The 57,671-nt window shown below is 44.6% G+C and carries 52 protein-coding genes and 2 tRNA genes (2 of these 54 cut by a window edge); 28 read left to right on the plus strand and 26 right to left on the minus strand.

What is annotated here, in order from left to right:
- From argJ to recQ, 8 genes are all read left to right on the plus strand, one after another.
- Positions 1–886: the 3' portion of a bifunctional glutamate N-acetyltransferase/amino-acid acetyltransferase ArgJ gene (argJ, locus tag AAV90_RS01630; RefSeq protein ID WP_046495041.1), read on the plus strand. 320 nt of this gene lie to the left of the window's left edge; the window shows 886 of its 1,206 coding nt (coding positions 321–1,206); its start codon lies beyond the left edge, outside the window; it ends in the stop codon at positions 884–886.
- Between the two features lie 930 nt (positions 887–1,816).
- Positions 1,817–2,665, plus strand: coding sequence for an acetylglutamate kinase (gene argB, locus AAV90_RS01635; protein WP_242847456.1), 849 nt, complete (start codon positions 1,817–1,819; stop codon positions 2,663–2,665).
- A gap of 165 nt (positions 2,666–2,830) precedes the next feature.
- Positions 2,831–4,012, plus strand: coding sequence for an aspartate aminotransferase family protein (locus AAV90_RS01640; RefSeq protein WP_046495043.1), 1,182 nt, complete (start codon positions 2,831–2,833; stop codon positions 4,010–4,012).
- Positions 4,013–4,069: 57 nt separating this feature from the next.
- Entirely contained in the window at positions 4,070–5,011 is a 942-nt protein-coding gene (gene argF, locus AAV90_RS01645; protein WP_046495046.1) for an ornithine carbamoyltransferase, read from the plus strand.
- 47 nt (positions 5,012–5,058) lie between these two features.
- The gene (locus AAV90_RS01650) at positions 5,059–6,267 is read left to right on the plus strand and encodes an argininosuccinate synthase (RefSeq protein WP_046495048.1); all 1,209 of its coding nucleotides are present in this window, start codon (positions 5,059–5,061) and stop codon (positions 6,265–6,267) included.
- A 308-nt stretch (positions 6,268–6,575) separates the two neighbouring features.
- Positions 6,576–8,693: a ribonucleoside triphosphate reductase gene (locus tag AAV90_RS01655; RefSeq protein WP_242847457.1), complete on the plus strand. Its 2,118-nt coding sequence runs from the start codon at positions 6,576–6,578 to the stop codon at positions 8,691–8,693.
- A gap of 1 nt (position 8,694) precedes the next feature.
- Positions 8,695–9,411, plus strand: a complete 717-nt coding sequence (locus AAV90_RS01660) for an anaerobic ribonucleoside-triphosphate reductase activating protein (RefSeq protein WP_046495052.1) — start codon at positions 8,695–8,697, stop codon at positions 9,409–9,411.
- Positions 9,412–9,513: 102 nt separating this feature from the next.
- On the plus strand, positions 9,514–11,283 hold the full coding sequence (recQ, locus tag AAV90_RS01665; RefSeq protein ID WP_046495054.1) for a DNA helicase RecQ: 1,770 nt from the start codon (positions 9,514–9,516) through the stop codon (positions 11,281–11,283).
- Positions 11,284–11,662: 379 nt separating this feature from the next.
- On the opposite strand, the gene AAV90_RS01670 is transcribed toward recQ, so the two are convergent.
- Genes AAV90_RS01670 through AAV90_RS01680 form a run of 3 tightly spaced genes read right to left on the minus strand, consistent with a single transcriptional unit; the run spans position 11,663 to position 14,967 of the window.
- Positions 11,663–13,711 carry a DUF6449 domain-containing protein gene (locus tag AAV90_RS01670; RefSeq protein WP_046495056.1) on the minus strand — a complete coding sequence of 683 codons (2,049 nt, stop codon included), beginning with the start codon at positions 13,709–13,711 and terminating at the stop codon, positions 11,663–11,665.
- Positions 13,686–14,585: an ABC transporter ATP-binding protein gene (locus AAV90_RS01675; protein ID WP_046495058.1), complete on the minus strand. Its 900-nt coding sequence runs from the start codon at positions 14,583–14,585 to the stop codon at positions 13,686–13,688. Before AAV90_RS01675 ends, AAV90_RS01670 begins: the two co-directional genes overlap by 26 nt.
- The gene (locus tag AAV90_RS01680; protein ID WP_046495060.1) at positions 14,578–14,967 is read right to left on the minus strand and encodes a GntR family transcriptional regulator; all 390 of its coding nucleotides are present in this window, start codon (positions 14,965–14,967) and stop codon (positions 14,578–14,580) included. Before AAV90_RS01680 ends, AAV90_RS01675 begins: the two co-directional genes overlap by 8 nt.
- 219 nt (positions 14,968–15,186) lie before the next feature.
- Here AAV90_RS01680 and argH point away from each other — a divergent pair, with 219 nt between their 5' ends.
- The 4 genes from argH (at position 15,187) to AAV90_RS14610 (ending at position 17,945) form a co-directional block, all read left to right on the plus strand.
- Positions 15,187–16,578 carry an argininosuccinate lyase gene (argH, locus tag AAV90_RS01685; protein ID WP_046495062.1) on the plus strand — a complete coding sequence of 464 codons (1,392 nt, stop codon included), beginning with the start codon at positions 15,187–15,189 and terminating at the stop codon, positions 16,576–16,578.
- Positions 16,565–16,846 (plus strand): hypothetical protein, encoded by a 282-nt coding sequence (locus AAV90_RS01690; protein ID WP_046495063.1) that lies wholly within the window; start codon positions 16,565–16,567, stop codon positions 16,844–16,846. Before argH ends, AAV90_RS01690 begins: the two co-directional genes overlap by 14 nt.
- A gap of 562 nt (positions 16,847–17,408) precedes the next feature.
- A tRNA-Thr gene (locus AAV90_RS01700) sits at positions 17,409–17,483 on the plus strand.
- A gap of 180 nt (positions 17,484–17,663) precedes the next feature.
- Positions 17,664–17,945 (plus strand): helix-turn-helix domain-containing protein, encoded by a 282-nt coding sequence (locus AAV90_RS14610; RefSeq protein ID WP_242847461.1) that lies wholly within the window; start codon positions 17,664–17,666, stop codon positions 17,943–17,945.
- A 189-nt stretch (positions 17,946–18,134) separates the two neighbouring features.
- Here AAV90_RS14610 and AAV90_RS01710 read toward each other — a convergent pair whose 3' ends face one another.
- Positions 18,135–18,698, minus strand: coding sequence for a hypothetical protein (locus AAV90_RS01710; RefSeq protein ID WP_052729530.1), 564 nt, complete (start codon positions 18,696–18,698; stop codon positions 18,135–18,137).
- Between the two features lies 1 nt (position 18,699).
- Entirely contained in the window at positions 18,700–19,695 is a 996-nt protein-coding gene (locus tag AAV90_RS01715) for an HD domain-containing protein (RefSeq protein ID WP_052729531.1), read from the minus strand.
- Here AAV90_RS01715 and AAV90_RS15215 point away from each other — a divergent pair.
- From AAV90_RS15215 to AAV90_RS01785, 16 genes are all read left to right on the plus strand, one after another.
- On the plus strand, positions 19,689–19,844 hold the full coding sequence (locus AAV90_RS15215; protein WP_207642026.1) for a hypothetical protein: 156 nt from the start codon (positions 19,689–19,691) through the stop codon (positions 19,842–19,844). The genes AAV90_RS01715 and AAV90_RS15215 overlap by 7 nt on opposite strands.
- A gap of 811 nt (positions 19,845–20,655) precedes the next feature.
- Positions 20,656–21,111: a BREX-3 system P-loop-containing protein BrxF gene (gene brxF / locus AAV90_RS01720; protein ID WP_046495067.1), complete on the plus strand. Its 456-nt coding sequence runs from the start codon at positions 20,656–20,658 to the stop codon at positions 21,109–21,111.
- Positions 21,112–21,140: 29 nt separating this feature from the next.
- Entirely contained in the window at positions 21,141–24,752 is a 3,612-nt protein-coding gene (locus tag AAV90_RS01725; RefSeq protein ID WP_046495069.1) for a DUF6079 family protein, read from the plus strand.
- Positions 24,753–24,755: 3 nt separating this feature from the next.
- A complete protein-coding gene (locus AAV90_RS01730; RefSeq protein WP_052729532.1) occupies positions 24,756–27,290 on the plus strand; it encodes a DNA methyltransferase in 2,535 nt (844 codons plus the stop codon).
- Positions 27,291–29,087, plus strand: coding sequence for a DEAD/DEAH box helicase (locus AAV90_RS01735; RefSeq protein WP_046495071.1), 1,797 nt, complete (start codon positions 27,291–27,293; stop codon positions 29,085–29,087). It begins immediately after the preceding gene.
- Positions 29,084–30,646 carry a PglZ domain-containing protein gene (locus AAV90_RS01740; protein ID WP_084691428.1) on the plus strand — a complete coding sequence of 521 codons (1,563 nt, stop codon included), beginning with the start codon at positions 29,084–29,086 and terminating at the stop codon, positions 30,644–30,646. Before AAV90_RS01735 ends, AAV90_RS01740 begins: the two co-directional genes overlap by 4 nt.
- Entirely contained in the window at positions 30,643–31,350 is a 708-nt protein-coding gene (locus AAV90_RS01745) for a hypothetical protein (RefSeq protein ID WP_046495075.1), read from the plus strand. Before AAV90_RS01740 ends, AAV90_RS01745 begins: the two co-directional genes overlap by 4 nt.
- A gap of 191 nt (positions 31,351–31,541) precedes the next feature.
- Positions 31,542–32,507 (plus strand): DEAD/DEAH box helicase, encoded by a 966-nt coding sequence (locus tag AAV90_RS15315; RefSeq protein ID WP_242847458.1) that lies wholly within the window; start codon positions 31,542–31,544, stop codon positions 32,505–32,507.
- A 5-nt stretch (positions 32,508–32,512) separates the two neighbouring features.
- Positions 32,513–33,697 (plus strand): DEAD/DEAH box helicase, encoded by a 1,185-nt coding sequence (locus tag AAV90_RS15320; protein ID WP_242847462.1) that lies wholly within the window; start codon positions 32,513–32,515, stop codon positions 33,695–33,697.
- Positions 33,697–34,377, plus strand: a complete 681-nt coding sequence (locus AAV90_RS01755) for a DUF2290 domain-containing protein (RefSeq protein ID WP_046495076.1) — start codon at positions 33,697–33,699, stop codon at positions 34,375–34,377. The genes AAV90_RS15320 and AAV90_RS01755 overlap by 1 nt, the downstream gene beginning before the upstream one ends.
- A 121-nt stretch (positions 34,378–34,498) precedes the next feature.
- A complete protein-coding gene (locus AAV90_RS01760) occupies positions 34,499–35,323 on the plus strand; it encodes a BRO-N domain-containing protein (protein WP_046495078.1) in 825 nt (274 codons plus the stop codon).
- A gap of 425 nt (positions 35,324–35,748) precedes the next feature.
- Positions 35,749–35,862: transfer RNA gene (locus tag AAV90_RS14765), tRNA-Ser, on the plus strand.
- A gap of 337 nt (positions 35,863–36,199) precedes the next feature.
- A complete protein-coding gene (gene arr / locus AAV90_RS01770; protein ID WP_046495083.1) occupies positions 36,200–36,949 on the plus strand; it encodes an NAD(+)--rifampin ADP-ribosyltransferase in 750 nt (249 codons plus the stop codon).
- A gap of 686 nt (positions 36,950–37,635) precedes the next feature.
- Positions 37,636–39,198, plus strand: a complete 1,563-nt coding sequence (locus AAV90_RS01775) for a hypothetical protein (protein WP_157609459.1) — start codon at positions 37,636–37,638, stop codon at positions 39,196–39,198.
- 21 nt (positions 39,199–39,219) lie between these two features.
- Entirely contained in the window at positions 39,220–40,143 is a 924-nt protein-coding gene (locus AAV90_RS01780) for a DUF4238 domain-containing protein (RefSeq protein ID WP_046495087.1), read from the plus strand.
- 87 nt (positions 40,144–40,230) lie between these two features.
- On the plus strand, positions 40,231–40,836 hold the full coding sequence (locus AAV90_RS01785; RefSeq protein ID WP_046495090.1) for a hypothetical protein: 606 nt from the start codon (positions 40,231–40,233) through the stop codon (positions 40,834–40,836).
- Between the two features lie 87 nt (positions 40,837–40,923).
- On the opposite strand, the gene AAV90_RS01790 is transcribed toward AAV90_RS01785, so the two are convergent.
- The 21 genes from AAV90_RS01790 to AAV90_RS01880 all read right to left on the minus strand — a co-directional run.
- Positions 40,924–42,492 (minus strand): recombinase family protein, encoded by a 1,569-nt coding sequence (locus AAV90_RS01790; protein ID WP_046495092.1) that lies wholly within the window; start codon positions 42,490–42,492, stop codon positions 40,924–40,926.
- Positions 42,479–42,910, minus strand: coding sequence for a serine integrase family protein (locus AAV90_RS01795; protein WP_046495094.1), 432 nt, complete (start codon positions 42,908–42,910; stop codon positions 42,479–42,481). The genes AAV90_RS01790 and AAV90_RS01795 overlap by 14 nt, the downstream gene beginning before the upstream one ends.
- A complete protein-coding gene (locus AAV90_RS01800; RefSeq protein ID WP_046495097.1) occupies positions 42,911–44,473 on the minus strand; it encodes a recombinase family protein in 1,563 nt (520 codons plus the stop codon).
- Between the two features lie 60 nt (positions 44,474–44,533).
- The gene (locus AAV90_RS01805) at positions 44,534–44,773 is read right to left on the minus strand and encodes an SHOCT domain-containing protein (protein WP_479725399.1); all 240 of its coding nucleotides are present in this window, start codon (positions 44,771–44,773) and stop codon (positions 44,534–44,536) included.
- Between the two features lie 105 nt (positions 44,774–44,878).
- Positions 44,879–45,601, minus strand: coding sequence for an N-acetylmuramoyl-L-alanine amidase (locus AAV90_RS01810; protein WP_046495099.1), 723 nt, complete (start codon positions 45,599–45,601; stop codon positions 44,879–44,881).
- A 70-nt stretch (positions 45,602–45,671) separates the two neighbouring features.
- Positions 45,672–45,815, minus strand: coding sequence for a hypothetical protein (locus AAV90_RS14770; protein ID WP_157609460.1), 144 nt, complete (start codon positions 45,813–45,815; stop codon positions 45,672–45,674).
- A complete protein-coding gene (locus AAV90_RS01815; RefSeq protein WP_046495101.1) occupies positions 45,808–46,251 on the minus strand; it encodes a phage holin family protein in 444 nt (147 codons plus the stop codon). The genes AAV90_RS14770 and AAV90_RS01815 overlap by 8 nt, the downstream gene beginning before the upstream one ends.
- 113 nt (positions 46,252–46,364) lie before the next feature.
- Positions 46,365–48,719 carry a hypothetical protein gene (locus tag AAV90_RS01820; RefSeq protein WP_046495102.1) on the minus strand — a complete coding sequence of 785 codons (2,355 nt, stop codon included), beginning with the start codon at positions 48,717–48,719 and terminating at the stop codon, positions 46,365–46,367.
- Between the two features lie 13 nt (positions 48,720–48,732).
- Positions 48,733–49,236, minus strand: a complete 504-nt coding sequence (locus AAV90_RS01825) for a hypothetical protein (protein WP_046495104.1) — start codon at positions 49,234–49,236, stop codon at positions 48,733–48,735.
- A gap of 15 nt (positions 49,237–49,251) precedes the next feature.
- Positions 49,252–51,264, minus strand: a complete 2,013-nt coding sequence (locus tag AAV90_RS01830) for a siphovirus ReqiPepy6 Gp37-like family protein (protein WP_046495106.1) — start codon at positions 51,262–51,264, stop codon at positions 49,252–49,254.
- 2 nt (positions 51,265–51,266) lie between these two features.
- The gene (locus tag AAV90_RS01835; RefSeq protein WP_046495108.1) at positions 51,267–52,118 is read right to left on the minus strand and encodes a phage tail family protein; all 852 of its coding nucleotides are present in this window, start codon (positions 52,116–52,118) and stop codon (positions 51,267–51,269) included.
- A gap of 14 nt (positions 52,119–52,132) precedes the next feature.
- On the minus strand, positions 52,133–54,553 hold the full coding sequence (locus tag AAV90_RS01840) for a phage tail protein (RefSeq protein ID WP_046495110.1): 2,421 nt from the start codon (positions 54,551–54,553) through the stop codon (positions 52,133–52,135).
- Positions 54,554–54,567: 14 nt separating this feature from the next.
- Complete coding sequence (locus tag AAV90_RS15050) at positions 54,568–54,708, minus strand: hypothetical protein (protein WP_198142794.1); 141 nt, start codon at positions 54,706–54,708, stop codon at positions 54,568–54,570.
- Between the two features lie 47 nt (positions 54,709–54,755).
- On the minus strand, positions 54,756–55,163 hold the full coding sequence (locus AAV90_RS01845; RefSeq protein ID WP_046495112.1) for a hypothetical protein: 408 nt from the start codon (positions 55,161–55,163) through the stop codon (positions 54,756–54,758).
- Positions 55,164–55,175: 12 nt separating this feature from the next.
- On the minus strand, positions 55,176–55,766 hold the full coding sequence (locus AAV90_RS01850; RefSeq protein WP_046495113.1) for a major tail protein: 591 nt from the start codon (positions 55,764–55,766) through the stop codon (positions 55,176–55,178).
- Between the two features lie 3 nt (positions 55,767–55,769).
- A complete protein-coding gene (locus tag AAV90_RS01855) occupies positions 55,770–56,111 on the minus strand; it encodes a hypothetical protein (RefSeq protein ID WP_046495115.1) in 342 nt (113 codons plus the stop codon).
- Positions 56,108–56,539: an HK97 gp10 family phage protein gene (locus AAV90_RS01860; protein ID WP_046495117.1), complete on the minus strand. Its 432-nt coding sequence runs from the start codon at positions 56,537–56,539 to the stop codon at positions 56,108–56,110. Before AAV90_RS01860 ends, AAV90_RS01855 begins: the two co-directional genes overlap by 4 nt.
- On the minus strand, positions 56,532–56,864 hold the full coding sequence (locus tag AAV90_RS01865; protein WP_046495119.1) for a head-tail adaptor protein: 333 nt from the start codon (positions 56,862–56,864) through the stop codon (positions 56,532–56,534). Before AAV90_RS01865 ends, AAV90_RS01860 begins: the two co-directional genes overlap by 8 nt.
- 3 nt (positions 56,865–56,867) lie before the next feature.
- Positions 56,868–57,185, minus strand: a complete 318-nt coding sequence (locus AAV90_RS01870) for a head-tail connector protein (protein ID WP_046495120.1) — start codon at positions 57,183–57,185, stop codon at positions 56,868–56,870.
- Between the two features lie 19 nt (positions 57,186–57,204).
- Positions 57,205–57,582 (minus strand): head fiber protein, encoded by a 378-nt coding sequence (locus AAV90_RS15655; RefSeq protein WP_046495122.1) that lies wholly within the window; start codon positions 57,580–57,582, stop codon positions 57,205–57,207.
- 12 nt (positions 57,583–57,594) lie between these two features.
- Positions 57,595–57,671: the end of a phage major capsid protein gene (locus tag AAV90_RS01880; protein ID WP_046495124.1), read on the minus strand. Its footprint extends 1,123 nt past the window's final position; 77 of the gene's 1,200 nt are visible here — the last part of the coding sequence; its start codon lies off the right edge, out of view — the gene reads right to left on this strand; the stop codon is at positions 57,595–57,597.

The following is a 57,671-nucleotide window of genomic DNA, read 5'->3' on the forward strand; positions in this document are numbered from 1 at the left end:
TACGCTGGTGGCTTCTACCGGGGTGATAGGGGTTTATTTGCCGATGGAGCAAGTCAAGCAAGGCATCGTGGCCGCCGCCGGTACCCTTTCTGAACAAGGAGGCGCAAATGCCGCTGCAGCCATCCTGACGACCGATCTGATACCTAAGGAGGTCGCCGTTGAGGTTGATATTGCCGGATATCCGGTGCGGATTGGTGCTATCGCCAAGGGATCTGGCATGATTCATCCCAATATGGCTACTATGCTTTGCTTTATCACAACAGATGTTGGGATAACCAACAAATGTTTAGATCATATGCTTAGATCATCGGTGGGGCGGTCTTTTAATATGATCAGTGTGGATGGTGATACATCTACTAATGATATGGCCTTGATACTGGCTAACGGGCAGGCCGGCAACCCCCTCCTGGATGATCCGGACAGCGAAGCCGGGCAGGCTTTTCAAAAAGCCCTGGATTATGTAACTATTACTTTGGCAAAAATGATCGCCCGTGATGGCGAAGGTGCCAATCACCTGATTGAAGTACAGGTGGAAAAAGCTCCGGATGAGATTACAGCTCAAACCATAGCCAGAGCGATTACGGCCTCCAACCTCATTAAAGCAGCTGTTTTCGGCGAGGATGCCAATTGGGGAAGAATTTTGGCTGCGGCGGGATATTGCGGAGCTCAATTTGATCCTGGGCGGGTGGATATATACCTGGGTGAAGAAATGGTGGCCCAGGACGGAATGGGATTGGTGTTTGACGAGGATCTGGCCCGGCAGGAACTGCAAAAAGATACTGTAATTATCAGATTAGATCTCAAGTCCGGATCGTATTCGGCTACCGCCTGGGGATGCGATCTATCCTATGAATACGTCCGCATCAATGCCGCTTACCGGACTTGATTGGGGTAATAGACGAGGATTGCGCGGATTGAAGCGGTTTAAACGGACACAAATAACCCGAATTATAGATATACCCAGATATTATTAACCCCCTCGTAGCGGAGGCTTAGCCCCTGATATTAATAAACCACCTCGTAGCGGAGGCTTTAGCCTCCGCAGGAATATGGAGCTTTAGACCCAGATATTAATAAACTCCCACGTAGCGGAGGCTTTAGCCTCCGCAGGAATATGGAGGCTTAGCCCCTGATATTATTAAACCACCTCGTAGCGGAGGCTTTAGCCTCCGCAGGGAATATGGAGGCTTAGCCCCTGATATTAATAAACCACCTCGTAGCGGAGGCTTTAGCCTCCGCAGGGAATATGGAGGCTTAGCCCCTGATATTAATAAACCACCTCGTAGCGGAGGCTTTAGCCTCCGCAGGAATATGGAGGCTTAGCCCCAGATATTATTAAACTCCCTCGTAGCGGAGGCTTTAGCCTCCGCAGGAATATGGAGCTTTAGACCCAGATATTAATAAACCACCTCGTAGCGGAGGCTTTAGCCTCCGCAGGAATATGGAGGCTTAGCCCCAGATATTAATAAACTCCCACGTAGCGGAGGCTTTAGCCTCCGCAGGAATATGAAGGCTTAGCCCCAGATATTATTAAACTCCCTCGTAGCGGAGGCTTTAGCCTCCGCAGAAATAAGGGACGCGGTTTAAATAGGCACAGATAACACTGATAAACAGATTTACCCAGAACATTTTCATTAAAGTATTGGCCGGATTGGAAGTTTTTCTTTTATATAGACAGATTCCGCAGAATTAAAAGGATGCGGATAACGTGGATGACGCCGCAACCCAGGGCAGCTATTTTCAAAGGTGGTTGTGGTTTGAAAACAATTACATAGAATATTAGGCAACTGGGGGGATTAACTTGATTTGTTCAGCCATGGAAAAGGCGGAAGTATTGGTTGAGGCTCTGCCTTATATCAAGGATTTTTACGGCAAGCGGGTAGTAGTCAAATACGGCGGAGCAGCTATGAAAGACTGTGATCTTAAGCAGAAGGTCATGCAAGACATCGTCCTGATGAAGTATGTAGGTATGCATCCAATCGTGGTTCATGGGGGCGGGCCGGAGATAACCGGCATGTTGGGGCGCCTTAATATAAAGACCGAGTTTGTGGACGGCTTAAGGGTTACCGATCAGGCTACCATGGAAGTAGTGGAAATGGTTTTAGGGGGCAAAGTAAACAAGGAAATAGTCTCCGGCCTAAACGCATCCGGCGGGAAAGCCATTGGTATTTCCGGTAAGGATGGTGAATTAATTAAGGCCCGTCCGGTCGATCCTTCTGGACGGCTGGGGTTTGTCGGTGAAGTAGAGGCGATCAATCCGCAAATCATTGAAACTCTGATTGACAACGGCTACATACCGGTTATAGCCCCTATTGGGATAGACCCTGAACAAAATAGCTATAATATAAATGCCGATATGGTAGCAGCCGCTATTGCGGTGGCCATGAGGGCAGATAAGTTAGTCCTTTTAACCGATGTTCCGGGATTATTGGCGGATACAAATGACGCAGACTCGCTGATATCCGTTTTAAAGGTGAGTCAGGTACCATCCTATACCCAGGCAGGCATAATTGCCGGGGGTATGATCCCAAAGGTAAAATGCTGCGCAGAAGCGGTTACCGGCGGAGTCAGCCGTACCCATATAGTTGATGGCCGGGTCGCCCACTCCATATTGTTGGAGATCTTTACCGATGAAGGTATCGGCACCATGGTTGTTAACGAGTAACGATTTTAACAAACGGATGAGGTTACTTCGTCTCCCCGCGCCAGCAGGGTTTTGAGCATACAGTTTAGATAACGTATTGATTTATATTTATTAACCATAAATGGATTATTGTGTAGCTGTACTTAATTAGTGGCAGGATAGACCGAAAGGAAGATGAGTTTTAAAATGACGAATCAAGAAATTGTCAGCCGTGGGCAGGAAGTGGTCATGAATACGTATGGGCGTTTTCCGATTGCCTTGGTAAAAGGGAAGGGCTCTTATGTATGGGATGCAGACGGTAAGGAGTATCTGGATTTCGTTGGGGGGATTGCGGTATGCGCTCTGGGGCACAGCCCGGCTGAACTGCAAAAGATAATCAAGGAACAGGCCGACAATCTCTGGCACGTTTCCAACCTATACTGGATTGAACCCCAGGTTAAGCTGGCCGAAAAGCTGACCGGTCTTTCCGGACTCAGTCAAGCCTTTTTTTGCAACAGCGGGGCGGAAGCAAACGAAGCCGCAATAAAATTGGTGCGCAAATACTACTACCGCCAAAAAGAAAACCGCTCCAAGATTATTGTATTTAACAACTCTTTTCATGGGCGTACCCTGGCAACTCTCACGGCTACCGGGCAGAGCAAATATCAGGAAGGTTTTGCACCCCTGCCGGAAGGCTTTGTATATGCTGATTTTAATGACCTTATGTCAGTGGAGAAACTAATCGATGAAGATACTGCCGCCATTATGATAGAACCGATACAGGGTGAAGGCGGAGTCCTGCCAGCTGATCCCGCCTTTCTTGCGGGATTGCGGCATATATGCAACCGGGAAGGGATATTTCTGGTATTCGATGAAGTACAATGCGGGGTGGGCAGAACCGGTAACTTTATGGCCTTCCAGACTTATGGAATAAGTCCGGATATCGTTACCATGGCCAAAGGTCTGGGGGGGGGATTTCCCATCGGAGCAATGCTGGTCAATGACAAAGCAGCCAGCGGCTTTGCGCCGGGTGATCATGCTTCCACCTTTGGAGGCAACCCCCTGGCGACGGCGGTAGCCAGTCAGCTGGTGGACATAGTATCCGCGCCCGGTTTCCTGGAAAATGTCAATCAAATGGGAGGATATCTAAAACAATCCCTCGAACAAATCAAAGATGAAAGAATAGTTGCGGTCAGGAGCAAAGGCTTAATGGCAGGCCTGGAGTTTCATAAACCTGTAAACGATCTGGTACGGATTTGTATGCAAAACGGGCTGCTGCTAGTAGGGGCCGGGCCACAGGTATTAAGATTCGTACCGGCGTTAAACGTTAACGAGACAGAAATTAATCAGATGGTGGGCTTATTAAAAAAATCGTTAAAAGAGTGGTAAATCCCCCTTGCTCAATAGAACCGGGTGGTCATAAAAATTTAATAAAAGAGGAGTGTTATGGTGGAGGTTAATCAATCATTAAAGGGACGGGATTTTATAAGCATACATGATTTTACGGCAGCCGAAATTGATCTGATGCTTAAAACGGGTTTGCAGTTAAAAAAAGCCCAGCAGCAAGGAATTCCTCATCCAATTCTCAAGGGCAAGACATTGGGAATGATCTTTCAAAAAAGCTCCACCCGAACCAGGGTAGCTTTTGAGGTGGGAATGTACCAATTAGGCGGGCACGCACTTTTCTTAAGTCCGCGGGATATTCAGTTAGGGCGAGGCGAGACTATCCAAGATACCGCCCTGGTATTGGAACGGATGCTGGATGGAATCATGATTCGCACCTTTTCCCACGATGAGGTGCTAGAACTGGCTCATTTTGCATCTATTCCCATTATCAATGGATTGACCGATTTACTGCATCCCACCCAGGTTATCGGTGATATGATGACTATCATCGAGCACAAGGGCAGCCTTAAGGGGATTAAACTTGCCTATGTAGGAGATGGGAACAATGTCGCCCACAGTCTGCTTTTTGGTGGTGCCAAAACCGGTATGGATGTGGTTGTTGCGAGTCCTTTAGGCTATGAACCGGATGCTAACATATTGCGTAAAGCCCAGGCGGATGCCCAGGCAACCGGGGCCAAGCTGCGGGTTGTGGAAGATCCGGTAGAAGCGGTCAGCCAGGCCGATGTAGTATACACTGATGTCTGGGCCAGTATGGGGCAGGAAAATGAGGCAGATCAAAAGGAGCAAAACTTTCTAAAATACCAGGTTAATCAAGAACTCATGAGCCATGCACATAAAGAGGCCATTGTAATGCACTGCCTGCCGGCTAAGCGCGGCAAGGAAATAAGTGATGCAGTAATGGATGGACCGCAGTCGGTCGTATTTGATGAAGCCGAAAACCGGCTGCATGCCCACAAAGCTATCATGGCATTGGTGATGTAGTAGATTAAAAAGCGCCTGTGGGGGCTAATTAAGGAGAAAATTAGCAAATGGATAAAGTAATACTTGCGTATTCAGGGGGACTTGATACTTCGATCATTATCCCTTGGCTGAAAGAGAACTATGATTATGAAGTGATTGCCTTTTGCGCTGATGTGGGGCAGGGGGATGAACTGGAGCCGGTGCGGGAGAAAGCGCTAAAATCAGGAGCCTCCAAGATATATATCGAGGATTTGACCGAAGAATTTATTACCGATTATATATTTAAAGTATTAAAAGCCGGGGCCGTTTATGAGAAAAAATATCTCCTGGGTACTTCGTTTGCCCGTCCGCTCATGGCTAAAAAAATGGTCGAGATTGCTGAAAAAGAGGGAGCAGTGGCCATTTGCCACGGAGCTACCGGCAAAGGCAATGACCAGGTGCGCTTTGAGTTAGGGGTCAAAGCCTTTAATCCTTATTTAAAAATCATCGCCCCCTGGCGGGAATGGGATATCAAATCCCGGGAAGATGCCATTGATTATGCCCGTGCTCATGGTATTGAAGTGCCGGTCAGCAAAGAGAAGATCTACAGCCGGGATCGCAACATCTGGCACATATCCCATGAAGGCGGGGATTTGGAAGATCCGGCCCATGAGGCTCAAAACAATCTGTATGTCTTAACCGTTCCCCCGGAGGAAGCCCCGGATAAGCCCTGTTATGTAGAAATAGGCTTTGAGCAAGGGATTCCCGTGGCCATAAACAGCCAAAAAATGGGGCCTATACAGCTGCTTACCGAGCTTAACCGCTTGGGTGGAGCCAACGGGGTAGGGATCACTTCACTGGTGGAAAATCGCCTGGTGGGGATGAAATCCCGCGGTGTTTACGAAACACCTGGAGGCACTATCCTGTATGCTGCCCACGAAGAACTGGAACGTTTGACCTTGGATCGCCGAACCCTGCAGTTTAAAGAGCAAATGGCGCTCAAATATGCTGAGTTGGTTTATGATGGCAACTGGTTTACCAAGCTGCGCGAAGCTATGGATGCCTTTGTGGATGAGACCCAAAAAACCGTTACCGGCAAAGTGCGGGTAAAGCTGTATAAAGGCAGCTGCGAGGCCGTAGCTTCTGAATCACCTTATTCGTTATACCTGGAGGATCTGGCTACCTTTGGCGGAGATGATATTTACAGCCACAAAGATGCCGAAGGCTTTATCAACCTCTTTGGAATCCCCCTTAAGGTGCAGGCCATGTTAAACAGGAAAATAGGCGCAGACAAGTAGGCATTAGGTCATGTAGAAGCGTAATGCCGTAACAGGAGATAAGCAGCAAAATAAATGAGCAAAATAGAGCAGAGGGGATAACAATCCTTACTCTGCTCTACTTGTGTGCGATTTTAAACGAATACAAACGAATTTTAATAAAATATAAACAAAATTGCATATTATTGTACTTAATTTTCTGAAGGGGAATAAAATAGGTACTTGCGTCTGTCCCGCGCAAGGAGGATAATGAAAATACATCATATAGTGGTTCTAGTTTTTAGATGCCATATATGTTGTGGTATGAAGCTTTATTAAGGAGGATGCTTGTGGATATCAGCAGGATTAAAAAAAGGGATGGCCGGATCGTCGATTTTGAAAAAGAGAAGATTGCTCAGGCCATTTACAAGGCAGCCAAGGCGGTAGGCGGCAAGGATTATCAGACCGCCCAGGAATTAGCCGATAAAGTAGTTGAAATTGCCCAATATGTAGATGATGATGAGATAGCTACCGTGGAAAGCATACAGGATCTGGTCGAGAAGGTATTGGTTAAAAACGGCCACTATAAGACGGCCAAAGCCTATATACTCTACCGCAAGCAGCATGAGGATCTGCGCCAGGTCGATCAGCTTCTTTTTAACAACCAAATAATTACCAACTATCTGGAACGCAACGATTGGAGAATCAAAGAAAATTCAAATATGACCTACTCCTTGCAGGGGATGAATTTCCATTTATCATCCGTAATAGTATCCCAGTATTGGCTGGATCAGATTTATACCCCGCAAATGAAAGCCATGCAGAGCAGCGGAGATTTTCACATTCACGATCTGGGGATATTAGGTGTTTATTGTGTGGGCTGGGATATACGGGATCTTCTCTTAGAAGGTTTTAAAGGCGTGCGCGGCAAAGTCGCCAGCGGCCCGGCTAAACATTTTCGTTCTATCCTGGGACAGATCGTTAACTTTTTCTTCACCCTCCAGGGTGAAGCAGCCGGTGCGCAGGCATTTTCCAATTTTGATACCCTCCTGGCCCCCTTTATTCGTTATGATAATTTAGATTATAAACAGGTCAAACAGGGGCTGCAGGAATTCGTATTCAACATGAACGTCCCCACTAGGGTTGGGTTCCAAACACCTTTTACAAATGTAACTTTGGATCTTAAGGTACCGGAGTTTATGAAGGATGAGCCGGTAATAATCGGTGGTAAATATATGGATGCGACTTACGGGGAGTTTCAGGCGGAAATGGATATCTTCAATCAGGCCTTTGCTGAGGTCATGATGGAGGGGGACTGCGAGGAGCGGGTCTTTACCTTCCCGATCCCCACCTATAATATTACGAAAGATTTTGATTGGGACAATCCCAACTACGATAAAATTTGGGAAATAACCGCCAAATATGGCATCCCAAACTTCTCCAACTTTATCAATTCCGATATGAGTCCGGAAGATGCCCGCAGCATGTGTTGCCGGCTGCGCCTGGATAACCGGGAATTAAGAAAACGCGGCGGCGGCTTGTTTGGAGCCAATCCCCTGACCGGCTCTATCGGCGTAGTCACCATCAATATGAGCCGTCTGGGATATCTGTCCTCAAGCAAGCAAGAATATTTTGAGCGTTTGGCTGAAGTCATGGATGTAGCCCGCGATAGCCTGGAAATAAAACGCAAGGTATTGGAGAATCTAACGGAATCAGGGCTTTATCCCTACTCGCAATTCTATCTGCGCAATGTAAAAGCTGGATTTGGCCAGTATTGGAAGAATCATTTCTCCACCATCGGCATGGTAGGAATGAATGAGTCCTGCCTGAACTTTTTGGGACAGGATCTGGCCAGTCCTGCGGGGATAGCTTTCACCAAGGAAGTAATGGATTTTATGCGGGAGAGACTCAGTCAATACCAGGAGGAAAGCGGCAACATCTATAATCTGGAGGCCACTCCGGCTGAGGGCGTTTCTTATGGGATTGCCCGCAAGGACAAGGAGACCTATCCCCAGATCATCGTTGCCAATGAAGCTGATTATAAAAAAGGAGCCGAGCCTTATTACACGAATTCCACCCAGTTGCCGGTAAACTACACCGATGATCTTTTTGAGGCCTTGCTGATCCAGGATGAACTGCAGACCCGCTATACGGGAGGAACGACCTTCCATATATTCCTGGGTGAATCCATATCCTCTATAACATCCGTTAAAAAACTGGTGTTTAAGGTGTGTGAGCAGTTTAAACTACCGTATTTCACGGTTACTCCGACCTTTAGTATCTGTCCCAGCCATGGCTATATAAGCGGACAACATCATAGCTGTCCCATTTGTGAAGCCGAAGGCAAACAGACGGTCTGCGAAGTCTATTCACGGGTGGTAGGGTATCTTCGCCCCATTGACCAATGGAATGCCGGCAAACAGGAAGAGTTCAAAGAAAGAAGTGTATTTGACAAGGCGATAAATTAATATGAATTTTGGCGGAATAATAAAACAAAGTCTGGTTGATTACCCGGGTGAAATAGCGGCCGTTCTTTTCACCCGGGGCTGCAATATGCGCTGCCCTTTTTGTCATAATCCCCAACTGCTGATAAAAACCAAAAATGATGGTGCGGCTCTGACTGGATTAGAAGAAGTCCTGCGTTTTTTAAAGGAACGCCAGGGCTTTCTTGATGCTGTGGTTATCAGCGGAGGCGAGCCAACCCTTAATGAGGAACTGCCCGAGGCCATAAAAAGGATTAAATCCCTGGGTTATCTGGTCAAACTCGATACCAACGGCACCAATGCTGTAATGGTGGAAAGATTACTGCGGGAGGGTCTTTTGGATTATGTAGCCATGGATATCAAGGCTCCGGTGGAATTCAAGAGCTACCTTAGGGCCTGCGGACGTTTGTCCAGCCATGATTTTTTCCAAATCAGAAACTCCATCCATCTGCTTAATAATCTAAGCGATATTAAAGTGGAATTTCGTTCTACCTTAATACCGCTCCTGCATACACCCGGAGATGTTGAAGAAATGGCCCGCTATATCAAGGGTGCTGATAGATATACTCTGCAGCAGTTTAACCCTCGGGTAACCCTGGATCCCAGTTACGGAGAGATCGTACCTTTCAGCAAAGGGGAAATGGAGGATATGGCTGAATTATGTCGAGCCTATGTCCATGAAGTTCGGGTGGTAAATATTTAGCAAGAACCCGCCTTGTAAACGGTTGCCAAGGCTTAATATGGCTAAAATCCTAAGACACTGGCGGGCTGCGGGCCAGACGACCGTTTTTAAGGGAGAAGTACCATGAATTATGATATACAGTCAGCTTTAAAAAGATATTTTGGTTATAACAGCTTTAAAACCGGGCAGTCAGATATTATAGATAGCATTCTGGCCGGGCAGGACACCTTAGGCATCATGCCTACCGGGGGAGGCAAGTCAATCTGTTATCAGTTGCCAGCCTTACTGCAGCCGGGATTAAGCCTGGTTATTTCACCCCTGATCGCCTTAATGAAAGATCAAGTGGACGCCTTAAATGAGCTGGGCATTACTGCGGCCTGCCTCAACAGCAGTATGGAGGCCGGGGAAGTCCGGCGTTGTCTGGTTGAAGCCAGTCAGGGCCATTACAAGATTTTATATGTGGCTCCTGAACGGCTGGCCTCAGAGGTTTTTACCAATCTGCTTAGAAACCTGCCGGTTTCCTTGATAGCGATAGATGAAGCCCATTGCGTTTCCCAGTGGGGACATGATTTCCGTCCCTCCTATCTGCAAATTGCCCCCTGGATAGCGGATCTGCCATCACGTCCAACCGTGGCGGCATTTACAGCCACGGCTACCCAGCAGGTGCGGGACGATATCATCAAACTTCTTAAGCTGTCCAACCCGGATATCTACGTAACCGGTTTTAAAAGGGAAAACCTGCATCTGTCGGCGGCCAAAGGTGTCGACAAGACCAAATTCATCACCCGCTATATAGACACCCATCCCGAGCAGGCCGGTATTATTTATGCGGCAACCCGCAAAGAGGTGGATGCCCTGTATGAACACCTGCATTCCAAGGGCTACTCGGTGGGTCGATATCATGCCGGAATGAACCATGAAGAAAGACAGCAGAACCAGGAAGATTTCCTCTTTGATGAGACAAGGATTATTGTGGCTACCAATGCCTTTGGTCTGGGTATTGACAAATCCAACGTCCGTTATGTAATCCATCACAATATGCCCCGCCATCTGGAAGCCTATTACCAGGAAGCCGGACGGGCCGGGCGGGATGGCGAACAGGCAGATTGTATTCTTCTTTATGCGCCGGGGGATGTCCAGATCCAAAAGTACCTTATCGAGAACAGCGATTTAGACGAAGCCAGAAAAAGCGGAGAGTATAAAAAGCTGCAGAGTATGATCGATTACTGTCATAGCAGCCGCTGTCTGCAGCAGTATATCTTAAATTACTTTGGAGAAGAAGATGCGGCCAATCACTGCGGCAACTGTGCTAATTGCGGACAGGAATACGAGGTGCGCGATATTACGATCGAAGCTCAAAAGATCTTCTCCTGTATGCTGCGTATGCAGGAACAGTATGGGATGAATCTGGTTGCCGGTGTGCTGAAGGGTTCAAAAAACAAACGGATTTTAAATCTGGGCTTTGACCGGCTTTCTACCTATGGCATTATGAGCGAAATGAACATCCCGGCGATCGTTGATCTCATGCATCTGCTCGAAGCGGAGGAATACATATATAATACCGGCGGACAGTATCCGGTTATACGCTTGCTGCCTAAAGCTAACCCGGTGCTGCGCGGTAAGGAAAGGGTTCTGGTAAAGATGCCCCGGGTGCCCGAAACGGCTGCACCGCAGAGCGATTTATTTGACCTGCTCAGGATTCGCCGCAAAGAAATAGCTGGCCGGGAAGGGGTGCCTCCATATGTTATATTCCATGACAGTACCTTAAAGGAAATGAGCTGCCGGGTTCCCCGCGATCAGGAAGAGATGCTGGACATCCCTGGAGTGGGCGAAAACAAATTAAAAAAGTACGGCCAGCAGTTCCTGGAGGTTATTCAAGGCTATATCAAGTGAGTTTAATAGACGCGGATAACGCGGATTTCCGCGGATTCACGCGGTTCTAATAGACACAGATAGCACAGATCAGACAGATTTACACAGCAACCTTAATTATGAACGAAGTTCATATCAGTAGTCCCCGCAGGGGGCAGCCTTAATAGTGACCGTTAGGGAGCATCAGTAGTCCCCGCAGGGGGCAGCCTTAATAGTGACCGTTAGGGAGCATCAGTAGTCCCCGCAGGGGGATTATCTTTAATTAATTAAACGTTATCAGCAGCATAATCGAATGCTCGAAAGAATCGGCAATTTGTAGGTGCGACCTTTGGTCGCTCCGATGAAATCGCAACCCTAACAATGCCCGGCACTCAAGATCGAGTGCCGGGTTTTTTTAGATCTAAAAATGCTCTTTTATAAAATCAGGCACATCATTTTCGGAAAAACCACCGGATAAGGTTTGACCATTTTTAAGCAGAAAGCGGATGTTGTAAACCGGCCGGTAGACATTAATATAATTATTAAGACATATCTCCAGTTTATCCGTATCGGTTATCTTTAGAGTACCCGGTCTCTTTTCCATTTCTTGAATAGCCTGACGTTCATCCTTGCTCTCAAGCGTTCTCCAGGCTGCTTCATTATCAGCGGGTATTTTTTCAACTACTGCGTATTCTATATCCTGATTGGCAATGACTCGGGCCTGATCACGTTTATCTATTTCTATAAGCCATTGTTCAAATTCCAAAAAAGACTTCTGCCAGGCTACGTGAATGCGCTGTTGATCGTTTTTGAACAGGGCGATTTCGGCCCAGGGTACCTTGTTTGAGTTCATATCAGCATAGCTTTGCTTAAGGATTTCTTTCTTTAAGATTGCTACGGCTTGCTTTATTAATTGCGGATCTGATATAAAAACTTCTTTATCACTCACATCGTATCCATGAATAGCCAGTGTTTTAATCTGCTGTGTATCTATCCGGAAGATATCATTTTGCAGCAGCTTAGCTTCCGGGGATTCGTAAATAGGTTTCAGCAGATCCCGGTATTTATCCTTAGGCAGTACATATTGACGGTAGATGTGCTGCCCGTTTTTCATATTATAAACCAGACAAACTTCTTCATAATGTTGGTAGTGTCGGTAGGGGATATTGATAAGTTTTCTATCCCGGTCGCGGTTTTCGATTATTTTTTGGTGCAATGCGTAGATATTGGTCAGGTTAGTTTGATCTTTAAAATTACATGGAACCGGTTTCAGCCAATATGCATGTTCGGTTTCTTGCACAGATGCCCGGCGGTTCACGTCTGCTTCCCGCAAATTGTAAAAAGATCTGTCCAGGTATATACTCTCTACTTTAGCCAGATCAGGCTGCCTGCGCTCAAAACCGGTAAAGTCAAAATTTAGCCCGCCGATTACAATAAGCATCACCAATACGTAGATTCCATAGCCTTTTAAGGCTTGCTTGTGCCACACCCGGGTCGACTTGGTAAGCAGTATTTCAACCAGGAAATAAGCCAGCAGGGAACCTAGAAAATAGCCGAAATACATCCAGGTCAGACTGGCTTGCTGGGTATCATAGAAATATGCACCCAATAATAACATAAAACAAAACGTTACTCCGTATTTGAAAACCGGGCGCAACCAGTCAAAAGCGATAGCGCTGCCCGCCCTTTCCAGATGGCGCTGCTGGTAGAGATAGCTGCCTAATACAAATAAAATCAGTATAGTCAAAAGATAGGCGACTACTTCACCTGCCTGTAGAGGTACATAACTGAGGTCACCCATTCTTAATAAAGGAGAAAAAACGGTTTTGGCGGAGTAAAAGTCCCGGGTAAATCCATAGAAAAAAAATCGGGCGTTAACGACCAGCAGCTCAAAGAGTCCGGTTGGCAGCACCAGAAGAATGAGTGTTAATATACCTTGCAGGGTGGATATACCAGTGCAGATGCCGGTAATTACCGTGACCATGAAAAAAATCAGATTAAAAAGCAGGCTACTTCCGAACCACCTTAATATTTGCCAGCCGCTAATATATTCTATACCCATTCCCGCCACCAGGATCCAGGAGACCAAGGCAGTAATTAAAAGCGGCAGGGATAATAAAACAATACCGGAGAAAATATGGGTATTATAGAGCGTTACCCTTTTAACCGGCAGGGCGTGTATCATATCGTTGCGGTTGTTTTCTTGCAGGTATCGAAACAGCCACAGTCCGGTCATAATCGGTATAAGTATAAAAAGCATAATCTGGAATGCGGAATCAAATTTAAAAATACCTAAATATTGAGCGGAACCAATAATAATCTCCGGATTTTGGGCCTGGCTGTGCAGCATTATGATTTTTAAGGGTATAGCCAGAAGCAGTCCCAAGAGGTAGACAACAGCGATCCAACCGTAATTTTTAAAATCATTGTGCAGAATTCCGCTATTAATAAAGGATGTTTTTGATTTCATATCCGTTATCCCCCATTTCATAAATGAAAATCTCTTCCAGAGTAAGTGGCAGCACATCAATAATAGCGGGATTATGGGCCTTAATACGGCGAATAATTTCCTCGCGGGCACCCCGCACGATCAATGTGGTTACCCGCCCTCTTTTTTCCTGGTAGACGGCCTGAATATCATTATGCCAAGCAGCAGGCAAATCATCCTTAAATGCCACCTGGATTTTATGCAGATCCGACTTAAGATCGTCCAAATCCCTTTGCATCAGCATTTTGCCTTTATGCAATATACCGATACAATCGCAGATATCTTCCAGTTCGCGCAGGTTATGCGAGGAGATGATTACCGTCATATCCCGGTCAGCTACATCCTGAATAATAAGGTTTTTTACCTTTTGGCGCATGACCGGATCCAGCCCGTCTAGAGGCTCGTCCAGGATCAAATAATCAGGCATGGCCGACAGAGACAGCCAGAATGCTACCTGACGCTGCATACCTTTCGACAAGGTTTGGATACGGCGCTTATTATCGATATTAAAAACCGCCTGCAGTTTATCAAAGCGTTCCTGATTCCATTGCGGGTAAATTTTTGCATAAAAATCGGCCATATCCTGAATGGAAAAATTAAAAAAGAAGTATATATAATCAGGAATAAGCAAAAGCCGATTCTTAATTTCAATATTTTCGTACACCGGCTGAGAATCGATACAGATGTCCCCGGCATCCGGTCTTAAAATACCGGCCAGCAGTTTTAAAAGAGTAGTCTTGCCGGCCCCATTGGAACCCACCAGCCCGTAAATGGAACCTTTTTGAACCGATAGACTGACTTGGTTTAGAGCTTCCAGTTCCTCATAATGCTTAGTGATTCCGCTCAATTCAATCATGGCTGCTGCCTCCCTTGTTTGTAGATATTAGATGCTTAACCAGGTTTTCAATCTGATCAGCACTTAAACCCAGATACAACATCTGGGCAATGATTCGTTTGAGGTCATGCTCAAGACTTTGCAAACGCAGCGTATGGTCTTCGGGAATCGCAGGGCGCACAAAACTACCTTTGCCAGGCAGTGAATAAATGTAGCCGCGATGATCCAATTCTTTGTAGGCCTTCTGAATGGTATTGGGGTTAACCGTCAATTCCGCGGCTAAAACCCGAACAGCTGGCAACTGTTCATCTGGCTTTAATACACCGTTAACAATCAACTCGATGATCTTTTCTGTAAGCTGTTCATAGATCGGTGCCCGGCTACGTAGATCCAGGTCAAACATAAAATTCCCCCTTTCCGACTTATATGTATTATGACGAATAGTACAGTTGATACACCAATTGTAAATCAACTGAAAAATATTTGCAAAGAAAATTTATTTTAAAAATCAATTTTTCATATTTACATTTTAAAGATGCATTTCGTGAATTAAGATAATATAATAGATATTGCTAAACAATTTAGGACTTAGCAGGACGAAAACCCAGCTTGAGGTGTGAAAATGAAACTATGGAGCGGTAGGTTCACCAAGCAAACCGATAAGTTAACCGAGGACTTTAATGCTTCCATCGCTTTTGACAGCAGGATGTATGTCCAGGACATTCGAGGAAGTATGGCCCACGCTGCTATGCTGGCCAAACAGGGTATTATCAGCCGGGAGGAAGGCGAAAATATCATGGCGGCTCTCCAAGAGATCCAGTCGGAAATCGAAAACGGACAGTTGGAATTCACGGTGGAAGCCGAAGACATACATATGAATATCGAAACCTTCCTAACTGCCCGAATAGGCGATACCGGCAAAAAACTGCATACTGCCCGCAGCCGCAATGACCAAGTGGCTCTGGATATACGCCTGTACTTAAATGACGAAATAATAAAAATCAGGCAATTGCTGCTGGAATTAGAGGAGACCCTGCTTAAAATTGCCGGTGAGCATCTGCATACCGTCATGCCCGGTTATACCCATATGCAAAAAGCCCAGCCCATAACCCTGGCTCATCATCTGCTGGCCTATTTTGAAATGTTCAGGCGGGATGTGGAACGCTTGGATGATTGCCGCAAACGGGTGGCAGCTATGCCGCTTGGCTCAGGAGCCTTGGCGGCTACCGGGTTTAATCTGGATCGAGAATATGTGCGGGAGCAACTGGGATTTGATTATATTACCCGTAACAGTCTGGATGGAGTAAGTGACCGGGATTTTGCTATAGAGTTTTGCAGCTTTGCCAGTATATTAATGATGCATCTATCTCGTTTTTCTGAGGAGATTATACTTTGGGCAACCGATGAGTTTGCTTTTGTGCAGTTAGATGACGGATTTTCCACCGGCTCCAGCATCATGCCGCAGAAAAAAAACCCCGACATAGCCGAATTGGTCAGAGGCAAGACCGGTCGGGTGTACGGAGATCTGATCACCCTTTTAACCCTGATGAAAGCATTGCCCTTGGCCTACAACAAAGACATGCAGGAAGACAAGGAAGCCTTGTTTGACGCCCTTGATACCGTTAAAAAGTGTTTAATGGTGTTTACGCCGCTGTTACAAACCACCCGCTTCCAAAAAGAAAAAATGGCCCAGGAAGCCCGGGGAGGGTTTACCAATGCCACCGATCTGGCTGATTATCTGGTCGAAAAAGGCATGCCATTCCGCGATGCCCATGCCGTAGTCGGCCAAGCAGTACTGTACTGCCTAGAAAACCAGCAGGTTCTGGAAGAAATAGACCTGGAGACATTTAAGCAATTTTCCTCGAAAATAGATGCCGATGTATACCAAAACCTGGATATCGCCAACTGTGTAGCCAAACGCCAGATCCCCGGAGGACCGGCTCCGCAGACCGTAAGCAGGGCACTGGCAGAGGCTGCCGCATGGCTTAAGGAGATGCAAAATGCACATAAGTAAATTCGATTCCATTAACGGAGTACCCGATGAAACCCAGATAGAAGCCTGGGCCGAAGGATATTTTCATAATCTCTTAAATATGTTTAACGCCTTTTTTACCCAAGTCAGTGTAGCCGAAGCCGTTGAGAGGATGTCCAAGATACCCTTCGATCAACTGATCCGAGAGGCACTGGAAGGAGAAAACGAAGTCATTATTGAAAAGGCCGTAGCAGTTGTCAATGAAAAAGTCGAAATGGAACTGGAATTCATGCGGGCCTACCTGGATTAAACTACGGATACCAATATATACTGCCTCTTTAAAAACGTGCAGAAAAATCGTGATGTGACCCTTCGTGTTACTATCTAAGCCTTAAACTGAATTAGTAAAGGAGTCTTGAAAGTGCTAAAATGCCACTTTTGCAGCAAGATGTATCCAGAGGCCATTCTCAAGAATATGGTGCAGATCATTGACAACAAAGCCTATATCATTTGGATCTGCCCCGGATGCCTGCCCATTGTAAATAATAATCCTAATTACTATCAGGTATCCGAACCAAAAAGCAGCCCAAAAATCAATAATATTTAACAATCTCTATAGCAAATAAACCAAACAGTAATTAAAAACGTACCCACCTGCCTTAACGGGCAGTAATTTAAGGAAAACGAGAGGATAGTACCGTTCCTTTTTGCAATTTCCAAATTTAAGCTTGCCGGGAACCGACATTGATTACATTGTCTCTATAGAAGTTCCCCATAAGTTGAAAATCCCAGATAGACTACCGGGTACTCCTCTCTTGACGGCAATCAATAATATTGCTATCATGTAGCATGGTGTAAATCCCACCCCAAATGCCGATGTGGCTCAGTGGCAGAGCAGCTGATTCGTAATCAGCAGGCCGGCGGTTCGAATCCGCCCATCGGCTCCAGTAGAAAACAAGCAACCGCGCAGGTTTGCGCGGTTTTAGTTGTTTCTGGAGAAATTCACTTTTAGTTTAACGCCGCCAAATCGTCGCCATAATTTTAATGCCGTCGCCAACCTTTGTTTGCTTATCTGATTTCAGGGCAATGATTTAAGAAAAAGGACAGGAGATGATTGGGTGGAAGCGATGTCCCAGCAGGATATACAAAAGGTGATGGAGGGTTTGCGGGTTTTGGTGGAATGGCTGCAGAGGGGTAAGGAGACAAAATTACCGCAGAAAGTAGAGAGTACCTGGTCGAATATCCCTGAAGTTCTGCAGGTAAATGAACTTGCAGAGGTTCTGAATGTATCCAGATGGACTGCTTATGAGCTGTGCAGGCGTTCAGATTTCCCGGCCGTCAGAATCGGGCGAAGGATACTGGTACGCAAGGATCAGCTGCGCGCTTGGATGGATAAACAGATAAGTTGATGGTTTAATTATACTGTTAAGATTAACCCACTATCCCTATTCTAATAAAAGGCTAGTGGGTATTTTTGATCTTCACATTAAAAAAACTTCTTCAGATCTAGCTACTTAACTATATAATACACAGTCTATAGTGTTTAATTGCTGAGAGAAAACAAGGCTAGGCCGGGGTAAAAACATCTATAACAATAATTAGCTTATCCAAGCAAAAAGACCAGTTTCATGCAACGCATCAAATGCCCTGGAAACCAAATCCCTACTGAATTTTCCTCGTTTAACGGTCATGACTTTTTCAACGATTTCGTCTTTTGTTGGTGGGCTACCATAATACTTTGTTGATGTAGTTTGTAAATAATGAATTGTTGCTAAAAGCTCCATTTCGGTAGGGTGAAATTGATTGAACAAACCTATTATATCGTCGATATCATTTATATGATTTGAAATATCATGTTTACTTATGAGTTCCTCAATTTGATCACCAGGTGTATATTTTGATTTAGATTTTTGCTCAGATTCGTCAAAAACAATGCCGTCGGCAACCAATTCTTCCATTCTATAATATAGTTCTTGAGAATAGGGACCATAATGATATATATCAAATTTAAAATCTAGAGGAACTCCCTTGGCTTTAAGGAAATAACAGATCTTTTGAACCATTGTTCTACCCAATGCAATAGCGGTTTCCTCGTTATTCCATTTGTGTACAACATAAGCAATAATTGCATCATCGAATGAGTCACATAGTAAGATACTCAAACTACATCACTTCCCCTTCAATCTTTTTAGCTTTTATTCGCAAGTCATTAAGCTTAGCTTGATCTTTTTCATTAACGTAAATCCGTACCACATGGAATAATTTAGGTATCTTCTCAAGAATGCTTGATTCTTCGGTTATTAAGGTATGCCTTTGTTTATGTACTACCTGTAGTTCAATACCTTCGTCGTGTTCGCCTGGTACAAAAAATTTATGAATACTGCCTTTAGCTTTTTCGTCCAAAATAAAATTATAATTACTGCTGTTATTCTCCAAATTTTGGAAAATACCTTTAGCCTTTCTTAACGTTCTTGCGTCGGCAAATTCTGAGGTTTCATATATAACAGAATGGTGTTGCCTACAGCAAATTCTGGTAGCCACAACGTGACTTGGATGATTTTTATCCCTAGATGCATTTTTCATCATAGTAATCAAATCAATATCATCATAATCCAAAACCGCTGTAAGCGGGTTCAGATCGGGTTTCCAGTTCTCCATAAAATCCTTCAAATAAATATCATAAATTCGCCTAGTACGATGCATGTATACCTGAGTAAACATATAGTATCTGGCTAAAATAAGCGCTTCAATACTATGTATTCCACCGTGATCCACTGCTAAACTTAAACTACCAGTTCCATCTGAAAAAACAGTTAAGGTATCAATCAACCGATCATGATCAAAGCTACCGTAGCTAACTCCACAATGAAGCGAATCACGTAATAAATAATCCATCCGATCAGCATCAATTGAACCGGATAGTATATCCTTTAAAAAATTTAATTGAGGGATTACCTGACCTTCTAGGATTTGAGCAACAATGTCGGTTATACCTTCAAAATACATAGTATCAAGGATTGATTTAAGGGATTTTATTATAGCAACACTAACGACTTCATGTAGTGGCTTATAGAATCTTTCCTGACGTACAATGTATTGGGGTTTGCCCATACCAGTGATGGAATTAGATAAATTGAGCCTATCCCATGCGTATGTCATCAAAATTCCTCTTTACTGCCCCAAAAAATCATTCAGCCGATCCACCGCATCCCGCTGCATGCTTGGCAGAACACTTTGCTGCTCTTTATGCGGTTAATACGGTTGACGGCTTGGCGGAGGTGGAGCTGGCCGCAAGGTTTGAACTTTAAACCATAATCAAGCCCCATTGCGGGGCTTTTTTTAAATGGATTAACCAGTGGGAATTGCGCAGATAATTAGTTGTAAACGATTCATTTTCCTTCCAATTGCAGGAATTTTGTTTTCAAGTTAGAATTTTGTCAAAAAGATAGAAATGAATGACCGAACGGGAATGGTTATTCAGGGAAGGGCGGGGGCAGCTAGCTTGCTCCGGCGGTTATAAACGGTCAAGGTCGGGCAGCGCCCGCCAACAGGAAACCTTGAGCGCTTACAAATGAGCCGGTATCATCAGTAGATGCCTGCCATTCCTGATTGCTTAATAATCCGGCAGGACTATAATGCCAGTCCGGCGAGGACTGTTATCGCTCCGCTAGATAAAATATAAGATGAATTTTGGGTGACTTTGATTGATTGTGACATAATTTTGTCACACGAAATATGTAATCTAAAAGATATCAGCGAGGACACGCTGCCCGAACGGCCTTGTCTGCGCAGCAGCCAGGCCGGTATAATTCCGGTGGGTAGGGTGTCCCGTCCGCGAACGGAAGGCGCAGGGCGGAGGGCCACTCACATCCGCGCATATGATCGCGCAGCGCGCGCGGGTGAGTGCCGATCGGGCAGTCTGGAGCCCTGGCCTGTAGCGGGATAGCCACCTTTCGATAATGGAGATTATGTAGGCGTAGCGCACCCGAAGGGCTTCATAATCCGCTATTACCGGAAGTTGGCGGTCAGAACTATGATTGGATAGCATAATTAGGCTGAGTATTATTTAATCAATGATTATAATTGCAGTATAAATTATATAGATCAGGAGGTTTTACAATGAAACTGGAAATATTATTGGAACAGAATCGCAGTAATTACTATAAGATGCTGGTCATTATTGATAACGCCAGGCAGTATGAGAAAATTACTGGGGCTTTGGCACCACAGGGCTGGCAAGCCTTTAATGTGACTGATCATATTTTGGAATTGGTCGAGCGTATCCCTGAGAATGAACGAAAATTGCGGATTGGCAGGATTATAAAGGAATGGTTTAAGGAGCTGCCGGATCAGGTCATACTCTATGATACCAGCATACTCTTTTCTCCTGAGTTAGGTAGATTAAATCCGGTAGGGGCTTTCAAATACAAATCCCGGGAGAAAGAAATAATTGTTATTATGAACGGCCAGGTTTATGGGGAACGGGTGCGCTATTCAGAGCCGGGACGGGAGGATTATTCAGAGATAGATCTCAGTGAGCTTATTCATAGTAAAATAGAAGATGTTGAGTTTTAGCCTTGCAGTATGGAATGAGGAGGAAGACCATGATAAAAGTTCGTGAGCTATTGAACTTTGAGAAAATAAAAGAAGTAATTGATATTGATGCCATTGACGACAAGCAGGCGATGGTTGAAAAGTACGTCATATCCAAGGATATGCAGGAATACCTGGTTCATCTCCTTGAAGACATAAATGCACCGCAGCATAAGGCTGCCCAGATTGTGGGCGGTTACGGTTCTGGTAAATCACATTTGCTGGCTTTTTTGATTTCAATTTTAACTGAGCCAAAATTACGTCAATACATCCAGGATAAAGAGCTAAAAAAACTTGCGCAGCAAATCAAACGGGATTTTGTCATCATTCACTGGGAACTGCAGCCCAATGACGTGGATCTGTCTCAATACTTCTATTTTGAAGTAGCCTCTCAATTGGCTGCTAAATATGCCATTGATATTGAATTCAAAACAGAAGGAGTAGTGGATCACAAGAAAAATATTCTGGATCTGCTCGATAAAATCAAAGCGGATGACCCCAGTCGGGGATTAATCGTTATAATGGACGAAATATCCGATTTTCTCAAGCAGAAGGACAAAGAGAAAATTACCCGTGATATGCAGTTCATGCGGGTACTTGGTCAGGTGGCGCAGAGCAGCGACTTTACCTTTATTGGTGCCATGCAGGAACATATTTTTTCGAACCCCAAATATGTAGATGAAGCCGAAAGTTTTGGCAGGGTATCAGAGCGGTTCCAGGTTATTACCATTAAACGTGAAGATATCAAGCGGGTTATTGCTCGCCGGGTTCTGAATAAAACGCCCGAACAGAGAATGGAACTGGGAAAACTTTTTGATGAGTATAAAAAGTATTATCCCAATATTCAGGCCAACCTGGATGAATATATAGATCTGTTTCCCTTACATCCTTATGTGATTCAGATTTTTAGTGAACTCCCGTATTTTGAAAAACGCGGAGTTATTCAATTTACCGTGCAGGAAGTGGAAAAAGTCCTGGATGAATCCTTCCCTTGCTTGATTACCTATGACCGCATTTTTGATGAAATGAATTCCAAGCACACGGTTAAGAACTTGGAAACAGTATCACCGGTTATCAATGCAGTACAGACTTTGGACAGCAAAATTGATTTGCTGGATACCCGTAATCAGTCAGAAGCACGGCAAATTGTCAAAGCTCTGGCGGTGCTCCATCTTTTCAGCAAGACCAATAACAATGGAGCTACCCTGGAAGAATTAGCCAATACGCTCCTGGTACTGCCCGGCAATAAAATGATGGAAGCCAGTGATGAAATCGGTCTGGTTCTGAACCGTTTGCGTAAAGTAACCGATGGGCAGTTCATCAGTGTAACCAAAGACGGTTATTATTATCTGGATCTTACGGTTCAGATTGATTACGATCAGGTCATTGAAAGAAGAAGCGATAATCTGCCGGATGCTATTCAAGATGAGAGAATTATCTCTATTCTAAGAGACCAGCTCATGCTGGGAGTGGAATTACCTGCGGGAGGATACCTGGATACCTGTACCTGGACCACCCGGCGGTCATTTCGCAACGGTTTGTTTATCTATGAAACCGGCAGGGGTGAAATCGTTGCCGAGAACGGAGATTATCAACTGGTTTTTGTCTCCCCGTTCTGTTCCAAGAATCGATACAAAGCTGCTCCTAACCGCATCGTCTGCAGCGGTTCCTTGAGTGAAGAAGCGCAGGCATTGCTGAAAAAACTGGCTGCGGTATACCTCCTCATTGCGGAGAAATATCAGGTCAGTATTATGGAAAAAAGATTGGTTGGTATTCGCAAAGAATTTATTGCTGCTTTAGTCAGTTCCTATTTGGAGTCTGGTATGATTGAAATCGGCAAGGAGAAAAAATCCATTAAAAGCCTGATATCCAGAGAGTTTAGGAATTTTGATGAGTTATTTTCTGAATTGAAACCAACTTTGCTGCAGCCATACTTTGAGGCTACTTACCCCAAACATCCTCGTTTCCCGCAGTTGATCAGCCGGGATAATATAGAGGGGGAATTTTCCGGAGCGATCAGGGATCTTATCAATCGTAACGGTGTTCAATCCCTCTTTGGAGGCAGTAAGGCAATTTTAAGCGCGCTTGATCTGGTGGATCAAAGCGGGCAGTTAAATACCGCACAATCAGAAATCGTTCAAAATATTCTGCAGGATGCGAGGGAACAAAACGGCAAGAATCTAGACGTAGAAAAGCTTATCAGCAAATTGGAACAAGCTCCTTATGGCTATCATCCCTTAATGACTAGCTTTGTTCTGGTGGTGCTTACCTACAATGGGGAGATTGCTTTAAAAGCTGCCGGAGGGAAGACGATCAGTTCTTCGGAAGTATCCGAGGTGTTTGCCAGCGGTTTGGATGCCTTTGGCAATATAAAATACCTGTTCATTGAAAGTGAAATTAATCCGCAGCCGCTGATTGAACTTTTCATAGCCATCGGCATAGCGCCTGACCAGGCAGCCAAATTGAGAAAAACCAATAAACGCGGTGAAGCAGTCCAGGATTTTCGTACCCGTTATCTGGAGATAAAGGAACAATGCGAACAGGTGCAGGTCCGACTGGCGAACATTTCACTGCAGCACCGGGATGTAGTGGATGTCAATGGGTTGAAAGCCAGGCACGTTAATTTAAGCAACTTGCCATTAAACGACTTTGATGGAGTCAAAACCCCGGCTGACCTAAAAAAGATCGTCTATCCCAAGGAGCAAATTCAGACCATTGCCGAAGCTGCACAGGTGCTTCAGCAATTGGTAACCCTGTATGAGATGTATTCCAACCAAATCAAAACTGAATTGGAGTATGGTTTAAAAGTGAAGCAGGTTATCCGCGATTTTCCTGGATTCATTCAGGTGGACGGTCTGGAGGAAATGCTTACGGATGCTCTGGCGATCTTGGCTGATGCCGAAAAGCTGATTGATCCAGCCGGACGTCAGCCTCTCTTGGGGAAACTCCAGCAGGTGCGTAAAAAATATCAGGCAGCTTATTATAAAGAACACGAACGCTGTGTTGGTTCCAAGGTTGATTGGAGTCGCCTGCAAACGATTACCGCTGATCAAAAATATAAAAACCTTTTGCTGTTAAAAAACGTCAGGATTCTAGACAAGCGTTTGTTTGCCAATGTGGAAAACGGGATTATAAATGCCGGCAACCTGCGCTGCGATGATTTTAAACTGGAGCTTCTTGAGAATGAAGCCATGTGCCTCCGTTGTCATTTTCCCAGCAGTTATAGGGTTGATTTAAAACAAAGATTGGATGTTATTGAAGAACGTATTGAGGCATCTTGGAAAGATTGGGAGAGTAACATCCTTACCGAGGTGAACAATTACAAGGATAATATTCAGTATCTCCAGGCGGATGAAAAACAGGAGATCAGCTATATATTGAAAAACGGAACCCTGCCCGAGGTGATTACGACTACCCTGGTGAAAGCACTGAATCATCTCTTTGATGAACTGGAGATTATTGAATTAAACCCGAAAAAACTTATGGAGCACCTGTTCAAGGAATCACAGGTCCTGGATTACTACAGCCTGGAGCGGAATTTAAATGAATTCAAGCAAATGCTGGTAGCAGGCAAGGATTTGGAAAAGATTAGAATTAAGCAAGCAGAAAAGGATGGCGAATAAATCATGGCCAAACAGTCAGAACTGGCATTTGAAAAAGAAGCTAAAAAGCCTAAAGCAAAGGATGAGTTTGCTGAGTCCTGCCGTCCCCTGGCGGAACTGCTGGATTCAGTGCGAAATATTGATGGGTTCCCTATAGGTAAGGATGAGGATATCCTGGCCCTATCGGACCCGCCTTATTATACGGCTTGTCCGAATCCATATATTAATGATTATATTGCTCGTTATGGCAAGCCCTATGATGCAAAAAAGGATAAATACAAGCGGGCACCTTTTGTGGCGGATGTAAGTGAAGGCAAAAATGATCCAATATATAATGCACATTCATATCATACCAAGGTACCTCACAAGGCGATTATGCCTTTTATTGAACATTATACAGAGCCAGGGGATATAGTCTTTGATGGCTTCTGTGGAACTGGCATGACCGGGGTTGCCGCCCAGATGGTGGGGAGAAGAGCGATTTTGTCAGATCTTTCACCGGCTGCTTCATTAGTTGCCTATAATTATAATACTCCTGTTGATATAGGAGAATTCAATTCAGAGTCAGCAAGAATCGTTGAACAGGTTGAGGAAGAATGTGGGTGGATGTATGAAACCAGGCATACTGATGGTAAAAAAGGTCGTGTAAACTTTGTCCTCTGGTCAGATGTATTTATATGTCCATATTGTAAAAATGAGTATGTTTTTTCTAATGTAGCGTGGGATAAAGACAGGCGTAAAATACTTGATACATATAAGTGTACACATTGCCAAGCAGAAATAACAAAAAGAGAAAGTCAATCATCGATGGTAAAACACTTTGATCCTATTATTGGCCAAGATGTAATCCAGGCAAAACAAGTGCCGGTGCTCATTAATTGCAAGGTAGGAAAAAAGCGAGTTGATAACCCGCCGGGTGAGTTTGATAAGGAGATGCTAAAAAAGATTGATTCAATGGCAATTCCCTATTGGTTTCCTACAGATCGTATGCCAGAAGGTGATGAATCTAGGAGAAATGATAGATTAGGAATTACTCATGTCCATCATTTTTATTCTAAAGCTAATCTTTGGACCATGGCAGCTTTTTGGCATTGGTTTCAGAACTCAAGTAAGAATATAAGAAACCGGATTATTTTAGCTCATTCAGCATCTAATTTCTATCTATCAAGAATGCGGAGATTTAGACCTGATAAAAAAGGAGGGGGACCTTTAGCTGGGACACTATATGTATCTTCGTTGACTACCCCACCTAATGTTATTCTTACTGTTGAGCGAAATTTAAAATATTTATCGGATGGTTTGCGAGAAATAAGTAAAGTACCAAATAGAGCGGTAATTTCTACACAGAGTGCTACTGATCTACCGATTTCCGATAATAGTATTGATTATATTTTTACTGATCCACCTTTTGGTGATAACATAATGTACTCAGAGCTTAATTTTCTCTGGGAAGCATGGCTAAAAGTATTTACCAATAATAAACCTGAAGCTATTATGAATGATGTTCAGCTCAAAGGGCTAGATGAATATAAGGAACTAATGACATCTTGTTTTAAAGAAATGTATCGTATTCTGAAACCAAATCGATGGATCACAGTTGTTTTCCATAATTCTAAGGCTTCAGTGTGGAATGCTATTCGGGACGCCATGACCAAAGCAGGTTTTATAGTGGCACAGGTTACAGTTCTTGATAAAAAACAAGGTAGCTTTAAACAAGTAACATCAGCCGGGGCGGTTAAAAATGACCTGGTTATTAATGCTTATAAGCCTAAAAAAGAATTTGAAGAACATTTCCTGCGATTGGCAGGAGAAGGATTAGAAATAGAATTTGTAAAGGAGCATCTTGATCACCTACCGGTAGAAATAAATATCGAACGTACCGATCAAATGCTCTACTCAAAGATGCTGGCACATTATTTTCATCGCGGATATGATTTTCGTATGAATGCTCGTGAGTTTTATGGCATGCTCAGAGACCACTTCAAGTTAATCGATGGTTTCTGGTTTAATGATGACCAGGTCTTGGACTATGAAGAGTGGAAGAAGGCGCAGGGACTGGACAAGATTCGAGAGATAAAGAGCGGAGAACAGTTGCTTTTTGTTACAGATGAAAAGTCGCTTATTGTATGGCTTTATCAATTTCTAGAAACTCCCCAGACCTACAGTGATATATATACTGCCTCCCGCAAGATGATAAGCGGAGTAGAGGATGAGATTCCAGAACTTCGTGAACTACTGGATCAAAACTTTATAATGGAAAATGGCAGCTACCGCCGGCCCCGGACCCGGGAAGAGGAAGAGAAGATCGAAGCGCAGCGGCAGCGTGATCTCCTGCGCAGCTTTGATCAAGTAATTAATGCTGCCCGGACCAGCACCAAGAAGATAAAAGGAGTCCGTAAAGAGGCCATTGTCCTCGGTTTTACCCAGGCATACCAGGAAAAACGCTATCAAGATATAATCGATGTGGCTAAACGCCTCGATCCCAAGATTATCGAAAATGATTCCCAGATCAACGATTTTGTAGAGTTTGCCCGTTTTAAAACCGGTGAGGACCTATAGATGAAGATCGGCGACCAGGTTCGCTGCCAGGCAGCGGCTGAAAAAGGCCTCGGGGTAATTGTCGGACAGCAGAAGCTGTTTCAACATAATTATGTGGAGGTCTTTTTTGCCGGTAGGGGGGAGACTATTAGCTTTCCCGCAAATGAATTGCTGACGGTTCAATCTCCTGAGGAGATGGTCCGGCAACAGCAATTTTCACCAGCCCGCCGCTTTCTACTGCGTCTTTTTAACCAGCAGCTGCAGGCATCCTATACCAGCGATGGTCTGCAGACAGCTGCCAATTTTAAGATTCTTCCCTTGCCGCATCAGCTTTTGGCGGTTAAATATGTATTGAACCAGCCCTCGCCCCGGGTCCTGATTGCCGATGAGGTGGGACTGGGCAAAACCATCGAAGCCGCCCTGATTTATGAAGAATTAAAGGCTCGGGGGATGGTCGAGCGGGTTCTCATCGTGGCTCCTTCAGGTCTTTGTTTGCAGTGGCAGGAAGAGCTGCGGCAGAAGTTCGACGAAGATTTTGCGATATACGACCGGGAAACGGTGCAGACATTAAAGCAACTGCATGGGCAGAGTACCAACATATGGAGATTAAAGGATCGCATCATTACCTCACTTGATTTTATCAAACCCAAGAAGATGAATGAGGAGATCCAGGAAACAGCCTTGCGCAGACGCGGCTGGCATAATGAACATGTCAGCGAAGCAGCGGCGCAGGCAGGTTTTGATCTGGTGATTTTTGATGAAGCCCATAAACTAACCAAAGACATGAGCGGTGAGGAAACCGCTCGTTTTAAAGCAGGGAAGGTCCTGGCCGAAACGGCTCCCTGCTTTCTGCTGCTTTCGGCTACACCTCATCAGGGTGATTCAGTTCGCTTTCGGTATTTGTTAAGCCTGATTGATCCCCATCGCTTCTACCGCGGCTGTGATCTTAATCCTGAAAACGTGAAAGCCATAACCGTTCGCAACAATAAACGGGCGGTGGTGGACTTTCAAGGTCAGCGGCTATTTAAACAGCGCATAACCTCCCTGTGCAAAATTAGCCGTGATAAAGCCGAGGATGCGATTGAGCTGCAGCTTTACGCGGCGGTCAGTGAATATGTAAGCAAGTTTTACAACCTGGCCCGGCAAGAACAGAATCAGACCATGGTCAGCGGCAAGCACTGGAAAAACGTGATATTCCACCAAAGTCAGGCACTGGAGAAGGAAGAATGTGATCTACTGGGGCCAGGCCATCCCTATATGATGACTGTATCTGCCAAAGCAGCCCAGGAATTGACCATGGACATAAGCGCCCGGATGCAGGTGGAAGAAGGTAAATTTGCCGGGGAGACGGGCGTCCTTTTTATATATAAGCTAAAGTTGAACAACTATGTAGATCGGGAGAGGCTGTTCATCATTCCCTGTTTTATTAGCGCAGCCGGGCAGTATCATTCCCGGATCTCAAAATATTTTCAGGAAATGCCGGAGCGGGTACGGGATCTAATTAAAATTGAACCTGGGCTGGATTGGGACCTGTTGATGGAGAAAGGGCAGAACAATGCCGAACGGCTGGCCGAATCGATTTACTATGAAGAAACCTTAAATCTGGAGGATAAGATTCGTAAGCAGGAAGAAAGCCGACAGGCCTATTTCCAGGCCCGCGAACAAGCATTGCTGCGCATTGCAGTTGACAACATTCGTAACGCCAGGCTAAATGAATTACAGGAAGAGATGAGGAGGTTTCAATTGCAGTCCCGCAGGAGAAGACAATTGATCCCGTCACTGAATTGCGAACAAATTGCCTATGTGGAGTTTGTATGATGAAAAAGTGGTTTGATATTTTACTTGATAAGGCCAAACGGTCCTACAGTCAATTGATGGTTGTCAATGACCCGGATCAGTTGGGGAGCGATCCCTTGTTGCTTGACCTGCTGAAACAGGATTTTGCAGTGGTCAGTTTTCAGGGGGAATTATCGTTACGCCAATTCATACGCCAGCACCAGAACCGGCAAATATTGATTTTGCTGCAAAAGGAGGCTGCTTGTCTGCCCTTTGATGTCGAGCAAAATGCGGATTTAATCAGCTGGACCCTGACGGATATCTTTCCCCGGCTTGACAGTAAAGCACTGAGAATGTTTGAGATGGACGGCTATCAGTCTATATATGAGGCTTATCAAGAGTCAGCCGATACCTTGGGTATTCAGGATGAACAGCAAACCTTGTTTCTGATCAGGGAATGGATTGCCATGGGCAAGGTACTGGTTCGTGAAAAAGATTATGCTGGTATTGCCAATGTAAAGACGCCAAAAAAGACTGAGGAAGTGCTTGATAAAGACAGCTCAACATACAACTATGCCCGGTTGGTAAAGGACATCAGGAAGCTTTTGGAGCAGGACAAGAAAGATTGGCAGCTTATCGCGCGGAGCTGGGGAGATTTGGAATCCCTCCACCCGGCTGAAATGCTGGAAGCCGATAGCTATTTTGCTTTGGATCATGAAATCAGCCAGCTCTTTCATGAATATATAATTCAGGAATATGATCAGTTATTTTTTGCCAGTTATATAAACGGCCCGGTTACCATTAACCAAACCATGCGTTATCTCAGCACCTTGGAAAATGAACGGATTGCCTTGTTGTGTTTCGATGGTATGGGTTTTCCCGAATGGGTTGGGCTGAAATCATATATGCGGGCTAATCAATGCGGGGATTTTCGTGAGAATGCCACCTTCGCCATTATCCCCACGTTGACATCCTCGTCGCGTAATTCGTTATTCAGCGGGGAGGTATTTCTGGACAACATGGGCTCGGAATCATCAGGGTTCAATAAGGCGGTTGATAATTTCTTTCTCCATGGAAAGAGTAAAACCAAGCGGTTATTTGTTAATACCGATGGGAAATGGGATCGTGATTATCTAAATTATGATGTGTTGGGGATTGTTTTTGATATTATTGATAACGTTGGACACAAGAGCATTTTATTCTCCCGGAGCAAAAAAAATATGCATCACCAGCTGCAGGAGCTCTATGGACAAACCCAGATTGCATTAACCATTTCAACTTTGTTAAAGGAAGGATATCGGGTGTTTCTTACTGCTGATCATGGCTCCATCTGGTGCTCCGGCAATGGGGTAAAAGCAGATAAGTATCTGGTTGAGGAGCGAGCGCTGCGGGCCTTGATTTATCCTAATTTGAAGCTGGCGGAAGAATTTGCTCGTAAGCATGATCTTGTGATAATGCAAAACCAACGTATTTTGGGAGAGAAAGTTCTGATCCTGCCGCCGGGAAGGGAAATGTTCAACCCGGCAGATAAGCTGGGGATCAGTCATGGTGCAATACATATTGAAGAAGTCGTAATACCATTTGTGGAGGTACTCTCATGATCGGATTTGACCGCCCGATAAGGCCGCGCTGGATCTATGACAGTTTGCTGCTGGCTGAACCGGGACAGAAACTAACTGAATTAAATCTTCCCTTTGAGGAAATAGCCCGTGAACTGACCGGTAAAGAGGGCAAAAGAAAAGTACGGACCGTTTTATTCCGCTGCTTCCTGCGCGATCCTGCCAATCAGATACGGGTGAGGGAAAAGCTGTGGTTGAAAGAACTTAGCGAGCAATATGATCTGGCGTTTATGACGCCGATCTATCTCTTTTATCTTATCGGCAGTACCGAAACCCTGATTACGATAGCCGAGCATATTTTCCGACTGTATGAATGGGGCAGTGAAATAAACCTCACCTTTCTGAAACTTAAAATGGTCGAAGGAGCCGGAGATCGGGATGTGGTAGCTCGTTCGGCAGGCTCATTTATAAATACATTGCATTTTTTTGAAGTGATTACAGAGTCAAATAAAAAGCTGATGCTTAACAAGCCACTGACAATTAACGAGGAGCAAGCGGCCATCATGCTGCAATTGTGGGCCAGAGAATTACGCCATACGCCTCAGATCGATTTAAACCAGCTGCCCTCAGCCATTTTTGGCTGGTTCAGCTGGCCAGATTTAAGGGCAGTAGCTCGTAAGTATAATGGGGAACTATGGGATTACCAGCACCGGATGGGTGGGGAGTATTTGGTGGTGTATAGCTAGGAAGAATAGCTGCACTTGAATTTCAATAATATGGCACCAGATTTATTGCTGTGATAATATGATATCCATATACTTAGAGATCAAACGATCTAATGATTGCTACACAATAAAAATGCTTTTTTGTGATATTTTTTATTATCGACTTTTCAACCTAATAAAAAAACGTTAATGTGGTGTTTGGAGGGTTTGGTATGATCAACATAATTCAGGGTACAAATAAGAAACCCATAGCTAGTCAACGACTTGCAGATTTTTTTGCTAATCGTTCTGATTATGAAGGATATCTATATATTGGTTATCCAATCATAGGTACGGCAGAAGGGCCTTTCCCGATAGATGCTCTATGGGTATCCAGGGAAAAAGGGCTGGTCATCTTCAATATAGTTGAAGGTCGAGATATATTGGAAGTCCGTGAAACTCAGGATGATAGCGTTAATAAATTAGAAGCCAAACTGCGGAGCTACAAAATCCTCATGAACGGAAGGAAACTGATACCATTAGTAAATGTTGTGACATTTGCACCGGCTAGAGATGATGCTACAAATTTTTCTCAAGAATGGTATCAGGTATGCAATGAAGCCAATTTAGAACAATGGTTGGAAACTATAAAATGGGATGACTCTGCTGTGTATCAGCAATTATTGGCTGTAATTCAGGCGATTTCTACAATTAGAAAGAATCGCAGGAAAAGAGATATAAAACAGGAAAATTCGAGAGGTGCTAAGCTTAAACAATTAGAAGATTCCATCGCCAATCTTGATAACTTACAGGGACGTGCTGTAATCGAGACAGTGGAAGGGGTACAACGTATCCGTGGTCTGGCCGGTTCAGGAAAGACAATAGTATTAGCCCTTAAAGCCGCATATCTACATGCCCAACATCCTGATTGGAAGATCGCCATTACTTTCAATACTCGTTCACTTAAAGGTCAGTTCAAGCAATTAATAAACACCTTTACGATTGAACAAACCAACGAAGAGCCTGATTGGGATAATTTACATATAATTCATGCTTGGGGAGCTCCAGGAGGGGGCCAACGCAACGGTGTTTATTATTCATTTGCCAAATTCACGGACTGGAGTACTATGATTATGGTTCTGCCAAAAATCAATTTGGACAGGGCAAGGAATTCGAAGGAGCATGCCAGCAAGCCGTGAGTGAAATGAAAACTCCTATTCCAATTTATGACGCAATACTTGTGGATGAAGCGCAAGATTTTCCGCCGGCTTTTTTACGGTTATGTTATGAACTCTTAAATGATGAGAAAAGGCTAGTGTATGCATATGATGAACTACAGGTCTTAAATTCACAGTCGATGCCATCGCCAGAGGAGTTGTTCGGTAAAAAGCCAGATGGTACACCACGCGTACGGTTCTCAACTCCGCAAATAGGGAAACCAAAACAAGATATAATACTGGAGAAATGCTATCGAAATTCGCGACCTGTACTAGCAACTGCGCATGCATTAGGATTCGGCATATACCGGAAATCTGATCCTGAAATTGGAACAGGATTAGTACAGATATTTGATCAAAAGTCACTCTGGTTGGATGTAGGGTATGTGGCAATTGATGGGGACTTGGATGATGGGTGTGAAGTTACATTAGCACGAACGGAAGAGAGCAGCCCCAATTTTCTGGAAGCCCACTCTTCGATTGATGATTTAATTCAGTTTCATTGCTTTGGCTCACAACAAGAACAGGATGAATGGGTAGCAAATGCAATTGCTGATAATCTGGAAAAAGAAGAGTTTCTTCCGGATGATATTATAGTAATAAATCCAGACCCATTGTCTACTCGAAAAGTTGTGGGGCCGATTCGGGCTAGTCTCTTCGAGAGAAACATAAACACTCATCTAGCTGGAGTCGATACCTCACCCGATGTGTTTTCCAATGCTGAAATGGATTCAGTGACTTTTACAGGTATTTATCGTGCCAAGGGTAATGAGGCAGGAATGGTTTATATTATTAACGCCCAGGATTGTTATTCCTCCTTCGGTAATTTAGCTACCGTGAGGAATCAGCTTTTTACGGCAATTACTCGAAGTAAAGCATGGGTCCGTGTTTTAGGTTTTGGTAATGAAATGGAAAAGTTAGTGGAAGAGTTCAATCAGGTTAGAGAAAATAATTTCCAATTAAAATTTACTTATCCTACAAGTGAGCAAAGGAAAAATATGAATATCATCAATCGGGATATGACCGACGAAGAGAAACGTAGAATAAAGAGGGGGAAACATGAGCTTATAGGGCTTATTGAGGATCTTGAGTCTGGTAAAATTTTCGTTGAGGACCTGGGTCGGGATCAAGTGAAAAGGCTTCGCGAATATCTCAATAAGGAGGGCGAATAATGCCTACACCTGAGAGTATTCGTAACCAAGTGCAACAGCTTACTGAAGATTTAATTAGTTTAAGTCTTTGTAACCACCAAAACTTCCCTTCAATAAGGGATACGGCTGGTCATACTAAGGAAATTGGTTTCAGTCATGATAATGACTTAAGCATTGTGTTGAAAAACTTGCCTTATAAAGAAATATATGATGAATTGGAACGTGTTGAAGCTTATAATCTGAAAATGATTGATGGGGCATTGATACAAATGTCGTACCGCTTTATAAATGGTGATTTAAGTAGCCACCGACTAGCATTTTATCCATCGCCCAATTTGGAGGAATACCAGAACAACCCTGAAATATATGAAAATGATGAGATGTATGCTGATATCATAAAGAAAAATGTTGTCCCATTTCCGCTGAGATTTGATTATGATTCCCGAGAGGGAGTCACAGTAGAACTTGATCATCCGCTTTCTCATTTAACGCTAGGACAATATGCTAATTGTCGCATTCCTGTCAGTTCGCCTTTAACTCCATTAACTTTTATCAGCTTTATTCTAAGGAATTTCTATAATACTGCTTATTTAGAGTTCTGCGAAAAGATAAGGCAATTTAATGATGCTTTTCCAGAGACAATCCTTGGAGAAGAGAGAAATGTGATACATATCCAAGTGCCGAATAGAAAGTTTGCGTGATTTATTCCTGAATGGTCATCTTCTAGATTATTGAGGGATTGAAGTATTACTGCCGTTCTTCTGAAGGGCTTTTCTACTATATAAAGGGAAATGGAGAGACAGAAAGGTGGGGAGGAATGAAATGACTCAGGACAACACCATCAGACTATTTAACGATCGAAGAATTCGCGTTTTGTGGGATGATGAACAGGAGAAGTGGTTTTTTTCAATTGTGGATGTAATTGCAGTTTTGACCGAAAGTATTAATCCATCGGCATATTGGCGTAAACTAAAAGAGCGTCTGAAGAAGGAAGGAAATGAAAGTGTGACGAATTGTCACGCTTTGAAAATGATTGCCGCAGATGGGAAAATGCGTAATACCGATGTGGCTGATACCGAACAGATTTTAAGGCTTATTCAATCCATTCCTTCACCAAATGCTGAACCGTTTAAAATGTGGCTGGCCCAGGTCGGCAATGAGCGCATCAATGAGACGGCTGATCCTGAGCTGGCTATTGACCGTGCCTTGGAAACTTATCTTAAAAAAGGTTATTCCAATGCATGGATCAATCAACGACTGAAAAGCATCGAGGTACGCAAAGAACTGACTGATGAATGGGATAACAGAGGTGTAAAAAAGGGCCTGGAATATGCCATCCTGACCGATGAAATTACTAAAGCCTGGTCTGGTCATAACACCAGAGAATATAAGCGCTTAAAATCGTTAACGAAGGAAAACCTGCGCGACAATATGACCAATCTGGAATTGGTGCTGAATATGCTGGCAGAAGCGACTACCACCGAAATATCAAAAGAAAAAGAGCCGCAGAGCTTTGCAGATAATCAAGAAATAGCCCGGCAAGGCGGAACTGTAGCCGGAAATGCCCGCCGGGAAATCGAACAAAGGACCGGCAAGAAAGTGGTTACCTCCAAAAATGCCAAAGGAATCAAAGAAATTGAAGAGTAGAAAGCCGGATCAGGGTTTATAATTTTTAAATGTTAAAAACATATATGATGACAGTCAATTAAAACACTTGGCAACTATTCGGAAAATCCGAATAGTTCAAAAGAGGGAACTTGCGAGGTTTCAATATTCGTGCTTTGGAAAATATGTTTTCCCTGTAGGATGCTTTATGAATAGATTAGGGTTAAGAATTGTATATCACGCGCATGTCACGCGCGCGTGATAAAAGTCGCGCGATATGTTTAGGTAGTTTTTAGAAGTAATTAAGGATTGAATTTATTAAGATTAGTGGTTTGCTACAAAAATAGCTTCCAGTATGCTGATATTCGGCGTTTGCTGGTTTAGTATTTTGCTACCGAATTGCTACCGGGTTTATTTTTTTACTTTTTTCGGCTTTGACAGACGGGTATTTATTATTGCTTACAAAAGCCGACGTTTAGGAGATATATTAGTATTTATTGATTTGCTTTTATTGCCTTTTATACCCCCATTATTGATTCGTAATCAGCAGGCCGGCGGTTCGAATCCGCCCATCGGCTCCACTTTAAAACAAGCAGCCGCACAAGTTTGCGCGGTGTCAAACCCGTCGATTTCGACGGGTTTCCCAATTTGCGAAATTTATTATACCTTATCAGGATTTTAGAATGCTGCTCGTTTTTTCTATTATTATCTAATTCGTTTATTCATCTGCCAAAGCGTTGAACTATTATTTGCATTTGCGGCAGGTTAACTAAATTATTGGGGAACTTTTCCAGCAGGTCACGTAAAAAGTATCTATCATAAGCCTCATGTCAACAAAAGGCAAGCCAATTGAGAAGATCTTTGCTAAGTCGATTTCCGGATAAAAACAACAATCAAGTAATATGGAGGTAAAAATAGATGGATATAAAATTTGATCCCAATAACGCTATTATTAAACTCTGCATGAGTGGGATGGGATTGGAGGACAGCGGAAACATTGAAGATGCAATCACGATGTTCCATAAAGCATGGTACGAAGCAACGGACGATTATGAAAGATTTATTGCAGCTTATCATATAGCTCGTCTACAAAAGAGTATAAAAGAAAAAATAAAATGGATGGAAACATCTCTACAGTGTGCACAAAAGATAAATGAGGTTAGTGTTAAAAGCGCATATCCAACGTTATATTTAAACGTTGCCAAATGTTATGAGGAGTTGGGTGATTCTGAGAATGCAAAAAGAAATTATGAATTGTCAAATTCAGCTAAAGGGACACCTTCTGATGTAGGGCCATTTTACCATGGGACAAAGGCAGATTTGAAAGTTGGTGATTTACTAACAGCGGGTGGAATTTCAAATTACAAACCCGGGCTTACAATGAACCATATTTATTTCACTGCTAATGTCAATGGTGCGGGAATTGCCGCAGCATTAGCAAAAGGAGAAGGAAGAGAACGCATTTATATAATAGAACCAACAGGTGAATTTGAAAACGATCCCAATGTTACTGACAAAAAATTCCCTGGTAACTTAACGCGTTCTTATCGAACGAAAGAACCTTTAAGAATTATTGGTGAAGAAACAGAGTGGACGAAACTGACAACTACTGAGCAACGAAATTGGCGTGAAAAAACAACTAAAAACAAAGGTGAAATTATTAACTAAACGAATTCATGGTGTGATGGTTAAAGGTCGATATATTCCGAGAACGAGCCATGTTGAGACGGTAGTTTTGATGTCAAGGGTGAAAGAGTGAGGGTGTGAAAAAGCCTTATAAATCAAGGCTTTTCGAACATATGGGCACTAAACCCATTGAGCGAAAACGAGATTTTTTCGCTTCGCGGGAACAAGTCCAGAAAGGCAGTATTTGATAGTTAAGTGGTCAGGTTAGATGTCAGTGCTCGGTGAGTGTACAGGTTAGATGTCAGCCTTCGCGAGTGGACGATTTAGATGTTTTTTCGGATTTTTTTTGAGGTTGTGTGGTCAGGTTGGATGTTAAAATGAAATCCGATACAGTTACTTTGTTATAGCAATTTGGCGAAATTATGCGTCTGAAAAAGTCAAACGTTTTTTAGGTAATAGCATCAAAAGATCAATAAACAAATAGCATGGGGGAAAGAGAGGCGAACAGTAGAATGCGTATATGTTTTTCAATGGACGGAATTAAGAATATGAATCATCTGTATACATGGACGGTGAAGCATTCCGAAGAATTTGGAGAATTCCGAGAAGAGAATTACCATGGTGATGTTTACTGCAAGACCGTTGTAGCGGACGTGCTTAAAGTCCTCACCCCATCAGAATGTGCAAATCAGAAATACCTTGGCTCTCGTGAGCGCATTGCAAATGAGATGTTCACACTCTCTTCAACAGTTGGTTTGGAATACAATGTCTCCTTCGCTATTAACACCTATAACGGTGAAGTGGCTCGTCTGGAAATCACCATCACGGCGCCAGAAACGGAGTGTTATGACAAACAGCTTGAAGATCTTAAAATTGCGCTGAAAAACCGACTTCTCGTTGATTGGCAAGTATGCACTTGGCTTGAGGATGAGCAATCGGCTATTCTGTGTAAAGAAGCCTTTGAGAAGGCATTCATAGTTGAAAATAACCTGAGGGCTTTCGCAAGCAAAGTACTTATTCACTTCCTTGGTGTTAACTGGATAAATAAAGCCGGATTAGAAAAAAATGCTGAATCGGTAAAGAATCTGACGGAAAAGTTCATCCAGCGTGTTCCAGAGTTTGACAACATCAACACGGATTTTCTCTCTATGACGCTTGAAACTTTGTTAGGGGTTATATTTGATGGTATTATATTCAAGGAGGATGTTATTCTGAGCCGAGAGGATTATACAAAGGTTCAGGAGCTGGGAGTCAAACAAAAAGTCGCAGGTAGTTTTATAGCTGATTACATTAAAGCTCGAAGAACTGTGGATAAAAAAATATGGGATGATCTTTTCGCCCCATACATTGATGATACAATTGCCTTCAAAACGGCAGCCCACGACTTCATTGAAGATCGGAATCATATTGCCCATAGTAAAGTGTTGTCATGGAGTTCCTATCAGATAATTCTTAAGGATTTTAAGGTATTTGACTCCCTCATCTTATCAGCTGATGCTAAGTTTGAGCTTGAAGAAACATCAGACGAAGTACTTCAAACATGGGAAGTGGAACATGAAGATGCTGAATACAAGCGCGAGTATTATCGTGATCGACTAGCGAGCGAAACCGGGATGGATATACTGGACGAAAAAGGAATCAAATACTGGTTTGATGAAGTTCTGCATGAACTTTTCGATGCCGTCTTTCAACGGTATCATTTAGATGTTTGTTATGAAATTTCCGATTTCACCACACCCACTGAGGGGGAGATCGTTTTCTCGATATCATGCCCGGCAGTGGAGGATGGCAGTGCAAGAATTGAAATTATAGCGGAGTATTCTATCGATGATGACCTCGGTGAAGACAGCACATGTTATATAGTTCTAAAAAACGGAACTGGAGAAGACGTCTGTAAGGCAGAAGTCCGTTTTCATAATGGAGATGGCTGTGAAGGTGAAGAATGCATTATGGTAGCCACCGATAGTTCTGAGTATGATACTTCAGAACTGGACGATTTTCGAGATGAATTGTTTGCTGCCATTGAGTCTTTGAATCCTTATCCAGCAAAGTTGGACGCGCTTGCATACGAAAACAAGGGTGCAGTACAGTTTGTCGCTGACTTTCCATGTGAGCAATGTGGAAAGTTTGGCGTATCCATCAATGAAACTTTCCTACCTATAAGTCGGTGCTGTTATTGTGGATATGAAAATGAACTGGTGAAATGTGAACGTTGCGGCGAATTGGTAGATGCGGATTCGGTTGAGCACGGATTCTGTCCCTCATGCGCCGCTTATATAGATAAACAGTGAGTAAAAAGGAGCAGAATTGAGGTGAAAAAGATCGGAAAAAACAAGCCTACCAGACAGCATCATGTTCCCAAGGTGTATTTGAGGAACTTCTGTGATTTACACGGTTGTATTGCAGTGATGGACAAGCGTGAACACCGGATATTTACGACTGGAGTTCGTGCTGTAGGTGTAGAAAATGATTTCTATACATTGGAAAAACTTGATGATCCCTATTGCTGGGAACGCGCCTATGCTTCTGGTATAGAGCCACTTATGGGGAAGCTTTTAACAAAGTTAATTTCTCAAACAAATATTTTAGTACAAAATGGAGCAACCGTTATAAGTCCCTCAGAAAAGGCACAGCTTGCGGTTATTATGGTTGTACAGCTACTTCGTGGAAAGCAAAGCCGAGAGTATGAGCAAAAGCTTTATGCAGATTATCTGCCGGAAGCTATAGATAAAGCTAAAACCTTGTTTGGGTCGCTTAACAATGAACAAAATAAGCTGCTTGAGGCATTCGCAAGTGATGAATATTACTTCAAGCGAACGGTTATGGACGTTACGCTAGATTCGGAGAGAATTGCAAAATATGCTGGAATTCTTTGCAACCGAGATATTCTTGTCTATCGAATACAAGGAAATATGGAATTCATAACCAGTGATAACCCGGTCATGTTCATCAATAGTATTACGAAAAACGCCCGTCCATTTACCAATGGCCTAATAAAGCCGACTACTATAGTTTATTATCCGATTTCGCCAAAGCTGCTCTTAAGTGCTGTCCATCCGTCAGCCTACTTTGGAGTACTTTCAAATCAGGATTGTCAACTAATTGATCTGGATGCGTGCAAAGAAATCGGTTTCATTACCTCAATAAACAAAAAACAGATTAGCCAGTGTTACCAACATGCATTCGCTCGCTCAGTCGGCATGATGAAACAATTCCAAGAACGAAAAGGAAAATGAAACCTTTAGGTTTCCCATTATGTTAAAGTTATGCTCTGGTAAAGGAACTCAAAGAGCAGACAAATAATCTGTAAAGGAGCTGAGACTATGCCGGTTGTACCCATTTACCTGAATATTGATGAAAAAACGTATGCTGGTGTCAAGGCAGGAGCATTGGAACTCTGCGGCATGGCAAAAAATATTAATAACAAACGGGTTGTCAAACACATCCCTGCGGTTGCTGATGCTGCTAAAGAAGGTGCAAGCAAAGCCATTGATTTCATCCGGGAGCATAAGAAAGGAACGTTCGTTGTTGGTGGAGTCCTGATTATAGGTGGAGCAGTAGTTGGTACAATCAGCTATGTATCCCATCGGAAGCAGCGTGAGCTCGAAAAGCAGTTCGGAGTAGCACTTCAAGACTATCTTGATGTAGCACGGGATGGAAAGCTTACCATAGAGGAGCTTAATGCTTTGATTGGAGCCATCGAGAAAATCGAAAAACATAATCCGAACAAGAGTATCGACCTTCACATACCAGCATCGCAACTCAGCGAGCTGATCCACTATATTTTTGACTACACTATCCGTTTGGCACAGGCCAACAGCTTCAATGTAAAGTTAATCAATCGTCCAAAGTCTTTCAAGGCCAAGACCGCAGACGACCTTAAATACTATCTGAACATACAAAAGGAAATCCTCCAACAGGCAGCGTGAAAGCTGTTAAGCTTCCCATTATGTTTATAATATAAAGTAAAGGTTAGCGTTCCACGTTACAATTTATTAAGGTTGATTATTGGCCTTTTATCCCTCCACATCCACCGTTAATCCAGACTTGAACTCCACGGTGAATTTGTCCTCGTAGATGGTGACCTTTTCAATCAGCCGCCGGATAAGCTGCTCGTCGTATTCGGCGAGGGCGGTGGATTGCTTCTTGAGGAATACGCTCATGTCAGTTATGCGCTTTTTGAGCTCATCTCGGTTAGCGCTTTCAAGAAGTAGCTTTTGCTTTTGGTCACGTAGTCGATGAATCTCATCGCCGACTTTATCATAATCGGCATTGGAGGTGGCAAGCTTCAGAAGTTCCGTTTGAAGTTCTTCCAGCCGCTTATCGATATCTGCCAAGACTTTGTCACCTTCACGAGTAATGATGGTGGCAATGTTATCCTGTAGAGTTGAGAAGAAAGAATCTTTATCGCAAAGTGCCTGATTGATAGCGGTGACAAGCACTTGCTCGATTGTGCTTTCCGGTACCGTGCGAGCATCGCAGAAAAGGCCGGTGTTTTCTAATCGGCTGACACAGCGCCAGACGATGGATTTCTTACCACGGTTGTTCCAGTGCACCCTGCGGAACACTTCACCGCAGTTGCCGCAGATGACTATCTGAGCAAAGCAGTGATTGCTGCTGAAGGTTCTGGTCTTTCCGTTCGGGCTGGTGTGGACGATACGGCGGCGAACAAGTTCCTCCTGCACCTGCATGAAAACTTCACGCGGGATGATGGCTTCGTGGCTATTTTCTACATAGTACTGCGGAACGATACCGTTGTTCTTGACCCGCTTTTTTGTTAGGAAGTCAACCGTATATGTTTTCTGTAAAAGAGCGTCGCCGATGTACTTTTCGTTTCGCAGGATCTGATTTATGTTGCTTGTATGCCAGCGTTCCCTGCCCGCACCGTTAAGGATACCGTCTGCTTCCAAACCGCGAGCGATTTTCAGCATACTGGCACCCTCAAGGTATTCTCGGTAAATGCGCTTGATGATTTCAGCTTCCTCGGGCACGACTACGAGACGCTTGTTTTCATCCTTTGTATAGCCGAGAAACCGAGCGCAGTTTACTTGAATTTCACCCTGTTGGTAGCGATATTGTAACCCCAGCTTTACGTTCTGGCTCAATGACTGACTTTCCTGTTGGGCGAGGGATGCCATAATCGTGAGCAGAACTTCGCCCTTGGAATCCATGGTGTTTATATTTTCTTTTTCAAAATATACGGGAATGTTTTTCTCCTTGAGCTGACGGATATATTTCAAACAGTCCAGTGTGTTTCGGGCAAATCGGCTGATGGACTTTGTAATAATCATATCGATATTACCAGCCATACACTCGTCAATCATCCGGTTGAATTCCTCACGCTTTTTGGTGTTGGTGCCCGAGATGCCGTCGTCCGCAAATATTCCCGCCAGCACCCAGTCAGGATGCCCTTGTATGTAGGCGGTGTAATGTTCAATCTGCGTTTCGTAACTGGTAGCCTGTTCATCGCTGTCTGTGGAAACACGGCAGTAAGCAGCAACGCGGAGTTTCGGTTTTTCCTCGTCCTTGCTCTTGCGAGTATGCTTTCTTGCCGGAATCACGGTGACATTTTTACTGACTGCCATTCTTGTTCACCTCCATTTCAATTAAACTGTAGGCGTATTCCGCCTGCCCGAAGGGGTCGTCGAGTTTCTCTGTTCCTTCTTTCATGCGAAAGATGGTAGGATAGACGACCTCTTTTTCTTGTTTAAACTTTTTGGTACGGCCGAGTCTTTCCGCCCGCATAATTCGTTCCGCCTCGGCAGTGTTGAAAGTGTCTTTGTCAATAATCGGCGGATAAAACTCATCACCGAAGTATCGGGTATTTCGTAGCATCCTGCCGATACCGGAATGGAAAGCTTTAATACCCGCTTTTTTTGCGGCCGTAGCTAACGAATCACCGGACAAATAAGAATCAAACAAGGTCTTAAGCTGTTCTGCAGCCTCTTTATCAATTACGGCTTTTCCGTTTTCAATACGGTAGCCGAATGGTGTATGACTCATTTACCTCACCAGCCTTTCTTTTAGAGTAATTCCGCATTTTAGTTCGAATCCGATTTCTTCACGAGAATAAACAAGAACTTTCTCCACATAACGTTTAAACAGTTCACCGTCAAAACCCGTTAGCATTGATGCTTTGGTAGCATACTGCAGCAAAGCGCTGACCTCACTTAGGTTTTGAAAGTCATTATTCAGGAATCGCGTTATGGATTCTTTTTGGCGGCGTAGCCGTTCTGCCTCTTGCAACAATTCGTTATTGCTCTTATTGTAAACGGCAGGCTCAAGATAGCCTTTGGTCATCAGCCCAACCAGGACATTTCGCTGTTCTGTGTTTTCTTCAAGCTTCTTGTCAAGCGCACGTATGTTTTCCAGTGTTTCATCGGAACTCATCCCACGCAGACTGACTAACAATGGTTTTAGAACAACTGCATGTCCGAAAATGAGCTTGTTCATCATGGTAACAAACGCATATTCAATAGCAGACTCCGGCACATACTTCATAGAGCATTTCTTGATGTTTGCGATATGAGTGGAGCAGCACCAAGCGATTCGATGTCTTCCGCTTGAGTGACTTCTGCGTTTAAATGTGCCACCGCACTGGCCACAGGTGATTTTGCCTGAAAAGGAATAACGGTTCTGATACTTTGTGTTTTGCTTTTCCAGCCCTTTTTCCTTAGCACGCTGATCAATAATATCCTGTGCGGTCTCAAAATCCTCATGACTGATAATCGGCTCGTGATGATTTCGAATTAGATATTGGTCTTTTTCTCCATTGTTGTTATGGCGGTTGAAGTACTCATCAGTATAGGTCTTTTGAAAAATGACATCACCTGTGTACTTTTCATTACTAACCATCCCGCGTATAGTCGTTGATGTCCAACGACCGCCTTTTTTGGTCGGTACCTTTCGTCTGTTCAACTCATTAGCAATTTTGTGGGTACCCTTGCCGGACAAAATCTCGGCAAAGATGAAGCGGACAATTTTAGCTTGAGACTTATTGATAACCATTTCTCCATCCACATTGTCGTAGCCGTAAGGCGGATAAGATATTTTATATGTACCATTTTGGAATCTGCGCTTAATCGACCATTTGTTGTTCTCGGAGATGGAGACCGATTCGCTTTCGGCCAGTCCAGACAGGATTGACAGCATGAGTTCGCTTTCCATTGACCCGGTGTTAATATTTTCTTTCTCAAAAAAAATGAAAACATCAAGGTCAAGTAGCTTTCTGACCAGTTCAAGACAATCGGTTGTATTTCGAGCAAATCTGCTGATAGACTTCGTTACAATGAGGTCTATTTTTCTGTCTTCACAGTCTGCAATCATTCGAAGCAATTCAGGCCGCTTTTCCTTTTTTGTTCCGGAGATGCCCTCATCATAATAGAGCCCGGCGAACTCCCACTCAGGATTTGCATTGACGTAGGATTCGTAATGCTTTATTTGAGCATCCAGACTTTCGAGTTGTTCATCACTGTCGGTAGATACACGGCAGTAGGCCGCAACCCGCAACTTAGTCTGTTCGGTTAAATTGGTCTTGTTTTGAGCAATTTTCGTTACCTTTTTCAAATTCTCACCTCCTTAGTCAGTGTGACATATTACCTCTGAAACGAAGTTATATCAACGATTTCAAGGCATAATCTCGGCTAATAGCGGCGAGAAAGTTTTGCGATTTAATTCGGTTATCTTGTTGAATTCCGACAAGGTAATTAAATCTTTCTCAAGCATAGAAGTGAGTATTTGCTGTGCTCTCACATAATCAACTTCGCGCTGCATTTGCTCATGCGGAGTAGCGTTCACTTCACCATCGATTTTCAGCCCTTCGCCAATAGGGCAACGCATTAACTCAAGTTTCTGTTCATTGAACATGAGAAACCACCTCCTCGCTATACGGAGAAAAGTGGAGCGTTTTATACACCTATAAATAAAAAAAGCCCGCAGAGTTTTTACACTCCGCGGGCTTGATAATAGTTATCACGAATATTTAATGAAAGCATCCTTAAATCCTGCCGCCTTAACCTTCTTGAGCATGGCGTCAGCATTTGCTTTGACAGAGTATGCACCGACTTGAACTCGGTACAGTTTCTTTGGATCGGTGGTGGTAGTCACTTCTGTTACCGATAGCAACTTTTTAACTTCGGCACGGAAAGTATCCATTGACTTCCTGTGTTTAGGAAACCAGTGCCCGGGGTCGGCATGGTTACTGGCGATACCACGCTTGTGCCCTTCGTAATGCCCAATGATCACGCCATCTGCCATTGGATCGAGCTTGTACTCTTTGCAGAGATAGGCGCATAATTCAGCTGCTTCTTTATATACAGCATTGAAGTAAGCAGCATCAGTCAAGCCATCTTCACAAATTTCAAAACTGATATGAGTATCGTTGACTGAGCCTTTTGAACCGGAGCCGCCATGCCAGCCTCGATAATTCCACGGCAAGGTCTGATATGTGGCGACTGTTCCGTTCGCCAGCTTTCCGATGAAGGCATGAACACAGACCTGCCGTCCTCCGGGCTTATCCTGATTCCAATGGTTATTGTACTGATTCTTACCAAGCAAACCGTCATCCGGGCCGACATAACGTTTCAGCCACGGATTATTTGCTCCAGTGGAATGCACCATAATTCCTTTAGGGATTATCGTTTTACCTGCTTTGTAGCAGGCGTTATTTGTAAGTATTAACTTGTGCAAATTCATTATGATCACCTCACAATTCAAGTGTTTATGTCTGTTGTAAGAGAAGTGGGATATAGATGGTAGGTAAACTTCAGATCGCAAAGTATATAGCAGTTAAGGCGGCTCCGGGGTATGTGCCATCCAGCAAGCTCGAAACATCAAACTCAAGATTACGAAAGTTGTGTTCGCCGCGTCTGCCGATAAACACTGTTGATGCTTTAGTTAAATCAATCATTTTCATCACCCGGCTTACGAGGTTCATCATCACGGCCATGCAGCTGTTTTAGAACCTCCTTGAATTTTTCGGGTATGGGAAGCCCGATATGGCTTGCATTCTCCAAAATGGAAACACCCTCATTGCTCAAGTAGAAGAAGATTACTGCAGTCCGAAGTACGCCACCATTGTCTCCAGCACTACCCAGTATCTGCGTATCAAGGATATGGGCTACACCCACCATTGCAAAAATAAGTACCTTTTTGAAGATGCCTTTTGCACCGATTTCACTGGATAGCTTTTTATCTACAATGGCACAGAGCACTCCGGTCACGTAATCTATGGCCACAAAGGCTATGAGCGCATAAAGGAATCCATCCAACCCACCGAGAAACCACCCAAGAAAAGCACCGACAGCGGCAATGGCTATCTGTATCCAATTCCATATCTCTTTCATTTGAAATACCTCCGTTTCATGAATTTTGGTGTATAATTGCTCAGCCAATTAAAATTATCTGAGCAATAAAAAGCGCTCCCGCATAATACGAGAGCGCCATAGATGAATTTTGTCTAAAGCATTAAGATTAAGTTCTGAATCTGTTGCATCACGTCCGCTCTTGGCCGTCCTGTTCCAATGGGTAGCCATGTTATGGGCGGGATATCAAAGGTCGTCGAGGAATCAAAGCTGTTGATTGTTGTAATAACAGATTCGATGGCTTTTCGAAGCTCCATGATATGGAACGGCCAGTTCTTAACCGCGGTTTTTCCGGCAATAATATCCTCACTCCAAGCTACCGGTGACAGGTTGTAATAGCTGCGTATCGTATTTACAGCGATTCGGAGCGTTTGAATATGTGTTGCCTTCACATGTGTGTCGTTCGCTGTGATCGTCTCAAATGGAGGCAGTATTACAGTAAAGCTCCGCACAACCTCCGGACTCGATGACCCGATATCGCTATCAAGGCAGCGGACGGTCACAGTATGGCTTCCTGCACTCAATGTTGTCGCTTGATACACCGTATTGACACCATTGCCCAGATAACCGCTTACGGAAAACATCTCAGGATTGTCTACGCTGTTAACCCAAGCCCCCGTATCGATTTTAACTTCCACAATCTGTGTCTGACCGTCCGGTTCAATTCCCGTAGTTATCATAAACCGTGGAGTGGTATTGTAACCGGAACTGCCGGATACCGGGCATACAATTACCGGAGCAGTCGGCGGACTGTTTTTCTTTACAGTGCCGCTTACTACATAACCAGAGACTGCATCCAGCGTATCGGTTACGCTGATGCGGTAGCGGGTATATGTTCCTGCTATCTGAGAAGCACTCGTTGTATATGTCCCAGAGGTGGCACTTGAAACGACGATTGTCAGAGCTTCGTATGCTGACCAGTTAATCCCGTCCGTTGAAGTTGATCGCTGAATGACATACTGCTTGATAGCGCTGGTTCCGGGTATCGTTCCGCTCCATGAAAGAGTAACAGTGGCAGATTCGTAGATGGCAGGAGTAGCGGTAAAAGAGGTAGGAGGTGTAGGCAGTGTATTTCTGCGGACAGTGTTGCTTGAAACAGTCCAGTCAGAGTAGAAATTTTCACCGGCTGCACCCCGAGTTTTTATCCGGAAACGGCGATAATTCCCTCGTGTTGACGGTGGGCTGACACTTAAGATGCTACTTGTTGCAGAGGTGCTTACTGTAGTCAGTGCTATCCAATCACCCCAGTTGCTGTTATCTGTTGAATCACAATACTGGATTTCATAGGATGTGATAGCATTTCCTGCACCGCCGGATGCTCCGCTCCAAGAGAGAGTAACATTTCCTTCGGATAACGTTGCGCTTACTGTGCAAACGGTCGGTGCACCACAAGCAGTGATATCGCAATAGATACTGTTACTGATCTTCTCCACCGAATAAACGTCAAATGTATCTATCGTCCAAATGCCAAATTGAGTATATGTTCCCGGAACCCTTGATACGTTTGGATTGTAACTGCCTCCGCTTGCCGCCAATTCCAGCGTGGTCAGTACATTCCATGCAGTCCATGTGCTGTTATCCGTTGATGTGCGTCTGGCAATCTGGTAGCCTTTGACCGGACTGGTGCCGCCCGACGCTCCACTCCAAGTCAGTGTAATGGTTTCATCGCTATATGCTGCAGGGGATGAAACAGCCGTCGTTGGTGCCTTCGGCGCTGTATTTCTTCTGACGGAGTTCGTTGATACTTTCCAGCCGGAATAATAACTTGCACCTGCTGTGCCACGAGTCCGTACTTGAAACCTACGGTAATTTCCTCTTGTTGATGGAGGTGATGTAGCCACGCTACCACTTGTTGCTGTGGTTGAAACTGTAGCCAGAGGCATCCATGCTCCCCATGTGAAGTTATCGGTGGATTCACTGTATTGAATCTCATAGCTGGAAATCGTGTTACTTATACCGCCGGATGCCCCGCTCCACGAAAGAGTAACCCCACCCTCTGCGAGTACGGGACTTACCGAACAAGAAGTTGGAGCACCACAGGCTGTTGTCAAGAGTGGTGAGCTTAAGACCGTATAGCTTGAGGTGTCGATGACCCCGGAAGTGAGGGTTAGTCTGCCGTCCGATACGACACGAAAGCGTACGCCTTGCTCAGTGTTTCCTGTAGTGGAAGGACAGGTCACAGAAACATATCTAAGTCTAGGTGTTGTTCCGTCCCAGTTATCTCCGTCTACCGCCTTGATGCGAACTTGAGATGAATACCCGTTTACAGTCATTGTACATAGCAGAGCATAACCATTATGAATGAAGGAGCCCGATGAACCTAAGGCAGCGGAAATGGTGAAGTTATAGGTCATCTGGTTATTGTTCGGGCGACTCTTGGTATAGGTAATAGTGTAGATAACAGTAGGAGCGGTGCCTGCTTGTAGAGTTACACCATTAATATCCGCCACGGTGATTCACCTCCTATTCATATACCGCCGAAACCAGCGAGTTTACCAAACCGCAAAGGTTGGTATTCATGCGAGTATCAGTAATGTTATTTGAAACTATCGATGTGGCTGCTGTCGGTACAAGCACGTCAGCGATTCCGAGTTCATAGATATCGCTGGTTCTTGTCAAGGCCGGAGCAACAGGTGTTGCAGCGGGTATCCCGTCGACAACAGCAATCTGAATGCTTCGGCTGATCTGACTTAATCGGACAACAATCCGATCAATACGAGGATTGCTTCCGTTTGCCGTTGTCAGCGGAATATTCAGGTCATCCGTATTCTCGTATCGGTACCCGTTAATCCATGCGCTTCCTGCTGCCACGCTCACAGCCAATCCATTTGCCGGCGTCACCTGCAAATTTGTTGCTGTCATATAAAAAACACCGTTGGAGACGAGGCTTCCGAAATATGCTGCAAAGTCCGCTGCGTTATAGACTCTATCTCCGTCAGTTGAGTTGAAAAAACCGCTTTTCTCCATACTGATTTCCTCCCGTTAAGCTCTCGCATAAGAGCAAGATATAAGGTAAAACCCCGTAGGCAGTGTGGAAGCGGCGGCGTTTGCCACCACACCGCTTGCGTTGATCGTAATCGGCATACTGGTACCGCTTCCACCGACCGTAGTCGCCACAGAACGTACAGTCGAGTAGGGGTAAAAGTTCGGGTTTGTTATTGTTAGAATCGTTTCACCGGAGGGAACTCCCGAAGCACCAACATTGATCTGCATACCGATCGAGACAACACCCTTATTCACAAATGACATATTAAAGCCCATGGTCACTCCGCTACCAAGAGAGTAAGTAAGCGAGGTGTCAGCTTCCTGAGCCATCTTTGCAGTAGTGACAGCACCATTAGCAATCCTCGTCCCCGATACCGGTGCGTTATAGACATTGTTAATACTGGCCGCAAAGGTACTTCCTCGAACCGCGGCGGCTATGTCTGTGAGTGCACCGAGTGGAAAGCTTAGCCAGTTCGCCTGACCGGACGGATTATTAAATACGAAAACGGAAATTACATAAAACGTCATGGTATTGCGGGATATAAAGAAACCCATCGCTCGCTGATAGCCGTTACCTGTGTTGTCCCCACTGTGCTTAATCAGAAAAACATGCCCATCATCACTGGGTTGGTCACTGAACTTGTTACCGCTCCAAGAGGTAAAGTAAAAGGCATCTCCCGGTACCATATTATGCAGGGCATATTGACCGACCGATATGGTGCCTGCGCCTACGATTATTTCAAGTTTAGGGATCTTTCCAAACAGGTTGTTAATGGTATCCGCAAAATCATCACCTTTGATTTGAGGGTTTACAACCATCAAGTCGCCCAAGGTTTCCTCTACAGTACTAAGTGTTCCTTCTACTTCACCTAAGGTTCCCTCCACATCACTCAGCGTTCCTTCCACGACTCCCAGGGCTTCCGTCACTTCGGATATGCCGGTTGGGGCTGATAGTGCTGTTTTAACCTCGCTCATGTCGGAGCGGATTTTCTGAGCTATTGTGAGCTCAGACTTACCGAACACTACACTAATGCTCTGACCGTCCGCATCATAGTTTTCTTCGATCTCAGTGATTCGCGTAGTCATGGAAACACCCCATTCTTTGGAGATGACTTTGACTGTCTGCCCAAGATCGAAGTCTATTTTGTATGTCAAATTGCCGTGAGGGTTGACCGATGTGTCGAACGAATATCGTATTGCCTGCTCATTTAGCTTGCTCTGACCTCTAAAAGTCAAAGTATCGATGTAATCTGTTCCGAAATCCTCAGCTCTTAGGTCTTTAGCATCGACGAAGATTTCACGGCGTGTCTCTCCGGAGCCGCTTGTGATGGCAACAAATGTACGGTCTGCGCCTTCACCTTCACCGCCAATGAGTGCGGTATTGGCATAATCCGCTGCACTCTCTGTGTATATCTGTTCAGTCAGATTTTCGTACTCCTTGGAGAACACCGCCTGTGAATTGCCCCCGTTATACAGAGTCACCGTAAAGATACCTGTAGCCGGAGTGAACACAGTCTTAATGCCAATATCTGAAGTGGTACAAAGTTCCGTCACCGCATCCATCAGATTTCGGTATGATATCTGGGTACTAACGGGTACACCTAAGTTTGGAGACGAGAAGGCTATTCCGTTAATCTTCCGTGCTGCATCGGTAGGGCTGATGAGATTATTATTTATAAGCTGCAGAACACAGGCAGAAAGATCACCGGATAACTTCTCAGTTTGCCATAAAATGCGGCGGGAGAGAAAGGATGTTGCAAAGCGACCACTCGCCGTGATAAATTCCTGCTCCGTCTGAGAAAGTTTTAAATGTTCAATAATACCGGCCTCTTCGTCATCGTTCTTCCAAATGATATTTCCTTCTTTTAAGAGTGCAGTGTTCTCCGGTGTTGCTATGGCCTTTAACTCAAATGAACCACACTGGGAGTAACGCCGAGTCCAACGCAGGTATTCGAAAGATTCAACAATACCCATAAGCTCCCGGTTTGAATTGTAAATATATAGCTGCATACTCACACCCCCAAAAATTGTGGTCGATAATAAATGCTTACTTCCAGCAGTTCCATATTGACTGAAGCATCGTAGCGCAAAGTGTTAATGCCTGCTGCAAGCTGGAAAAATACCGAGTCGGTGTCCAGTAAGGAAAAAGCATTCGTTACCACAGAGCCGTTAACGCTAACCACCCGTTTACCGGCAAAATGGGTATATACACGAAGTTCATCCCCGGCATTCATCGTTGTAAGAAGTCGGATGTATTCACCGGTATCAATGTTTAGTAGTTCCGGATTGGTCACCGTCCCCAGCGCTTGGAACACAATCTCACAGCCGCAGGAAACATCGCCGATGTTGTCTACCGTGATGATCTGACTGGGTTGGCGCATTCCAAACTCCATGCCGCTTTCCGGTATCTCCAGTTCAAATTCAAACAGCGGTATCCAAGAGGCCAGCTCCTCACGCACTTCATCCAGCGTCTCGAAAAAGGGAGACGGGCAAAGGAGGCTGACGAAAAAGTTGGGTATCCTCTGCCTGGTGGAAACGGTAAAACCCGCTTCTTCTACAACGCAGGCAATTTGCCTATTACGGTAGATGAGCGTTCCATTCAGTTTAGGGCTAAATATCTGAATGAAGCGTTGCCTCCAAGCATAGGCCTCGTCAGGTGTGTTTGCTAAGACCTTGCCCTCCAATATGATGTTGCGCATATCAAGTGTGGAGGATATATAAAAAGCACCGTCCTGATCCGGTGCCTTGAAGGTGTTAACGGTCTGACGTATGTTGCCTGTTCCATCTATCTTGGTTAGAAAATACGGGCGGCTTTGTTTGAGCGTGATGCTCCGGCCATCCGCGTTAATATAAGTAAGTTGCACTGTCAGACCCCCTTTTAATACTCAAGTGCCAGCTTGCGGGAGAGGTTTTTGAACTCCCGAGCCAGTTCTTTTTCGGATAGAGCTTTTGGCGTAACCACAGAGAGATTTTGAGTAATGTTTGTACTGGCGGCACTGCCTTGTCTCGACAAACCTCTGTAATTCAAATCAAAGTTTGTGGGTATCGCATTTTGCATATCTCTTGAAACTGCTGCCATTGCATCTTCAAAACCCACACCGATGCCTTCACCCATGTTTTGGCCAATTCCGGCAAACAGAGTTGAGGGAGAGTTGATGCCGAAAAAGTTCTTAATCTTTGATACCACATTACTAAAGAAACCCGATATCTTATTCCATAGCCATGCACCTGCGTCTGAAATACCATTCCACAAACCTTTAATAAGATTACCGCCCACTTGAGCCATTTGACCGATATAACCAGTAAAGGCTCTTATCAGACCAGAGATGATCTGCGGAACTGCCTTAACAACCTCCACGATTATCCTTGGCAGGTTTGCAATCAAGGCCACAAGCAGCTGAACACCGGCTAAAATGATTTTGTCGATGTTACCAATAATGGCATTCACCAGCGATGTTATGATCTTCGGAATCGCGGCTACAACAGTAGTAATAATCTGAGGAAGTGCCTGAATTAGCGATATCAAAAGCCGGATGCCTGCATCAATAATCAAGGGAATCGACCCAATGACTGCACTGATAATGCTGTCAATGATCTGCGGAATTGCTTCCACAACTGCCGTAATAATGGCAGGCAATGCTGTCACCAGTGAGGTCAGTAATTGAATACCCGCATCGATAATCTCTGGAATGGATTCAATAAGAAAATCCACCACGGCTTTGATGATGGCAGGCAGGGCAGAAACAAGCTGAGGTATTGCATCAACCAATCCCTGTGCTAATCCTATAATCAACTGCAAAGCCGCATCCAGCAGCATTGGCAGATTCTCAATCAACCCTTGGACAATCTTCGTGACAGCCGAAACCGCTGCGGGTATGAGCTGCGGTAAAGCTATGCCAATACCCTCCACAAGCGCTGTGACCAGTTCTATTGCGGCATTTATTAGTAATGGAAGATTATCAATCAATGCCCCGACAATCGTCATTAGAGCACTAACTGCCGCCGGTATAAGTTCAGGCAAGAGGTTCAAAATGGTTTCCAATACCTGTGTGAATATGCTTGTGACAGTTTCAAGTAACAAGGGAAGCAAGTCAGCTACTGCTTCTAAAATTGCGCCTGTTGCTGTTGGTAATGCCGCTACGATATTCTCTAAGACCGGTACGATATTAGTGACAACCGATTGGAAAGCATCTACAAGATTCTCCGTGAGGTTTGTCATGTCAGCATTAGCATTGCCAAGTCCGGCTGTGAAAGAGCCAAGCGCTGCTTGTAGCAATCCAATGGAACCGGTAATTGTCTGAGTTGACTCCCTCGCAAAGTTTCCGGCATATTGCTCAGTGTTCTCAAAAAACATTTGCATTGCGACTTCGGCTTTTTCAGCTTGTGTAGCGGTGTTCCAAGTGAAATCCAACCCCTTTGCAAGGGCATAAGCTTGAATGTTTGTCGCGTTCATGGCAACACCGAGGTTATCCATCATGGTGAAGTTGCCTTTTGCCGCACCCGTGACTGCTTCCATAGCAGTGGACATATCTATACCCATAACGGATGCCATATCAGCAGCACGTTGCATGGCTTTTTCTGTTAGCTCGAGGCTTTTTCGCTGTTCGATGCCGGAGCCTTGGAACAGTGCCCCCATTTTATTGGCAGTCGCAAGATACTCGCTTTGAGATACACCAAGGTTTTTATAGGCTTCTTCACCGGTTTTTTGAATCGATGCCGCGTAAGCACCGAACACAGCCTCAGAGCCACCAAGGTTCTGTTCAAGCTCACCAAATTGCTGTACAACCTCTTTGCCCAATTTGATAGCGGCAACCCCGGCAGCAACGGCAACAGCACCCATCGCAACACCAATGCCTTTAAGCACACCGCCAAGTTTCTCAAACCTACCACCGGCATCTTCTGCACTTTTGCCGGAATCGTCTAATTCATCACCGAGTTTATCAGCTTCGATTGTGGACTGTTCAAGTTCCCGCTCCATCTCGTTGAGTTCAGCTTGAGCCTTGTTTAACTGAATCTGCCAATTCTGAGTACGGCGGTCATTTTCACCAAATGAGGAGGAGGCATTGTCAAGAGCAGCCTTAAGGGTAGAAATTTTATCCTTCTGAGCGTCAATTTCTTTATTTAGAACCGCATTCCGAGCAGTGACCGACTGTATGGATTTATCGTTCTTATCGAACTGACTGGTCACAAGGGTCATTTCACTGCCCAGTACTTTAAAGGACTGATTGATATCTCGCAGGGCGTTCTTGAACTCGCGCTCGCCCTCAATGCCTATTTTTAGGCCAAAATTGTCTGCCATGCCTTCACCTCCTCCTAAATACCTGGCGGGATAATATCGTCGATGGTCCGGATTTTCTTCGGCTTTTCAATGCCGTGCCATTGCTTGTGGCAAGCCCATAAATCAAAAAACAGTCCGATAGGCATAAGCCAGAATTCCTCTGCGTCCATGCCCATCTGAACTGTTCCATAATAAAGAAGCCGGGTAAAGACTTCTGCGTCCGTTACCCGACTTCCGCGTTTTTTGGGGTTTCTTCCTCGCTCTCCACATCGCGCTTTGTGCCTTTAAACATCGCCTCAGTAATAGCGTTTTTATATGCCGCCAAGTCAAGCGGTGAAGTGAGAAGTTCAACTTCTTCCTCGGTGAGAAGTTCCTCCGGTGCGTTCTTATTCTTAAGGTTTCGAATCAAAATTGACTGATTTGCAAGCAGCGTGATTAACCAAACAATCTCATCCAGAGCCATCTCGAAGTTCTCGGATTTCATCAGTTTTTCCCCGAGGTTTTCAAGGCCACCGTAACGACCGGCAATCGCTTTTGTCGCACGTGTGGTCAGAACCAGTTCATACTCCTTGCCGCCGATATTGATTGCGGCGCTTCTTTCGGCGGCATTTGCAAAAATGACGTTATCCATAGCTCAGTCCTCCTAAGGTTCCGGTGTGTAGACCGGCTCATAAACTTCCGTGAACCAACCGGTTATAGTGGCGGAAGATACACCCGGATCGCCTTCGGTGACCTCCGCTTTCCATGGGTGCTTTCCCATACCGTCCAGTTTGTTCCTGCGCATGACTGTTCCTTCGATAGTCGGCGTAGAGAAGGTGATGGAATCCGCCTTTGTCTGCAGGTTAGTTGCAGGCAGACCGAACTTCACGCGATAGAGCCAGAAATACCGGTATGTGCCATTGGCCTTTTGAGCTCTGAAGCCGACTGCAACGGGTGAGCCTACATTCTCGCTGGCGGAGATCAGCACACCGTTGTCATCGGTAGATGCTCCGGTGAGATCCGCTGCGACAGTCGGGCCGATGTCATCTACACCGAGGGTAAGAGTCCCGCTGTTAAAGTCTTTCACAACTTCTGCGGCACCGTCATCCGCATATAATATTGCCTCCACCAATTCCACCGAAAGCTCGGCAGAAATAGCCTTGGCGAGTACGGCAGGCGTTCCGTATGTTTCTTCTCCGTTGGAATCTTCGGTTATTTTTGAATAGTATAGCCTGTCAAGACCGATAGTTGCCATGTGTTATTCCTCCAATCCATAATTTTTCGCCACATCGATGACGTAGTGGTGATAGCCGGTATCGTCCTCATGTCCGATATACCGTCGTTCGGTTATAGTGAAATCTGCGTTCACCAGAGCCGTGGTGATCTGTCTTTTCCGCTGCTGGTAATTTCCTTTTGAAAAAATCGATATCCGCACTTCCTGTACGTCAAAGCCGGGGCGGTTATCTGCATAGACTTCAAATATGTCCGTGAGAGGGATAAAAACCAGATACTCGTCAGGGGGCACACCGCTGAACACACCGGTCTCAATAGGAATATGAAGCGGTTCCAGAACGTCGTTCAAATCCGAAAGTATGCTCATATCTTATTTACCTCCTCGTCCAGCTTTGCCTTCATTGCTTCGATACAGGGTTGCCTGCCGGTGCTTTTTGCTGGCTTTAAGAACGGTTTCGCCGGTTGACCCGATCTCCCGTACTCGATGATATTGGCTATTTTAGCATTGCTGTCTCCATCACGGCGCGGTTCGGAAAAGCCTATCTTAATGTTGTGGTTGCCATCTCTGTCCTGCAGGACGGGTGAAAGTCCCAATGATGCTGCAAGCTGGCCGGTGGAACGCGACGGATACTTAGTGTCACGTCCGACCGCTGAATCCAGATTGGATTTTATTTTGTCAAGTACGATCTCACCGCCAGCCTTAAGTACACGTGGGATTATTTCATCGGTTTTTTCATTCAACCGTGAAACCCTCAGGAGAAAGTCCTCCGGCATCTTTATGGTTACTTTAGCCACTGGGCTTTACCTCCTTTGCGAGTACTTCAATGTACATTCCTCGGCCTTTGACATCTTCTACCGAGGTAATCTCAAACCGACCGTCTTCACATACAATCAGCATTGCAGTCGTAACGGTGACACCAGGAATACAGCGGAAACGGAAAAGGTCAGTGGCTTCGGAAAATGCGGCTCTGTTCGCCCATATTTCAGTGCCGTGCCGACCTTCGCGATATGCTTTGACAGAAGCAACAATATTGTCAATCTCAGTGCTGAATCCTTCTGAATCCTTTACAGTTACTTTCTCAATAATATCTATAAAGGCGTTCATCTTTCCAAAGCTCATAATCTACACCTTCCAATTCCGGTCGAGTCGGAGCAGCAGGTTCACCGTGTTCCAAACCTGTTGGCCTGCCTGCACGCTATCTGCAAAGAAGCCAGCTGTCGAGCCATCTCTGCTCTCGTAGAAATGGCTCGACAGCATGATCACTGCCTGTTCCGTGGTGGGCGGCATAATATTTTCAGTGTAGTAGCCCTCAGCAACATGCTGGTAACTTTCCGCATAAGAGATGGCAGCCTTGATGTAATGCAGCAGAAGTCCATCGTCAGCATCATGTGCCAGAATCAAGTTTTCTTTTACTTTTGGGAGAAGATTATCTGTTGTCATGCCGTCCGCCTCCTCTCGATCATTCTTCGTCTGCCGTCATAAGACCCGCAGCTTTCAGTTTTGCAAGCAGAGCATTGAAATCCGTGACAAGTGCGGCTGTGTCCTCAGCTGTACTGTCTGCTTGATTTGCAGCCATTTTCACCAATCCGGCGGCCGATTCCGTAGCAGTGGCAGGATATGCCGGGGCATACAGCTTACCATTTTCACCGATTTTTACTTCGACGGTATCACCCTCACCGGCGGGGGCTGCTTTTACTCCGCCGAGAGCCGTTTCAGAAGCGGGCGCGGCGGTGGAGGTAAGCCCCGTTACCGAGGCTCCCTCCTTAATTTCAAGCGTTCCGCCGATAACGGTTTTTTCACCGCCCTGTTCGGTGTAGTTCTTTGTGTTGTAACTCATGTCGCACCTCCATTACGCTTTCTGCTGAAGAACTTTGATAGCCTCCGGCAGAATCAGTTTGCCGTCTACACGCTGGGTAGCCATAAAAC

It is taken from the genome of Syntrophomonas zehnderi OL-4 (assembly GCF_000983115.1).
GTDB classification, from domain to species: domain Bacteria; phylum Bacillota; class Syntrophomonadia; order Syntrophomonadales; family Syntrophomonadaceae; genus Syntrophomonas_B; species Syntrophomonas_B zehnderi.

Excerpts from the sequence above, each read along its gene's own strand:
- AAV90_RS01650 (WP_046495048.1), top strand. The coding sequence starts at position 5,059 with ATGGATAAAGTAATACTTGCGTATTCAGGGGGACTTGATACTTCGATC.
- AAV90_RS15655 (WP_046495122.1), bottom strand. The coding sequence starts at position 57,582 with ATGAGTTACAACACAAAGAACTACACCGAACAGGGCGGTGAAAAAACC.
- arr (WP_046495083.1), top strand. The coding sequence starts at position 36,200 with ATGGATATAAAATTTGATCCCAATAACGCTATTATTAAACTCTGCATG.
- AAV90_RS01855 (WP_046495115.1), bottom strand. The coding sequence starts at position 56,111 with ATGAGCATACTTTCGGATTTGAACGACGTTCTGGAACCGCTTCATATT.
- AAV90_RS01725 (WP_046495069.1), top strand. The coding sequence starts at position 21,141 with ATGATAAAAGTTCGTGAGCTATTGAACTTTGAGAAAATAAAAGAAGTA.
- AAV90_RS01690 (WP_046495063.1), top strand. The coding sequence starts at position 16,565 with ATGCACATAAGTAAATTCGATTCCATTAACGGAGTACCCGATGAAACC.
- AAV90_RS01830 (WP_046495106.1), bottom strand. The coding sequence starts at position 51,264 with ATGCAGCTATATATTTACAATTCAAACCGGGAGCTTATGGGTATTGTT.
- AAV90_RS01810 (WP_046495099.1), bottom strand. The coding sequence starts at position 45,601 with ATGAATTTGCACAAGTTAATACTTACAAATAACGCCTGCTACAAAGCA.
- argF (WP_046495046.1), top strand. The coding sequence starts at position 4,070 with ATGGTGGAGGTTAATCAATCATTAAAGGGACGGGATTTTATAAGCATA.
- AAV90_RS01805 (WP_479725399.1), bottom strand. The coding sequence starts at position 44,773 with ATGTTCAATGAACAGAAACTTGAGTTAATGCGTTGCCCTATTGGCGAA.
- AAV90_RS01640 (WP_046495043.1), top strand. The coding sequence starts at position 2,831 with ATGACGAATCAAGAAATTGTCAGCCGTGGGCAGGAAGTGGTCATGAAT.
- AAV90_RS01850 (WP_046495113.1), bottom strand. The coding sequence starts at position 55,766 with ATGGCAACTATCGGTCTTGACAGGCTATACTATTCAAAAATAACCGAA.
- AAV90_RS01715 (WP_052729531.1), bottom strand. The coding sequence starts at position 19,695 with ATGACATACGCATGGGATAGGCTCAATTTATCTAATTCCATCACTGGT.
- AAV90_RS01775 (WP_157609459.1), top strand. The coding sequence starts at position 37,636 with ATGTTCACACTCTCTTCAACAGTTGGTTTGGAATACAATGTCTCCTTC.
- AAV90_RS14610 (WP_242847461.1), top strand. The coding sequence starts at position 17,664 with ATGTCCCAGCAGGATATACAAAAGGTGATGGAGGGTTTGCGGGTTTTG.
- AAV90_RS01825 (WP_046495104.1), bottom strand. The coding sequence starts at position 49,236 with ATGGAGAAAAGCGGTTTTTTCAACTCAACTGACGGAGATAGAGTCTAT.
- AAV90_RS01785 (WP_046495090.1), top strand. The coding sequence starts at position 40,231 with ATGCCGGTTGTACCCATTTACCTGAATATTGATGAAAAAACGTATGCT.
- AAV90_RS01660 (WP_046495052.1), top strand. The coding sequence starts at position 8,695 with ATGAATTTTGGCGGAATAATAAAACAAAGTCTGGTTGATTACCCGGGT.
- AAV90_RS01865 (WP_046495119.1), bottom strand. The coding sequence starts at position 56,864 with ATGAGCTTTGGAAAGATGAACGCCTTTATAGATATTATTGAGAAAGTA.
- AAV90_RS01840 (WP_046495110.1), bottom strand. The coding sequence starts at position 54,553 with ATGGCAGACAATTTTGGCCTAAAAATAGGCATTGAGGGCGAGCGCGAG.
- argB (WP_242847456.1), top strand. The coding sequence starts at position 1,817 with ATGGAAAAGGCGGAAGTATTGGTTGAGGCTCTGCCTTATATCAAGGAT.
- recQ (WP_046495054.1), top strand. The coding sequence starts at position 9,514 with ATGAATTATGATATACAGTCAGCTTTAAAAAGATATTTTGGTTATAAC.
- AAV90_RS01675 (WP_046495058.1), bottom strand. The coding sequence starts at position 14,585 with ATGATTGAATTGAGCGGAATCACTAAGCATTATGAGGAACTGGAAGCT.
- AAV90_RS01730 (WP_052729532.1), top strand. The coding sequence starts at position 24,756 with ATGGCCAAACAGTCAGAACTGGCATTTGAAAAAGAAGCTAAAAAGCCT.
- AAV90_RS01745 (WP_046495075.1), top strand. The coding sequence starts at position 30,643 with ATGATCGGATTTGACCGCCCGATAAGGCCGCGCTGGATCTATGACAGT.
- AAV90_RS01845 (WP_046495112.1), bottom strand. The coding sequence starts at position 55,163 with ATGGATAACGTCATTTTTGCAAATGCCGCCGAAAGAAGCGCCGCAATC.
- AAV90_RS01735 (WP_046495071.1), top strand. The coding sequence starts at position 27,291 with ATGAAGATCGGCGACCAGGTTCGCTGCCAGGCAGCGGCTGAAAAAGGC.
- AAV90_RS01680 (WP_046495060.1), bottom strand. The coding sequence starts at position 14,967 with ATGTTTGACCTGGATCTACGTAGCCGGGCACCGATCTATGAACAGCTT.
- AAV90_RS01755 (WP_046495076.1), top strand. The coding sequence starts at position 33,697 with ATGCCTACACCTGAGAGTATTCGTAACCAAGTGCAACAGCTTACTGAA.
- AAV90_RS15215 (WP_207642026.1), top strand. The coding sequence starts at position 19,689 with ATGTCATCAAAATTCCTCTTTACTGCCCCAAAAAATCATTCAGCCGAT.
- AAV90_RS01740 (WP_084691428.1), top strand. The coding sequence starts at position 29,084 with ATGATGAAAAAGTGGTTTGATATTTTACTTGATAAGGCCAAACGGTCC.
- AAV90_RS15315 (WP_242847458.1), top strand. The coding sequence starts at position 31,542 with ATGATCAACATAATTCAGGGTACAAATAAGAAACCCATAGCTAGTCAA.
- AAV90_RS01790 (WP_046495092.1), bottom strand. The coding sequence starts at position 42,492 with ATGGCAGTCAGTAAAAATGTCACCGTGATTCCGGCAAGAAAGCATACT.
- brxF (WP_046495067.1), top strand. The coding sequence starts at position 20,656 with ATGAAACTGGAAATATTATTGGAACAGAATCGCAGTAATTACTATAAG.
- AAV90_RS14770 (WP_157609460.1), bottom strand. The coding sequence starts at position 45,815 with ATGATTGATTTAACTAAAGCATCAACAGTGTTTATCGGCAGACGCGGC.
- AAV90_RS01815 (WP_046495101.1), bottom strand. The coding sequence starts at position 46,251 with ATGAAAGAGATATGGAATTGGATACAGATAGCCATTGCCGCTGTCGGT.
- AAV90_RS01795 (WP_046495094.1), bottom strand. The coding sequence starts at position 42,910 with ATGAGTCATACACCATTCGGCTACCGTATTGAAAACGGAAAAGCCGTA.
- AAV90_RS01870 (WP_046495120.1), bottom strand. The coding sequence starts at position 57,185 with ATGACAACAGATAATCTTCTCCCAAAAGTAAAAGAAAACTTGATTCTG.
- AAV90_RS15320 (WP_242847462.1), top strand. The coding sequence starts at position 32,513 with ATGAAAACTCCTATTCCAATTTATGACGCAATACTTGTGGATGAAGCG.
- AAV90_RS01760 (WP_046495078.1), top strand. The coding sequence starts at position 34,499 with ATGACTCAGGACAACACCATCAGACTATTTAACGATCGAAGAATTCGC.
- AAV90_RS01670 (WP_046495056.1), bottom strand. The coding sequence starts at position 13,711 with ATGAAATCAAAAACATCCTTTATTAATAGCGGAATTCTGCACAATGAT.
- argH (WP_046495062.1), top strand. The coding sequence starts at position 15,187 with ATGAAACTATGGAGCGGTAGGTTCACCAAGCAAACCGATAAGTTAACC.
- AAV90_RS15050 (WP_198142794.1), bottom strand. The coding sequence starts at position 54,708 with ATGGGCATGGACGCAGAGGAATTCTGGCTTATGCCTATCGGACTGTTT.